Below are 57,671 nucleotides of genomic sequence, written 5' to 3'. Positions count from 1 at the left end.
GCGGGTCGACGTCGGACTGCCAGGCGGTGGCGTAGACGGTCGTCTCGGTCGGGCCGTAGAAGTTGACGATCCGCGCGCCCGGAAAGGCGGCCTGGAGGTCGGCGAGAAGCTGCTCGGGGATGGGCTCGCCGCCCAGGGCGATGGTGCGGGCGGGGACGTTCACCCGGTCGGCGAGGACCGTGGCCATGACCGACGGCACCCCGCTGACCAGGGTCGCGTCCCAGTCGTCGCGGCCGTCGGCGGTCAGGGCCAGCAGGTTCTCGACGATCTCGATCCGGCCCCCGCACAGCAGCGGCGCGAAGATCTCGAACACCGACACGTCGAAGTTGAGCGAGGTGGAGAACAGCACCTTGGCCAGCCGCTCGGGCCCGAGCGCGGTGTGCGTCCACGTCACGAACTCGACGGCGTTGCGGTGGGTGGCTGTCACGCCCTTGGGGCGGCCGGTGGTGCCGGAGGTGTAGGTGACGCAGGCCAGGTTGTCCAAGTCGGCTGTGTGCAGCTTTCTTTGGCTGGCCGTCACATCGTCGAGGTCGTCGAGCGTGATCAAGGGTGTCCCGGCGGGCAGCGCCGTGGCCGTGCCGCTGGTGGCGAGTACGACGACCGGGCGTGCGTCGTCGACGATGTACGCGAGGCGGTCGGCCGGGTAGGCGGGGTCGAGGGGCAGATAGGCGGCGCCGGACTTCAGCACGCCGAGGACGGCGGCGACCAGGTCCGCCGTGCGCGGTAGCGCGATGCCGACGACCCGCTCGGGTCCGGCGCCGAGAGCGGTGAGCCGCCGGGCCAACTGCTCGGCCCGGCCGTCCAGTTCGCGGTACGTCAGGACACGGCCGTGGTCGAGTACGGCACCGGCGTCGGGAGTGGCCGCGACCTGTTCCTCCCACAGCTCGGTGAGGGTGCCGGCCGCCGGAGCCGGACATCGCTCGTCGGCGGGTGCGGCCGATGCCAGGAGCCCGAGGCGGCCCAGCGGCTGGCTCGGGTCGGCCGCGATGTCCGCAAGGATGCTGACGAGACGGGCGAGCGTGGCGTCGGCCCAGTCGGCGTCGAAGAGGTCGGGCCGGTGAGCCAGTCGGAAGCGGAGGCGAGGGCCGGGGAACGCCACCAGTGTCACTGGATAGTGGGTGGCGTCGCGGCCGCTCGTCCCGACGATGCGCAGGCCGTCGTCATCCGAACTCGCCGAGTCCGCCGAGTCGAGGGGATAGTTCTCGAAGACGACGAGTGTGTCGAAGAGTTCCGGTACAGAGGCAGCCCGCTGGATGTCCGCGAGGCCGAGGTGATGGTGGTCGAGGAGGGTGACGTACCCCTCCTGGACCCGTCGCAAGAGGTCGCCCAGCGACTCGTCCTGGCGCAGCCGGACGCGTGTGGGCACGGTGTTGATGAACAGGCCCACCATCGACTCGACGCCGGGCAGTTCGGCGGGCCGGCCGGAGACGGTGGCGCCGAAGACGACGTCGTTCTGTCCCGTCGTACGACTGAGCAGGATCGCCCAGGCGGTCTGGACGAGGGTGTTCGTCGTGACGCCCAGGCGCCGGGCCAGGTCGGTGAGGGCCGCACCGGTGTCGGCCGACAGCTCGGCCCGGGCCTGTGCGAGCGTGCCGGAACCCCGGTCATCGGTGGCTGCGGCGGCCAGCCGGGTCGGCTCGGTCACTCCGTCCAGCGCGTCCCGCCAGGCGGCTTCGGCGGCGGTACGGTCCCGTCGGCCCAGCCACTCCAGGAAGGCACGGTAGGGCGGGGCGGGCGGGAGCGCGGCCGGGTCGCCGCCGGTCGCGTACAGCGCGAGGAGTTCTCGCACGAGGACGGAGACCGACCAGCCGTCGAGCAGGATGTGATGGTGGGTGACGAGCAGCCGGTGCCGCCGCTCACCCGTGCGGGCCAGGGTGAACCGGATGAGCGGTGGGGTGGCCGGGTCGAAGCCGCGGTCCCGGTCCTCGTCCAGGAGACGCGCCCACTCCTCCTCGGTGTCGATGCCCGGCCCGGTCAGCTCGGCCTCGGCCCAGGGCAGCGTGGCCCGGTGCGGGACGACCTGCACCGGTGCGCCGCCACGGCGTCGGCGGAAGGCCGCGCGCAGGTTGGGGTGCCGGTCCAGCAGCGCCTGTCCGGCGGCGCGGAGCCGGGTGGCGTCCACGGTGCCGTCGAGTTCGAAGACGAGCTGGACGAGATAGACGTCCTCGTGTTCGTACAGGGCGTGGAAGAGCAGGCCCTCCTGGAGTGGGGTCAGGGGGAGGACGTCGGCCAGCGCGGGCTGTGCCATGGGGTGTTCTCACCGTCTCTCTGGGGTGCGTGGCGCTCCGCTGGTTGTGCGGTTCGTTGGCTGCCGGCCGGTGGGGGCTGGTCGCGCAGTTCCCCGCGCCCCTACGGGGCGCGGTTCCGCAGCCGCCTCCACCCGGTCCGCTTAGCCGTCGAGGCCCTCTGCAAGTTCGTCGAGTTCGTCTGGGGACAGCCCGGTCAACGTCAGTTCGGCTGTCCCGTCGGCCGCAGCGTGGTCTGCGCGGGAGGCGAGCGCGGTCAAGGCGGCGAACCACGCCTCCGCCAGCTCGCGTACCTCCGGCTCGGTGAGCACGCCGTCCGCCCACGACCAGTCGGCGACCAGCTCGGGGCCGGTGGGGGTGTCGCGGACGACCGCGTTGAGGTCGAGGGCGTGGGCGGCCGCGAGGCCGGGGTCGGTTCCGGTGCCGAGCGCCGACGACTCGGGGGCGAAGGTCCACGCGCCGCCGTTGCCCGGGGCGGTGAACCGGCCCAGGTAGTTGAAGCCGAGCTCGGGGGCGGGCGGTTCGGCCAGGCCGGGTGCGGTGTCGGGGTTGAGGTGGCGCAGGAGGCCGTGCCCGATGCCGTGGTCCGGGAGGGTGCGGAGCAGCTCGCCCACCCGTCGGGCCGCGGTCTCGGCGGCAGGTCCGGCGGCGAGCGCGTCGCGCACGTCGATGCCGTCCAGGTCGAGGTGGACCGGGTAGAGGGAGGTGAACCAGCCGACGGTGCGGGACAGGTCGAGCCCGGGTGTCAGCTCCTCGCGGCCGTGCCCTTCGACGTCGACGAGGACGTGCGCGGAGCCCTGCCGGTCGGCGACGGCCAGGGCGAGGCCGGTGAGCAGGACGTCCTGCGTGCCGGTGCCGAAGGCGGACGGGACGGTGGTGAGGAGCGGGCCGGTCGTCTCGGGCGGCAGGGTGAGGCGGAGGGAGCGGGTGCCGGCCGCGGTGTCCAGGCCGGGGTCGAGCGGGCGGGCGCCCATCGGGGTGCGCGGGGCGGCGGCCATACGGCGCCACAGCTCGGCCTCCGCCACCCGTGCGGGCTTGCGGGCCTCCTCGCCCAGCAGCGCGGACCAGCGGCGGAACGAGGTGCCGACCGGCGGCAGCTTCGGCGTGCGGCCCTGGGCGACCGCCGTCCAGGCCGCCTCCAGGTCGGGCACCAGGATGCGCCAGGACACTCCGTCCACGGCCAGGTGGTGGACGACGAGCAGCAGCCGGCCGGAGCGCTGGGGTCCGGAATTCTGGGGTCCGGAATTCTGGGGTCCGGAATTCTGGGGTCCGGCGTCGAACCACACGGCACGGACCATCTGCCCGGCTGCCGGGTCCAGCAGACCCAGGACCCGGTCGAACTCCTCGGCGACGGCGGCGTGCAGGTCGTCCGGTGCCTCGCGGTGGTCGGTCAGCGTGCCTGCGCGGATGCTGCCGACGGGGCCGACCTCCAGTTCCCCTCCGGGTGTCAGCCGGGACCTGAGCATGTCGTGGTGGTCGATCAGCGCCTGCAACGCCGCGGTGAGACGGGGCAGGTCGGCGTCCGACGGGACCGTCAGCAGCACGGACTGGCTGAGCCGGTCGATCGGGCCACCGCGTTCCCGCAGCCACCGCATCACCGGCGTGAGCGGGACCGTGCCGACGCCGTCGTCCTCCGCCCTCGCCGCGCCCACAGGACCGCGGGCCACTGCCGCGAGGCCGGCCACGGTCTGGTGCTCGAACACGTCCCGGGGACTGATCACCACCCCGGCCTCGGCCGCCCGGCTCACCAGCCGGATCGAGGAGATGCTGTCCCCGCCGAGTGCGAAGAAGCCCTGGTCCAGGGCGACTTCGGGGAGCTTCAGCAGATCGCTGAAGAGGTCGGCGAGGATGCGCTCCGCGGCAGTCGCGGGTTCCCGTCCGGCCGGGGCCGCGACGAGCTCGGGGGCCGGCAGGGCCTTGCGGTCGAGCTTGGCGTGCGGGGTCAGCGGCAGGGCGTCGAGGACGACGACCGCCGACGGCACCATGTAGTCCGGCAGTGCCTCCTCCGCGTGCCGCCTGAGGTCCGCCGGGTCGGGGACGTCGGCGGGCTCGGGCACGACGTACCCGACGAGGCGCCGCTGCCCGGGCTCGTCCTCGCGGACGACCACGGCGGCCCGGACGACCTGCGGGTGCCGGGCGAGTACGGCCTCGATCTCGCCGGGCTCGATACGGAACCCTCGGATCTTGACCTGGTCGTCGGCCCGGCCGACGTACTCCAGCTCGCCGTCGGCGGACCGGCGCACCAAGTCGCCGGTCCGGTACATCCGTTCACCGGGACCGCCGTAGGGATCCGCCACGAAGCGCCCGGCCGTGAGACCGGACCGGCCGAGGTACCCGCGGGCAAGCCCGGCACCGGCGAGGTACAGCTCGCCCACCACACCGGGCGGGACCGGTCGCAGCCAGGCGTCGAGCACATGCGCCCGCGTGCCGACGACGGGTCGCCCGATGGGCGGCGCCTGCTCACCGGAGAGCGGCACGCTGATCGTCGCGCACACCGTCGACTCGGTGGGCCCGTAGGCATTGGCCATCCGCCGGCCGGGCGCCCACCGGGCCACCAGCTCACCGGGGCAGGCCTCGGCACCCACCACCAGGGTCCGCAGTTCGGGGAGTTCGCAGTCGGGCAGCGTCGCGAGGGCGGCGGGCGGGATCAGGGCGTGGGTGATCGCCCCGCCGGTCAGCACCTCTCGCAGGTCCTCGCCCACCAGCGGACCTGACTCCGCAGGCACCACCAGGGTGCCGCCCGAGGCGAACGCCATCAGCAGCTCCATCACCGACGCGTCGAATCCGGGCGCCGAGAACTGCAGCACCCTGGAGTCCGCGTCGAGGCCGAAGCGCTCGATCTGCGTCCGGGCGAGCGCGGCCAGTCCCCGGTTCTCGACGACGACACCCTTGGGTACGCCCGTCGAGCCCGAGGTGTGGATGACGTAGGCGGCGTGGTGCGGGTCGTACACCAACGGCAGCTCGCCGGGCGCTCCGTCCATCGCCAAGTCGCTCAGGACAAACGCCGGTTGAGCGTCACCCAGCATGAGGTCGACCCGCTCACGCGGCAGCCCGGGGTCCACCGGCAGGAACGCGGCACCGGCGAGGGCCACCGCGAGAACCGCCACGATCCGGTCCACGGAACGCGGCATCAGTACGGCCACCACGTCGCCCGGCGCGATCCCCCGCCCGGCCAGAACGCGGGCCAACCGGTCGGCGCGCGCGTCGAGTTCGGCGTACGACAGGTCGTTGAGGGCGAGGGCCCGGGGTGTACGACGGACCTGCTCGCGGAACAGTTCGGCGAGCGAGGCCGGCGGCGGCTCGGAGGCGGTGGCGTTCCAGTCGCCGAGCTGCCGGCGTTCGTCGTCGTCGAGGAGGTCGAGGTCGCCGATGCGGGTGTCGGGGCCGGCGGCGGCCGCGGCGAGGAGGCGGACGAGTCGCCGGGTGAGGTGTGCGGCGGTGGCGGGGTCGAACAGGTCGGTGCTGAATTCGGCGACGCCGTCGATGCCGGCCGGCGAGCCGTCGTCGTGGCGGTGTTCGGCGAGGTACAGGGAGAGTTCGAAACGGGCGGTCCCGGTCTCGACGGGCTCCCTGACCACACTCAGGCCCGACAGAGCGAGGGCGGGGCCGGAGGTGTGGCCCGTGAAGGCCAGCATCACCTGGAAGAGGGGGTGGCGGGCGAGGGTCCGCTCGGGGCTGACGGCCTCCACGAGGAGGTCGAACGGCACGTCCTGGTGGGCGTAGGCGGCAAGGTCGAACTCCCTGACCCTGTGCAGGAGTTCCCGGAAGGTCGGATTGCCGGAGGTGTCGGTGCGCAGGGTGAGGCTGTTGACGAAGAAGCCGACGAGTTCGTCGAGCCTGCCGTCGGTCCGGCCCGCGACCGGGGTGCCGATGGGGACGTCGGTGCCGGAGCCGAGTCGGGTGAGGAGCGCGGCGAGGCCGGCCTGGAGCACCATGAAGAGGGTGACGCGCGAGGACGAGGCGAGGTGGGCGAGCCCGGCGTGCAGTTCGGCGTCGAGGGCGACGTCGGCACGGTCACCGCGTCCGCTGGGCTCGGCGGGCCTCGGGCGGTCGGCCGGGAGCGGGAGTTCTTCGGGGGCGCCGCTCAACGCCTCGCGCCAGAAGGAGATCTGCTCCTCATCCTCGTCCAGCAGGTCACGCTGCCAGCAGGCGAAGTCCGCGTACTGCACGGGGAGGTCGGGCCACTGCGGGTCCCGTCCCTCCGTGCGCGCCGCATAGGCGGTCTCCAGGTCGCGCATCAGCGGTGTCATGGACCAGCCGTCCACGGCGATGTGGTGGGCGAGCAGCAGGAGGACACGGGTGTCGGCGCCGAGTTCGTAGAGCGTGACGCGCAGGGGGAGTTCGGTGGCCAGGTCGAAGCGGTGCTGCGCGGCGGAGGTGAGCAGGCCGGGCAGGTCCGCCTCCGTGGCCGGGATCAGGAGGAGCTCCGGTCGTCCCTCTCCCGGATCCAGGATCCGCTGATAGGGCGTGCCCTGGAAGTCCGGGTGCAGCGTGCGCAGCGGCGCGTGGCGGGTCACGACGTCGGCCAGCGCCGCCTCGAGCGCCTCACGATCGAGGGGCCCGGTGAGGCGCAGCGCCCAGGGCACGGTGTAGGCGGTGTTGCCGCCGTCGAGTCGGCTCATGAACCACAGGCGCTGCTGGGCGTAGGACAGCGGCAGCGGGTCGGGGCGACGGCCGAGCGGGGTGAGTTCGGGGCGCCGTACCTCCTCGCCACGGTGAGCCCGGGCGGCGAGGGCGGCCGGCGTCGGGGCCTCGAAGACCGCCCGCACGGGCAGCGCGGTGCCGAGCGCGGCCCGGATCCGGTCGGCGAGACGCATGGCGAGCAGGGAGTCGCCGCCGAGTTCGAAGAAGCCGTCGTCCGGGCCCACGCGATGGGCGTCGAGGCCGAGGACGTCCGCGAACAGGCCGCACAGGATCTCCTCCTGCGGGGTTCGCGGGGCGCGTCCCGTGCCGGTCGGGGCGGCGGGTGCGGGCAGCGCGGCGCGGTCCAGCTTGCCGTTGGCGGTCAGCGGCAGCCGGTCCAGGACGACGACGGCCGAGGGGACCATGTGGTCCGGCAGCGCCCGACCCGCCTGCTGTCGCAGGGTGGCCGGGGCGGCGGTGCCGGCTTCGGCTTCGGCGCGCGGGACGACGTACGCGACCAGCCGTCCGTCCCGCACGAGGACCGCGGCCCGGGCCACCCCGGGGAGCGCGGCGAACACGGCCTCGATCTCGCCGAGTTCGATGCGGAAGCCGCGGATCTTGACCTGGTCGTCGGCCCGGCCGACGTACTCCAGCCCGCCGTCCTCCGACCGGCGGACCAAGTCGCCGGTCCGGTACATCCGTTCGCCTGGACCGCCGAGGGGGTCCGCGACGAACCGCCCCGCCGTCAGGCCCGGGCGGCCCAGGTAGCCGCGAGCGAGCCCCGCACCGGCCACGTACAGCTCGCCGGTCACTCCCGGGGGCACAAGGCGCAGGCCCGCGTCGAGGACGTGGGCGCGCAGGTCCGGGATGGGGTCTCCGACACCGCTCGACCGACCCGCGCTCAGGGGCAGTCCGGTGACGTGGACGGTCGTCTCGGTGATCCCGTACATGTTCACGAGCACGGGGGCGTCCTGCGGGTGGCGCGTGTACCACTCGGCGATCCGCGCCGGGTCGAGAGCCTCGCCGCCGAAGACGACGTACCGCAGCGCGAGGTCGCACGGGGTTTCCGCGTCGGCGCGCAGCAGTTCCCCGAAGGCCGACGGTGTCTGGTTCAGGACCGTGACCCGCTCTCGCTCGAGCAGGCGCAGGAAGTCCGCCGGTTCCCGGCTGACGGCGAACGGCACGACCACGAGCGTGCCGCCGTGCAGCAGGGCTCCCCACAGTTCCCAGACGGAGAAGTCGAACGCGTAGGAGTGGAACAGCGTCCACACGTCGTCCGGCCCGAAGTCGAACCAGTGGCGGGTGGACTCGAAGAGCCGGACCACGTTGCGGTGCGGGACCTCGACGCCCTTCGGGCGGCCGGTGGAGCCGGAGGTGTAGATGACGTAGGCGAGGTGATCGCCCGTCAGGTGCGGCGGCTCGACCGGCTCCGGGGCCTCGGGCAGCGGCTCGTCCAGCATGATCACGGGGATGTGCGAAGCGGGTGCCACGTCCTTGGTGGTCACCAGCAGCACGGGGGCGGCGTCGGCGAGCATGAAGGCGAGCCGGTCCGCCGGGTAGTCGGGGTCCATCGGCACATAGGCCGCCCCGCACTTGAGCACGGCCAGCACGGCCACCACCAGCTCCGTCGAGCGGGGAAGCGCGAGTGCCACCAGCCGCTCGGGACCGGCGCCCCGTGCCGCGAGCAGCCGGGCCAGACGGTCGGCGCGCGCGTCGAGTTCGGCGTACGTGAGCCGGTTCCCCTCGTGTACGACGGCCGTCGCGTCGGGGGTTCGGGAGGCCTGGCGGGCGAACAGCTCGGGCAGGGTGGCGTCGTCGCCGAGGGTGCCCTTCGCCTCGGTCAGGAACCGTTCCCGCTCTCCCGGCAGCAGCACCTCCACCTCGCGGACGCGCCGCCGCGGGTCCGCGACCAGGGCCTCCAGGGTCGCGGCGAAGCGGTCCAGGAGGGTGCGGGCGCCGGTCTCGTCGTACAGGTCGGGCCGGTAGGAGAGGCGCAGGGCCAGGCGGTGGGCGGGCAGGACGGCGAGGGTGAGCGGGTAGTGGGTGGCGTCGCGGCCGGTGAGCTGGGTGACCTCGGCGACCGCCGAGGTGGACGCGGGGTGGTTCTCGAAGGCCAGCAGGGTGTCGAAGAGCTCGCCGGTGCCGGTGGCGCGCCGGATGTCGGCGAGGCCCAGGTGCTGGTGCGGGAGCAGGTCCGTCTGTCGGCCCTGGAGAGCGGTGAGGAAGTCGGCGACGGTGCCGTCCTCATCCCAACACACTCTCGTCGGAACGGTGTTGATGCAGAAGCCGACCATCGAGGCGACGTTCGGCAGCTCGGGCGGACGCACGCTGACCGTCTGGCCGAAGACGACGTCGGTACGGCCGGTCAGCCGGCCCAGGAGCACGCCCCAGGCGCCCTGGACCAGGGTGTTGAGGGTGATCCCGAGCGACCGGGCCGTGGTGTCGGCGGCGACGGTCAGCTGCTCGGGGAGTTCGACGACGAGTTCGTGCGGCAGCAAGGTCGTCGCGTCGGTCCCGGCAGGAGCGAGCAGGGTGGGCTCGCCCGCCTCGGACAGGGCGTCTCGCCACGCCTCCTCCGCGGCGCCGCGGTCCTGGCCTCCCAGCCAGGTGAGGTAGTCGCGGTAGGCGGGCGCCGGGGGCAGGGCGGTCGGGTGCTCGCCCGTGTACAGGGCGCCGAACTCGCGGACGAGCAGCTGCTTCGACCAGCCGTCCAGCAGGATGTGGTGGTTGGTGACGAGGAGGCGGTAGCGGTCCGGGGACCACTTGACCAGCAGATACCGCAGGAGCGGCGGCTTGGCGAGGTCGAAGCGGCGGGTGCGCTCCTCGTCCAGCAGCCGTTCCCACTCCTTGTCGCGCTCGCTCTCACCGAGGGTCGACAAGTCGGCCTCGGCCCAGGGGAGTTCGACGTCCGTGGGCACGATCTGCAAGGGGGCTCCGGCCTCCCGGCGACGGAAGCAGGCGCGCAGGTTGGGATGCCGGTCGAGCAGGGCCTGGCCGGCGGCGCGTACGGCGGCGGGGTCGAGTGGACCCTCCAGCTCCAGGATCTGCTGGGCGGCGTAGAGGTCGGGGGCGCCCTCGTCGTCGAACAGGGCGTGGAAGAGCAGGCCTTCCTGCAGCGGCGACAGGGGCAGGATGTCGGCGATTCCAGAACCGGACCGAGTCACCGTGGGTTACCTCCACTCATTGCCGAACTCGGCTTCGAGTTCGTCGATCTCTGCTTGGGACAGGGACACCAGGGGCAGGTCGGACGGGGTGTGTCCGCCCGCCGCGCCGGTGCCTTCGGCCTGCGCGGTCAGCTCCTCGAACCACAGGTCCGCGAGCGCGCGTATGTCGTCCTCGGCCCAGATGCCGGGGACCCAGGACCAGGTGGTCTCCAGCCGGCCGTCCGGGCCGGCCACGGCGGTGATCTCCAGGCCGTGGGCCACGGGCATGGCCGGGTCGTGGACGGCGCCGAGGTTGCGCAGTGGTTCCGGTGCGGGCGACCAGTCGGCATCGGACGAACGGGCCGCCCGGCCCAGGTAGTTGAAGCCGACCTCCGGCACCGGGAGTTCGGCGAGGAGCGGACCGGCCTCCGGGTCGAGGTGGCGGAGCAGGCCGTGTCCGATGCCGTGGTCGGGGACGGACCGCAGCTGTTCCTTGACGGTCTTCAGGACCTGTGCCGGGTCCGCGGTGTCGACCCCGGCGAGGTCGAGCCGTGCGGGGACGACACTGGTGAACCAGCCGACCGTCCGGGTCAGGTCGACGCCCGCCGCGATCTCCTCGCGACCGTGCCGCTCGATGTTCACCAGAAGAGTCGGCTGCCGCCGCCACCGGACGAACGCGGCGGCCAGCGCGGCGATCAGGACGTCGTCGGGGCCGGCATGGAAGGCGGCGGGCACGGTGGTGAGCACGTCGGTCGTGACCTCGACCGGGAGCTGCCGGGCGAGATGGCGCATCGCGCCGACGACGTCTCGCTCGGGGTCGGGCCGGCGGGTGCCCAGCAGGCGGCCCGGGTCCTTCTCCAACATCGCCCGCCACACGTCCAGTTCGGCCTGCCGTGCCGGGGTGCGGGCCTCCCGCTCCAGCAGGCGGGCCCAGTGCCGGAAGGAGGTGCCCCGTTCGGGCAGCGCCTCCTCGCGCCAGGCGGCGGCCAGGTCGGTGCACAGGATGCGCCAGGACACGCCGTCCACGGCCAGGTGATGGACCGTCAGCAGGAGCCGTCCGGCGCGGTCGGCTCCGGCGTCGCACCATACGGCGCGGAGCAACCGGCCCTCCTCCGGGCGGAGTTGTGAGGCGGACCTGTTCAGCAGGGCGGCGAAGTCGTCGGGGGTGGCCACGCACTCCAGCACCGTGGCCGCGTCGACGGACCCGGGAGGCGGCACCTCCGCCGTCCGGCCGTCGGGCGCCAGGCGCATCCGCAGGACGTCGTGATGGTCGAGCACGGCCTGGAGCGCGGCCGTCAGCCGCTTCTCGTCGGCACCCGCGGGGGTGACGAGCAGGGCGGACTGGCTGAACGCCCCGATGGGACCGCCGCGTTCGCGCAGCCGGTGCATGGCGGGGGTGAGGGGCAGGGTGCCGATCGGCGATTCCTGGGCCCGGGCGGGGGCCGGCCGGCCTTCCGCCACCGCGGCGAGCGCGGCCACCGTGCGCTGCTCGAACACGTCCCGCGGGGTCAGCCGCAGGCCCTCGGCGAGCGCGCGGCTCACCAGGTGGATGGAGGTGATGCTGTCGCCGCCCAGGTCGAAGAACCCGTCCTCGGCGCCCACTTGGTCGGCGGGGACCCCGAGGACGTCGGCGAACAGCTCCCTGAGGGTCGCCTCCTGCGGAGTACGGGGCGCCCGGCCCGTCGTCTCCCGGGCAACGGCCGGTTCGGGCAGGGCCGCTCGGTCCAGCTTGCCGTTGGGCGTCATCGGCAGGGCGTCCAGCGCCACCAGCGCCTCGGGAACCATGTGGGCGGGCAGGTGCCTGGCGGCGTGCGCGAGGAGATCGTGGCCGGTTCCGACGACGTAGGCGACGAGCCGTCGTACGCCGGCCCGGTCCTCGCGCACCACCACCGCGGCCTGGGTGACCTCGGGGTGGGCGGTGAGCACGCCCTCGATCTCGCCGGGCTCGATCCGCAGACCGCGGATCTTGAGCTGACCGTCGGCCCGCCCGCGCAGCACGAGAGTTCCGTCCGCACGCCACACCGCCAGGTCCCCGGTGCGGTACATCCGCGCACCGGGCGGCCCGAAGGGGTCGGCGACGAACCGCTCGCCGGTGAGCCCGGGGCGCCTCCAGTAGCCGCGGGCCACTTGGTCGCCGCCGACGTACAACTCGCCCTCGACACCGGCCGGTACGGGGTTCAGGCGCGCGTCGAGCACGTATGCCCGGGTGTTCCACATGGGGCGGCCGATGGGGACCGGGCCGGTCGGCAGGTCCTCGCCGGGTTCGATGCGGTGGTCGGTGCAGCCGACGGTGAGTTCGGTCGGGCCGTAGTGGTTGACCAGGCGCACGCCGGGGTGGTCGCGGCGCCAGGCACGCAGGGCCTCACCGACCAGTGCCTCACCGCCCAGCATGAACTCCTCGGCGGGCGACAGGTCGTGGGGCAGGGCCGGCAGCAGGGGTAGGTGGCTGGGGGTCGCCTTGAGGAAGGTGTAGCCGCCGGGCAGCGGCTCGGCACCCGCCTCGTGGAAGGCGGCGATGTGGACCCGGCCGCCGACGGCCAGCGCACCGTGCAGGGTGGTCACGGTGGCGTCGAAGGACATCGTCGCGTGCAGCAGCGAGGTGCCGCGCAGGCTCGGATACGCCTCGACACAACGGGCGACGTAGGTGGTGAGGTTGCGGTGCTCGACGACGACGCCCTTGGGGCGGCCGGTGGTGCCGGAGGTGTAGATCAGGTAGGCGGGGTCGGCGGGACGGGCTTCGGGGAGAGGTGCGTCCGGATCGACCGGGGTCGCGTCGGGACTCACGACAAGGCAGTCGACGGGGAGGGGCTCCCGGGTGATCAGGCACACGGGCTCCGCGTCGGCGAGCAGATGGGCGGTGCGCTCGGCCGGGTGCTCCGGGTCGAGCGGCACGTAGGCGGCGCCCGCCTTGAGTACGGCGAGCACGGCGACCGCGATGTCGACCGACCGGGGCAGCGAGAACGCGACGAACCGGCCCGGACCGGCGCCGTACGAGGTGAGAGCGCGAGCCAACCGAGCGCTTCTTTCGTCGAGTTGACAGTACGTCAGCACAGAGTCGGCGTTCGACACCGCGACCGCGTCCGGGGTCTCCACGGCACGCTGCTCGAACATCCGCGGGAAGGTGGTGTCCGGGACGTCCCGCGCGGTGTCGTTGAACTCGACCAGCAGGCGGTGGCGTTCGTCGGAGGTGAGGATGTCGAGTGCGCCGACCGCCTTGTCGGGGTCGTCGACCGCGGCGCGCAGCAGGAGTTCCAGACGGGCGGCCAAGTCCTCGGCCGTGCGGCGGTCGAAGAGGTCGGCGCTGTACTGGAGGATGCCCTCGATGCCGTCCGGGGAGCCGTCGGGGGCCCGCAGTTCGCCCAGGTTGAAGGTCAGGTCGACCTTGGTGGCTCCGGTCTCCACGGGCAGCGCGCGGGCGTGCAGTCCGGGGAAGTCGAGGCGGGGTCCGGCGCTCGGACGGAAGGCGAGCATCACCTGGAAGAGCGGGTGCCGGGCGAGTGAGCGGGGCGGGTTGAGGGCGTCCACGAGATGCTCGAAGGGCAGGTCCTGGTGGGCGTAGGCCGCGAGGTCGGTCTCCCGGACCCGGTCCAGCAGTTCCCGGAAGGTCGGGTCGCCCGAGGTGTCGGTGCGCAGCACGAGGGTGTTGAGGAAGCAGCCGACGAGATCGTCCAGCGCCTCGTCGGCGCGGCCCGCGACCGGCGTGCCGAGGGGGATGTCGGTCCCCGCACCCAGCCGGGTGAGCAGGGCGGCGAGCCCCGCCTGCACGGCCATGAAGACCGTCGTTCCCGACTCGCCGGCCAGCGCGCGCAGCCGCCGGTGCAGGTCCGCGTCCAGCCGGACGGGGATGTCACCGCCGGTGTGCGTGGCGCGGGGCGGGCGCGGCCGGTCGGCGGGGAGCGGGAGTTCGTCGGGGAGCCCGGCGAGCGTCTCGAGCCAGTGCTCGAGGTGACGGTCGTGGTCACTCACCTCGTCCTGCCAGACGCAGTAGTCGGCGTATTGGAGGGGCAGCGGCGCCCAGTCCGGCTCCCGCTCCTCCAGCCGGGCGCGGTAGGCGGTCGCCAGGTCGCGGACGAGGGGGTCCAGGGACCAACCGTCCGCGGCGATGTGGTGCAGGGTGAGGAGGAGGACGTGGTCCTCGGGGCCGAGGGCGAGGAGGTGTGCGCGGAAGGGGACCTCGTCGACGAGCCGGAAGCCCTCCCCCGCCAACTGCGCCATGCACCCCGGGAGTTCGGACTCGTCCAGGACGTCGACGACGTGCAGTTCCGGCCGCCACGTGCCCAGCAGCCGCTGGCGGGGCAGGCCGTCGGCGTCCGGGTACACCGTGCGCAGGATCTCGTGCCGGTCGACGATGTCGGCGAGGGCCGCGCGCAGGGCACCGGCGTCGAGGTGGCCGCCGGTCAGCCGTACGGCGAGGGGAATGACGTACGCCGCACTCGGGCCCTCCAACCGGTCCAGGAACCACAGCCGCCGCTGGGCGGACGACAGCGGGACCTCGCCCGGGACGGTGCGCGGGACCGGCCGCTGGGCGGACCGTGCGGCCGTCCCGGCGCCGGCCAGTCGGGCGAGCCCGGCCGGAGTGGGCGCCCCGAACACGTCCCGCAGGGTCAGTTCGACGCCGAGGGCGGTGCGGATCCGGCCCAGCAGACGCAGGGCGAGCAGGGAGTGACCACCGAGGGCGAAGAAGCCGTCGTGGGGGCCGACGTCGGGGAGACCGAGGACGTCCGCGAACAGGGCGCACAGGACTTCTTCGTGCGGAGTGCGGGGGGCCTCGTGGGCGGGCGCGGTGTCGGTCGACGGGGCCGGCAGCGCGGCCCGGTCGAGCTTGCCGTTGGGGGTCAGCGGCAGCCGGTCCAGGAGGACCACGGCCGAGGGCACCATGAAGTCGGGCAGATGGCGGGCCAGATGGTCGCGCAGGGCGGCGTCGGAGGTGAGCCCGACGGACGTGACGGGCGAGGCCTCCAGGGACGACGCGGCGCCCTCGGCGGGCACGAGCGCCGCGGAGTCGGCAGGCAGGGCCGCCGGGATCGACCCGGCACCCACCGCCCCAGGGCCCTCCGAAGCCGACGCGGCACGCTCGGCGTGCGGCTCCTCGGCGACCGGTGCGCGACCCTCGGCACGCGGGGCCCGCACGGTCGACGCCACGCCCTCGGCACACGAGCCCCCCACCGTCGACGCCACGCCCCCGGCACGCAGGCCCCCAACGCTCGACACCACACCCTCGGCACGCGAGTCCCCCACCGTCGACGCCACGCCCCCGGCACGCTGACCCTCCACGCTCGACACCACGCCCCCGGCACGCGGAGCCTCCAGGGACGCCCCGGAATGCTCGGCGCGCCCCGCCTCCGGCACCGCACCCCCGGCACGGACCGCGTACGCGACCAGCCGTCGGTCGCCGGGCCGGTCCTCGCGGACGACCGCCACCGCCTGGGCGACCTCCGGGTGGGCGGCGAGGGCCGTCTCGATCTCGCCCGGTTCGATGCGGAAGCCGCGGAGCTTGACCTGGCCGTCAGCGCGGCCGTGGTACTCCAGTTCGCCGTCCGGTGTCACGCGGGCCTGGTCGCCGGTGCGGTACATGCGGGCGCCGGGCGGGCCGTACGGGTCGGCGGTGAACCGCTCGGCGGTCGCGCCCGATCGGCCCAGGTAGCCGCGGGCCACACCGGGACCGGCGACGTAGAGTTCCCCCACGGTGCCCGGCGGGACGGGCTGGAGGGCGCCGTCGAGGACGTGGGCGCGCATGCCGTCCAGGGGGCGGCCGATGGGCAGCGGGTCGGGCACGGGGGTGCCGGGCGGACACGGGCGCGAGGTGGCGAAGGTGGTCGTCTCGGTGGGGCCGTAGCCGTCGGTGACGGTCAGGCCGGGACAGGCCGCCAGCACCCGCCGTACGGCTTCGGCCGGCACCGCTTCCCCGCCGGTCCACACCTGGCGCAGCCCCCCGAAGCAGCCCGGGTCCTCCTCCGCGGCCAGCCGGAAGAGGCCGGCGGTGAGCCACAGCGCCGTCAGTCCGTGCCGGGCCGTCAGACGTGCGACGGCGGCGGCGTCCACGTCCTCTCGCGGCCCGGCGACCACGGCGGTGCCGCCGTTCAGCAGCGGCACCCACATCTCGTACGTGGAGGCGTCGAACGCGGTCGGCGAGTGGACGAGCACACGCGCGTGCGCGCCGTCGCCGAACGCCGAGTCGGCGGCCAGGGCGGTGACGTCCCGGTGGGTGACGGCGACGCCCTTGGGTGTGCCCGTGGAGCCCGAGGTGAAGCTGACGTAGGCGAGTTGGTCCGGATGCAGGGACACGGCGGGGTCCGTGTCCGGTTCGTCGGCGAGCGTCGGATCGTCGACGACGACCGGGAGGATCCCGTCGTACGCCTCGGCGGGCGCGGTGTCCGTCAGCAGGACCGTCGCGCCGGTCTCGGCCAGGATCCGCCGGGTGCGGGCGGTGGGTGCGCGGAGGTCGAGGCCGACGTAGGCGCCGCCCGCCTTGAGGACGGCGAGCAGTGCGGTGAGGAGTCCGTCGGAGCGGTCCATGAGGATCGCGACGCGATCCTCGGGTCGGACGCCGAGGGCGATCAGTCGGTGCGCGAGGCGGTTGGCGCGGGCGTTCAACTGCCCGTAGGTGGTGAGCCGTTCGCCTTGGACAACCGCAGTGGCGTCCGGGTCGGCCGCGGCGCACGCCGCAGGTATGGTCGCCTCTCCCCCGCGTGCGTCCGCGCCGGCGATCCGCACCCGTTCCTCGGGCGGCGCGAGCTCGATCCGGCCTACCGGCACATCGGAACCGGCCGCGGCGGCGAAGTGGTCCAGGAAGCGGACGAAACGCCGGTGGTGGGCGGTGAGTTCGGCGTCCGAGTAGTGGGCGGGACTCGCGTCGAGGTCGACGCGGATGCCGTGCGCGTCCGCCCGGTCGTACACGTTGACGGCGAGGTCCTCGACGGGCCCCGTGGACAGGTTGTGGCGGGTGGTCGGATGCCCCGCGAACCTCAACTCCGGTCCGAACGCCATGATGTTGACGACGGGCCCGAAGAAGCGCCGCCCGTCCTGCGGCCAGTCCAGCTCCCGGCACAGGTCCTCGCCGCGGTGCCGCTGGTGCGTCAGCAGGTCCCGGGTGGCGGCCGCGGCCTGGCGTACGAGGTCACCGGCGGCGGTGTCGGGCCGTACGGACAGTCGCAGGGGAAGCACGTTGGACGCCATGCCCGGGGTGGCGAGTTCGGTGTCGTTCTCGCGGGCGGTGACGGCGAGGCCGAGGACGATGTCCCGGGCTCCGGTGAGTCGGTGCAGATAGGCGGTGGTCGCCGCGAGGACGACACGCGACCAGCGGGTGCCGGCGCGTTCGGCGGCCGCGTGCACCAAGTCCCCCGCGGGAGACGGAAGATGACCGGTACGACGGAGGAAGCGCCCGGCGACCTGCGGCGGGCGGGCGGACAGGCTCACCGGGTCGGGGCGGTCGGCGAGGGCGCGCGTCCAGAACTCCCGGTCCGCAGCGTGCCGTTCGCCGGCCCGGTGGGCCTCGTCCGCGGCGACCATCGGGGCGAGGGGCGCCGACGGCGGAGTGTGCGGCGTACCCGCGAGGAGGGCGGTGTAGGCGGCGGCGACCCGGCTCGCGACGAGGGAGCAGCTGTAGCCGTCGACGGCGATGTGGTGGTAGCGCTGATACCAGATCCAGTGGGTGTCGGCAAGCTTCAGCAGCGCGTACCGGAAGAGCGGGGACCGGTCGAGGTCGAAGGGCGTGGCGAAGTCGGCGGCCATCCAGGCCTCGGCGGCCGATCGGGGGTCGGATTCGCCCGTGAGGTCGACGACGGGCAGGTCCCAGGCCGGGTCGGCGTCCACGAGTTGGCGTACGGCGTCGTCGTCTGCCGTGAACCGGACCCGCAGCGTCTCGGTGGCGTCGACCACCTGCCGTATCGCCGCCCGGAAGTCGCCGGGGCGGACGGGGCCGTGGATCTCGGTGTACTCGCCCACGTTGTAGGCGGGCCCGGCGGGGTCGAGTCGCTGCCCGAACCACATCGAGCGCTGGGCGGCGGACAGGTCCAGAACCCGGGGGTCGGTCATCGGGCGGCCTCCGCGACGGCGGCGAAGCCGGTCAGCTGCCGTGCCACCTGCTCGGCGACGGCTCGCGGCCCCTCGTCCCGGCCGGGCCAGGGCACGCGCAGCCAGGGTTCGGCGGGGACGAGTGCCAGGTCGCGGGCCTGGCGGGCGCGGCCGCCGCCGGTGATGTTGAGGAGGACCAGTTCGTCGCGGCGGACCTGCCCCGCTCGTACCGCGTCGGCCAGGGCCGCCAGGGCGACTCCGGCGCCCGGTTCGATGTCGATGCCCTCGATCTCCTCGAAGAGGGCCATGGCGGCGAGGGCGACATCGTTGTCCGTGCACAGGACGTCGCCGCCGCTCTCGGTGAGCACGTCGCGGACTCCGCCGCGGACGGTGAACGGCGGCCGCCGGTTGGTGAGTTCACGGGCCAGCGGCTCGTGCTCGCGGTCGGCGGGCGCCGTGCCGGTACATCGCCAGGCTTCGTACAGGGGCGCGAAGGGCGCGTTCTGACACATCAGCAGGCGGGGCAGCGCCTCGCCGTCCGCGCGCAGGCGGCGGGCCGCCTCGTGGGCGCCGATGGCTCCCGTGCCACTGCCGACGGCCTGCACATAGGTGTCGGGCAGCCGGCCGAGGGAGTCGGCGGCGGCCAGCATGACGGTGCCCAGGCCGTCCCGGCGGCCGACGTTGCGTGAGCCGCCCTCGGCGTGGTGGCCGGGGAGCTGGGCCAGGAGGTCGGCGCAGGCGATGGCGTCGCTGTAGGTGGCGGTGCCGTCGAGGACGACGAGCCGTACGCAGGGGTCGAGCGGGGCGGGGAAGCGCATGCGTTCCATGGCCGGGGCGGGCACGACGAGGAGGCAGGGCACTTGGTGCCGGGTGGCGGCCCAGGCGAAGGCGGCGGCGGTGTTGCCCGCCGAGGGGATCACGAGCACGGGCGGCTCGGCGGGCAGCCGGCCCAGGACCGTGTACGCCTCCAGGTCCTTGAACGTGCAGGTCGGCAGGTTCGCCCCACGCTCCGGCCAGTACCCGCTGAAGGCGACCCACAGCCGGTCGAGGCCGATGCGGCGGCCGAGCCGTTCGGCGGGTTGGACGACCGGGCCGGGCACACCGGGAAAGGTGCGCGCCACCGGCAGCATCGGGGCATGCCGGAACAGGCCGGCGCTTTCCCCGTGACGGGTTCCGCTTCTGCCGTACTCGGTGTACAGAAATGCCGCTTCGTGCCGACGGGAGCAGTCGAGGAGGAGGCCGTCGTCCTCGTAACGGGTTCCGCATGAGGAACAGACGAGCGTGTAGTGCCGTGTTCCCGGGCGTACTCCGGACATCTTCGCTTGCCTTCCGCAGTGCCGCGTTTCGCTGATCAATTGGAACCGGTGTCAGGGAAAGAGCGGGTGGCCTGCGAATTATCGTTTGTCGACGCCGAGTTGACACACAGGAAGCGCTTACCGCGAACCGGTCGGCGACCTGCGGACTGTTCAGTTCCGCTTCATCTCCCCTTAGCCGCAAGGCGGTTGAGAAAGCGCTGGCTACAGAGATCATCCGAGGCGCACAGCCATGACGAAAGGGTGGCGAAAACATGGTTGATACGCCGACGCATAAGACGACGGAGAAATGGGTAGACGCATCGACCTGGCTCCCGTCCCATGTTCCGGTTTCCCTTCTGTCAACGAATGGCAATACAGCGGAATTCGACGCGACGGAGGGTCGGAAGTACCCCGAGCCACCACCCGAGTCGCTGCTGACGGCATATCGGAAGATGGTCGTCGGGCGCCGCTTCGACGAGCAGGCGACGGCGCTCGCCCGGCAGGGCAGGCTCGCGGTCCACCCCTCCAGCCTCGGCCAGGAGGCCTGCCAGGTGGGCGCCTCGCTCGCCCTGCGCGACACGGACTGGCTGTTCCCCACCTACCGCGACTGCGTCGCGCTGGTCAGCCGCGGCATCGACCCCGTCGAGGCGCTGACGCTGCTGCGCGGCGACGGCCACTGCGGCTACGACCCGGGGCGGCACCGCACGGCACCGCAGTGCACCCCGCTGGCCACCCACGCCGCCCACGCCGTCGGCCTGGCCCACGGGGAGCGGCTGGGGGGCGCGGACACCGTCGCCCTCGCGCTCGTGGGCGACGGCGCCACCAGCGAGGGCGACTTCCACGAAGCCCTCAATCTGGCGGGCGTGTTGAAGGCTCCGGTGGTGTTCCTGGTGCAGAACAACGGGTACGCCATCTCGGTCCCGCTGTCCGAGCAGTGCGCGGCACCGAGCCTGGCGTACAAGGGAGTCGGCTACGGCGTCCGCTCGGAGCAGGTGGACGGCAACGACGCCGCGGCCGTACTCGCCGTACTGACAACGGCTGTTGAGGATGCCAGGGCGGGCGGCGGACCGTGGCTGGTCGAGGCCCACACCTACCGGATGGGCCCGCACACCAGCGCCGACGACCCGTCCCGGTACCGCGCCGCCGCCGAGGCCGACCACTGGCGGGGCCGCGACCCGATCGCCCGGTTGGAGTCCGCACTGCGCGGGCGCGGCCTGCTGACGGACGAGGACGTGAAGACGACCGCGGCCGAGGCGGAGGCATACGCCGCCGACGTCCGCGAACGGCTCTCACTGGACCCGGAGTTGGATCCGGCGGCGCTCTTCGACCATGTCTTCGCCTCACCCACCCCACAACTGACGGACCAACAGGCCCAACTGCACACCGAGTTGGAGGGACGCTGAGATGACCGCAGTCGACACGGCCATGGCCCAGGCGCTCAACACAGCCCTGCGGGACGCGCTGGGCGCGGACGAACGCGTCGTCGTCTTCGGCGAGGACGTCGGCCGCCTCGGCGGCGTCTTCCGGGTCACCGACGGGCTGACCGAGGCCTTCGGCGACCGGCGATGTTTCGACACACCGGTCAGCGAGGCCGGTATCGCGGGGCTCGCGGTCGGTATGGCGATGACCGGGTGGCGGCCGGTGGTGGAGATGCAGTTCGACGCGTTCGCCTACCCGGCGTTCGAGCAGATCGCCTCCCACATGGCCAAGATGCGCAACCGCACCCGCGGCGCCCTGCCCCTGCCGCTGGTCGTCCGGATCCCGTACGGCGGCGGCATCGGCGGCGTCGAGCACCACAGCGACTCCAGCGAGGCGTACTACGCGCACACCGCGGGCCTGAAGGTCGTGACCCCGGCGACGGCGGCGGACGCCTACTCCCTGCTGCGCGAGGCGATCGACGACCCGGACCCGGTGGTCTTCCTGGAGCCCAAGCGCCACTACTGGACCAAGGAGCCACTCGAACTCCCGGTCCGCACCGAGCCGTTCGGCACCGCGGCGATCCGCCGCACCGGGAGCGACGCCACGCTGGTGGCCTACGGCCCCTCGGTCGCCGTAGCGCTGGAAGCGGCCGACCGGGCCGCGGCCGAGGGGCTGGACGTGGAGGTGCTGGACCTGCGCACCCTCGTCCCGCTCGACGACCGCACGCTGACCGCGTCCGTGCGGCGGACCGGGCGATGCCTGGTGGTGCACGAGGCCCAGGGCTTCGCCGGGGTCGGCGCCGAGATCGCGGCCCGCGTGCAGGAGCGGTGCTTCGACGCGCTGCGCGCACCGGTGCTGCGGGTCACGGGCTTCGACGTTCCTTATCCGCCGCCGCTCCTTGAGCACGCCCATCTCCCGGGTGCCGAGCGGGTGTTGGACGGTCTGCGCCGACTGCTGCCCGCCGACGACGTACGGCGGACACGGCGGGACGCGCCGTCCCGCACCGGGACCACCGCGCCCGGCCGTACGTTCCACCTGCCCGATCTGGGAGAAGGGCTGGCCGAGGCCGAGCTGCTGGAGTGGCAGGTCGCCGTGGGCGACCCCGTCACGCACGACCAGGTCGTCGCCGAGGTCGAGACGGCCAAGTCCGTGGTCACGCTGCCGAGCCCGTTCGCCGGGACCGTCACGGCCCTGCACTGCCGGGCCGGTGAAGTCGTCCGGGTGGGGGCGCCGCTGTTCACCGTGGCGGAGGGCACGGCGGACTCCGGCTCGGGCGCCGTCCTGACCGGGTACGGGACGTCCGGAGGGCCGGGGCGTCGGCCGTCGGGGCGGGGCGTGGCTGTGGCCGGCGCGGGTTCCGCTGCCGATGACACCGGCCCGGCCCGCGAAGTGCCACCCGCCACTCGCACTCCCCTGGGCCCCGCCGCCGAGAAGTTCGTCCGCGGCCACCGCGACACACCCGCCGTGACGATCTGGGCGGACGCCGACGCCACTGCCCTGCTCGCCGCCCGTACCACCCACGGAACGGGTCCGACGCCGCTGCTCGCCCGGGCGTGCCTCGCTGCGCTCGCCGCATACCCGCAGCTCAATGCACGCGTCGACGGCGACCGCCAGGAGATCGTCCGGCTGCCCCAGGTGCACCTCGGCTTCGCCGCGCAGACCGACCATGGCCTCGTCGTACCCGTCGTACGGAACGCCGACGGCCTCGCCCTCCACGACCTCGCGGCCGAACTGCGCCGGCTCACCGCACTCGCCCGCAGCGGAGCCCTCCCGACGGAGCACCACACCGGCGGGACCTTCACCCTCAACAACTACGGCGTCTTCGACGTCGACGGCGCCACGCCGATCCTCAACCACCCGCAGGCGGCGATGCTCGGCGTGGGCCGCGTCATCGACCGCCCCTGGGTGCGGGACGGCCGCATCGAGGTACGCAAGGTCGTCCACGTCTCACTGACCTTCGACCACCGCGTCTGTGACGGCGGCACGGCGGCCGGTTTCCTGCGCCATGTCGTCGACGGCATCACGGGATGCCGGTGACCCCCTTCAGGAGCTCGTGAGGACGACGAGTTGCCGGGTCGCCCGGGTCATCGCGACATACCGGTCGACCGCCCCTTCGATGCCCTCGCCGAACTCCTCCGGGTCGACGAGCACGACCAGGTCGAACTCGAGCCCCTTCGACAGCTCCGGGGTCAGCAAGCGGACGCGGGGCGTCGCCCTGAACGTCCCCTCCCCGATGTCACCGGTGCCGATGACACAGGCGACCCCCTCGGCATGTGCGGCGAGCCAGGTGTCGAGGATCGAGCTCAGTTCCGAAACGGAGCCGTGGACGACGGGGACGTCACCCCTGCGGATGGAGGTCGGCACGTTGGCGTCCGGGAGCACGGCCCGGATGACCGGCTCGGCCTCCGCCATGATCTCTTCCGGCGTCCGGTAGTTGACGCTGAGGGAGGACAGGTTGATCCGGTCGAACCCGATCCGTTCGAGCCGTTCCTGCCACGACTCGGTGAACCCGTGCCTGGCCTGGGCGCGGTCCCCGACGATGGTGAAGCTCCGGGACGGGCACCGCAGCAGCAGCATCTGCCACTCCGCGTCGGTCAGTTCCTGGGCCTCGTCCACGACGATGTGCGCGAACGGGCCGGCGAGGACGTCCGGTTCGAGGGTGGCCAGTTCGGACTCGTTGACCAGGCTGACCTGGGCGTCCTCACCGCGCAGCATCGTCACGAGGCCTTCGCCGTCGTCACCGTCGGCGCCGGAGTTGGCGGTGGCCTCGACCAGGTTGTCGACGACCTGCGCCATGCGCTCGCGCTGGGTGGCGAGGATGGCCGTGTTCCGACGCTTGCGCCGAGCCGCCTCGGGGTCGCCGATCCGCTGCCGTGCCGCGTCCAGGAACGGCAGGTCGGACACCGTCCAGGCCTGGGGTTCCGCGCGCTGCAGCCGCTGCACGTCGTCGCGGCCGAGCCAGGGAGCGCACATCCGCAGATAGGCGGGCACCGACCACAGGTCTGAGACGACGTCGGCTGCTTCGAGCAGCGGCCACGCCCGGTTGAAGGTCGTGATCAGCTCCCGGTTCTGCCGCAGCGACTTGCGGAGCAGCTGGGGCGAGACCTCCTCGCCGTCCTGATCGCCCTCGTGCTTGTCGACCAGAATCGTGAGCAGTTCCTCCAGGACCTGCTCGCGCGCCTCGTTGTGCGGGGTGCCGGGTTCCGCCGCCCCGAACGCCACGGCCCAGTCGCCGGCGGTCAGCTCGATGTCGGACCAGTGGGTCGTGACCGTCATCCCCTTGGCGGGCGGCTCCTCGTAGAACCTGACGGCCTTCTCTATCGCGTTCACCAGGTCCGCGGACGACTTCAGACGCGCCACCTCCGGGTCGGCCTCGACCGCCGCCGCGGCTCCTTCGGCGACGAGGTCCCGCAGGATGCAGGTCTGCACGCCCTCCTCGCCGAGGCTGGGGAGGACGTCGGCGACGTAGCCCAGGTAGGGCCGGCTCGGACCGACGAACAGGACGCCGCCCCGGCGGTGACCGAGACGGGGGTCGGAGTAGAGGAGGTAGGCGGAGCGGTGCAGGGCGACGACGGTCTTGCCCGTGCCGGGACCGCCGTCGACGACGAGGGCGCCGCGGGATCCCGCGCGGATGATCGCGTCCTGGTCGGCCTGGATGGTGCCGAGGACGTCCCGCATCCGTTCCGACCTGTTGCTGCCCAGGCTGGCGATGAAGGCGGACTGGTCGTCGAGCGCGGCGTGCCCGGCGAACCCGTCCGAGGTGAACACCTCGTCCCAGTAGTCGCCGATCCGGCCGCGGGTCCAGCGATACCTGCGGCGGCTCGCCAGACCCATCGGGTTGCCGTGGGTGGCTCCGAAGAACGGCTCGGCCGCCGGGGAGCGCCAGTCGATCAGCAGCCGACGACCCGTGCTGTCCGTCAGGCCGAGCCGCCCCACGTACACGGGCTCGGGGCTGTCCGTGCCGACCATGTGTCCGAGGCACAGGTCCAGGCCGAAGCGACGCAGTGCGCGCAGGCGGCCGGTCAGCCGGTGGATCTCCGTGTCCCGGTCCATCGCCTGCCTGCCCATGCCGCCGGGCGCCCTGCGCTCGGCGTCGAGGTGGTCGGACACCTCGGCGATCGTCTGCTCGAGGCACTCCGCGATGGCCGCGAAGTGCTGCTCGTCGCCGGCGATCAGCGTCGGGTCGGCCTTGGCGGAGAGGCGGTCGGGAAGGTCGAACGCGCTGGTGGTCAAGGGATTCAATGCATCAGCTCCGATATGAGGTCGTTTGCGACCATTTCCTGCGGCTAGGGCGTTCGGACTGGCGGTGTTCCGGGTTCCGGCCCGCCGGTTCCGCGCGAGTTCACGCGGGCACTGGCGGCCTTTACCGGCTGAGCTCGTCGAGCAGCAGCTGGGCGGCCACCGTCGCCCCGTCGGTGCGGATCGTGGCGGCCACGGCCCTCGCTCGGGCGCTGGTCTCGGGGGTCAGGGCCACCTTGAGCGCGGTCGACAGGGACTCGAAGGTCGGAGTCGGACCGTCGTGTGCCACGCCGATGCCCAGCTCAGCCACTCGGTCCGCCCAGTATGGCTGGTCCACGAGCTGGGGTACGACCACCTGAGGCGCCCCCGCCCCGGCAGCCGTCGTCGTCGTGCCCGCGCCGCCGTGGTGCACGACGGCGGCCACCCGGCCGAACAGTGCCTGCTGGTTGACCTCGCCGACGACGAAGCAGTCGTCCTGGTCGTCGGTGAGGCCCAGGTCGGCCCAGCCGCGCCCGACGACCACGCGGCGACCCTGCGCGCGCACCGCGTCGACGGCCACCTGGGCGACGTCCGTCGACCCGTGCATGGGCATGCTGCCGAAGCCCACGTACACCGGCGGTTCACCGGCCTCCAGGAACGCCACCAGCTCGTCCGCGAGCGGACGCTCGTCCGGCAGGATCCACGCGCCGGTCTGTACGACGTCGAGGTCCGCCGGCTCCTGCCACGGCCCCAGGACCGGGTCCGCCGCCAGCCAAGGCCGGTCGGTGAAGACGTGGCCGCGGATGTCGTCCACCGTCGGCTGTCCGATCCGCATCCGGTGGGCGTTGATCCCCGGGCCGTACAGGGCGTTGAAGCTGTGGGCGTTCAGCTCCCACAGCTCCCGGTTGTCGGTCGTGCCCGGTGGGAGCGGATGGAGCGGCAGCGGGTGCGGCGCGTGGTGCGGCGACGGCAGCATGGTCGGGAAGTAGGTCACGTACACGAAGTGGACACCCAGCTCCTCGGCGACCGACCGCGCCCCGGCCACGGCCGGGACCAGGCCGGTCGCCACCACCGCGTCACAGCCCTCGGCCGCCGCGGCGACCGCCTCGTACTGCGCGGCGACCATCGCGGCCGCACGCTGGGGCAGACCCTCCGCCGTCGGCGCCGCCCCCGTCACCAGCGTGCGCACCGGCTCGGCGGCCGGCACCAGCTCCACACCGACACGGGCCAGCAGCTTCGCGAACTCCTCGTCCGACGGCGCACACACCCGCACCTCCGCACCGAGGGCCCTCAACCGCACCGCGAGTCCCGCCATCGGCTGGACATCCCCGCGCGACCCATACGTCGACAACAAAACACGCACTTCGCGACTCCCCGTTTCCGCAGATTCCGGCCTAGGCCGGAGATTCTGCGGCACGGTGGGGGCCTTGCCGCAAGCCCCCCGGTGAGCTATAAGTTAAGAGTGGCAAGGAGCGGAGACGCGCCTTGCCTTTCTTGTTTCCCGCGGAGTCTCCCGGGGACGGACGGCCTCCTCAGTTCTTGAGACGGGCGATCGAGAGGGTGCTGGACGTGGGCGACGAGCCGCTCATCCCGGAGCTGTAGTCCGGGGTGGCCGCCGTGAAGGCCCAGGCGAGGCTTGAGTCGGGGAGGACGGCGATGTCACCGGCTATGCGGGCGTCCACCACCTCGTCGGGCGCCACCGTCTTGCCGTCGTAGTCGATGACCCGCAGGTGCGTGCCGCCGAACTTGCCGGTGCAGGTGCCGGACTTGCAGACGGCGTCGGTGACCTCCTCCCAGGAGACCAGGAGGTTCTTGCCGTAGGGCGCGATACGGACGTTGACGTGGTCGGTCTTCGCGTCGTCGGTCAGCTGGACGGGGTCGCCGTCGGGCGTCGAGCCGTCCTTGAGGAAGGCGACGGTCACCTGGTGGGTGTCCGTCTTCGGGGTCACCTTCCAGCCACGGCCGCTGCTGTCCTCGGGGTTCTTGACGGCCGAGGCGGCGCCGCGTGAGGCCCATGCGGTGGCGTACCGGCCGGTGGCGGACTTGACCAGGTCACCGGACCTGCCGGGGTACGTACCGCCGCAGTAGCCGGCCCAGCACTCCTCGCGCTGGACGACCGGGGCGTCGTCGGGGGCGCCGATGCCGGTGCTGACCAGCAGGCCGGACCGCCAGTCGTCGAAGCAGAGAGAGGTGAACGCCCCGGAGGACTCGGGGTGCAGGGCGATCCCCTCGTTGTGGCTGCAGCCCCAGTCCCAGCCGCCGTCCTGCGTGGTGCCGGAGTCGTTGACGTAGGCGAGCTTGTCGCCGAAGTGGCCGTCGGCCCAGCCACCCGCGCCGTGGACGACGAAGTAGGCGCCGTACTTGCTCCCGTTCCACTTCAACTGGCTGTCCAGAACCGGCGAGGTGTCGTTGCTCGCGGTACCGGTGAGCTTCTTGTCGAAGGCGAGGGAGCCGTTCTTGTAGCGGACCAGGGCCGCCGCGGTCTCGTCCCACTTGTTGGTGTCGGACACCCGGGTCAGCAGCGCGAAGCCGTCGTTGTGGGCGACCAGCCCGCCGACCTCCTTGGTGCCCGGGACCACGGTGTCGGCGCCGTCACGCGCCAGTGCCGGCGTCAGCGGGGTGACGTGGATACCGTCGGCGGCCGGCCACGCGACCTTCACGGTCCCATCGGGAGCGGCCTGCGTGTCCACCCGCGTCCACTCCGCCTGCTGGTTGTAGCCGGCTTCCAGGTACGACAGGGACGAGGGAAGCGTGATCTTGGAGACGCTCAGCCGCGAGGCGAGGGTCCCGTCACTCGCGGCTTGCGAGGAGGCGGGCGTGGTGGGGGTGCCGGTCGTCGGGGAGGCGGAAGGCGAGCCGCTCGCCGTGGCCTTGACGGAAGCGCTCGCCGAGGCCGACGAGGACGGGCCGGCCGGGGCGGACTTGCCGCTGTCGCAGACGGCACCGTTGAACTTGAAGCGGGACGGCGTGGCCTTGGCGCCGGAGGCCACGAACCCGGCGCGGACCTTGTCGCCGGTGGCGAGGGTGCGGTTGGCTCCGGCGCCCCGGACCGTCACCTTGGAGCCCTTCTGGGACCAGTCGGCGTTCGAGCCCCGCACGATCTTCTGCCCCGAGGGGAAGTCGAAGGCCAGGGTCCAGTTCTTGGCGGGCTTCCCCTTGTTGGTGACCGTGACGCTCCCCTGGAAGCCACCCCGCCATGTGTTGCCGACGCTGTACTTCACGCTGCACGTGGCTTCGCTCCCCTGGGCGAACACCGGGACCAGCACACCGCCCGCCGCGATCGTCAGAACGGCTGTCGCGATCGGGACGGGGCGCAGGGCCCGCTTCCGCAGACCATGTTGGGGCTGGGTCCCCGACGTTGCTCGCATGTGCTGGCTCCTCTGGTGTCCATACGTTCGTCGCAGGGCAGGCGAGACCGTCGTCCGGTCCGCCGGTCGCCCCGCGGGTCCTGGATCGAGGTCGCCGCAGCCGGGGGAAAGGCTGCCGCGATCGCCGCACCGATACCGAACCGACACCTGGAACGGCCGCTCACCGCACTGACGGCCACGGGTGTCGCGCACCAGGGCGTGGTCAGTCGCGGGGTATGCGCCCCTTGCTCCGCATCGCGGCGAAGACGCGCTGCTCGGCCAGGGCGCGGCCGGCGGTGTGTGGGGTGACGTCCCGGCGGTCGGCCTCGTCGAGGACGGTGACCGTGTTGGCGCGCAGCCTGGTCGAGATGGTCTCGAAGATGGCGGTGGTGTCGGGGCGGAAGCCGGAGTAGCGGGCGTCCATCGCGAAGGCGGCGGCGACGACGCCTCCGGCGTTGGCGACGAAGTCGGGGAGCAAGGTGATGCCTCGCCGGGCGAGGATGGTCTGGGCCTCCGGGGAGGTGGGCAGGTTGGCACCTTCGACGACCAGTTTGGCCTTGATCTCGTGCGCGGTGCTGTAGTCGATGACGTCCTGGAGCGCGGCGGGCACCAACACCTCGCAGTCCACGGTGAGTTCGGCGCCGGAGGGGAGGGCGGTGCCCTGCCCCACGCGTGTGACGAAGTGGTCGCCGTGCTCCTCGCGGGCCGTCAGGAGGGCGTCGACGTCCAGGCCGGTGGGGGCGTGCAGAGCCCCGTGCGCGGTGGAGACCGCCACGACGGTGGCCCCGAGTTCGACGAATCGCCGGGCGGCCGCGCTGCCGACGGCGCCGAAGCCCTGGATGGCGACACGGGCGCCGGACAGGGGCAGGCCCAGGTGCCGGGCCGCGGCGTCGGTGCTTTCGGCGACCCCGTAGCCGGTGACGCCGAGCTTGTCGTACGCCACACCGCCGAGGTGCTCGGGGGTGCCGACGGCGGCACCGCGGTCGCCCAACTCGTCCTGGATGATGGCGGCGTCGCTCTCGGTCAGCCCCATGTCGAGCCCCATCACGTACTCGCGCGGGACCTCGTTGGACAGGGCGCGGGCGAAGGCACGCAGGATGGCCTCCTTGTCGGGGGACGCCGGGTCGGCGACGATGCCGGCCTTTGCGCCGCCGTAGAAGAGGTCGACGCTCGCCCACTTCCACGTCATGACCCGGGCGAGGCGGGCCACCTCGTCGACGGTCACCGTGGGGCTCATACGGGTTCCGCCCTTGCCGATGCCCCGGGCGGTGTTGTCGATGACCAGGACGCCCTTCATGCCGGTACGGCGATGAGAGACGACGACGATCTTCTCGGGGCCCCAGTCGTCGACGAGGGAAAGCGCGTCAGTCACAGGTGTGTTCCTTGTCGGTAGCGGGAGGCAGGGCGCGGGCGATGAGCTGCGCGAGGTGGGTGCCGGTGCGGTCGGTCTGCTGGGCGATCTGGCTGCGGCAGCTGAAGCCGTCGGCGAGGACGTGCGTGCCGGGGGCGGCTTCGCGTACGGCGGGGAGCAGGACCTGTTCGCCCGCGGCGACGGAAACGTCGTAATGGCCGCGTTCGAAACCGAAGTTGCCGGCCAGGCCGCAACACCCGGAGGCGAGCGTGGTGTTGTCCACGCCCATGCGGTGGAGGAGCGCGCTGTCGGCGCCGAAGCCCGAGGTCGCGTGCTGGTGGCAGTGCGTCTGGCTGATCGAGTGGGCGTCGAGGTGTGGGGGTTGCCAGTCGGGCGCGTGCCGGACGAGGAGTTCGGCGAGTGTGACGGTGGCTCCGGCCAGGGCGCGGGCACGGTCGTCGCTGTCCAGCAGTTCGGGCAGGTCGGTCTTGAGGGCCGCCGTGCAGCTGGGTTCGAGACCGACGACCGGAGTGCCCGAATCGACGGCCGGGGCAAGGGCGTTGACGGTGCGCCGCGCGATGCGTCGGGCTACGCCGAGTTGGCCGGTGGTGATCCAGGTCAGTCCGCAGCACTGGGTGCCGTCGGGGACCTGGACCCGGAAACCGGCGTCCTCCAGTACTGCGACCCCGGCCTCCAGGACCTCGGGGGTGAAGTGGTTGTTGAAGGAGTCGACCCACAGCATGACCGGGCCCCGGTGGCCGTCCCCCCGCGGTGTGCGGCGACGGAACCGGGCGAGGAAGGTCTCGTCGGCGAAGCGCGGGATCTCGCGCCGGCCGTCGATGCCGCCGAGCCGCTTGAGGAGTGGGGCCAGTCGGGAGGAGGTCAGGGCGTTGACCAGGCGTGGCATCCGGGCGGCGGCGCGGGACAGCAGCGGCAGCCAGCCCATCGTGTAGTGCGAGGCAGGCCGCACGCGGCCCTTGTAGTGGTGGTACAGGAACTCCGCCTTGTACGTCGCCATGTCCACCTCGACCGGGCAGTCCGCGCTGCACCCCTTGCAGGACAGGCACAGGTCGAGGGCATCGCGGACCTCGGTCGACCGCCAGCCGTCGGTGATCACCTCGCCCTGGGTCATCTCGTACAGCAGGCGGGCGCGGCCCCGGGTGGAGTCCTTCTCGTCGAGGGTGACCCGGTAGCTGGGGCACATGACGTCGCCGCGGTGGGCGGCGGTACGGCACTTGCCGACGCCGACGCAGCGTCGGGTGGCCTTGGCGAAGTCGCCGTCGTCGGAGGCGAAGGAGAACACTGTGGTGAGCGGTAGTGGGGTGCGGTGCGCGCTGACGCGCAGGTTGCCGTCGACCGGCAGCGGCCGCACGATCATGCCGGGGTTCAGGCCGTTGTCGGGGTCCCAGATCTCCTTGAACTCCTCGAACAGGGCGATGACTTCGGGTCCGTACATCAGCGGCAGCAGTTCGGAGCGGGCCTGGCCGTCGCCGTGTTCGCCGGACAGGGAGCCGCCGTGCGCGGTGACGAGCTTGGCGGCGTCGGTGACGAAGGCGCGGAAGACGGCGGTGCCGTGTTCGGTGGTGAAGTCGAAGTCGATACGGACGTGCAGACAGCCCTCGCCGAAGTGGCCGTAGACCGCACCCCGCAGGTCGTGCTGGGTCAGCAACTGAGTGAACTGGCGGAGATAGGAGCCGAGTTGGTCGGGCGGCACGGCCGCGTCCTCCCAGCCGGGCCAGGCTTCCGAGCCGTCGGGCATGCGGGTTGCCAGGCCCGCTCCGTCCTCGCGGATCCGCCACAGACTGCGGGCTCGGGCGGGATCGGTGACGATCTCGCTGCCAGTGAAGCCGGTGGCCTGCCCGGCGATCTCGGCGAGTTCCATGGCCCTGAGGGGCAACTCGTCCGCCGTACCGCCGAGTTCGGCGAACAGCCAGGCCCGGGCGGTGGGCAGGGTGTCGATGGTCGCGCGGGTCTCGGGGCGGGTGACGATGTCGGTCAGCGCCTGGTCGAGCCCCTCCAACGCCAGCAACCGGTGCTCCAGCAGGGCGGGTACGGCGTCGGCAGCGGCGCCTGAGTCCTGGAAGCCGAGGACGACCAGGGCCCGGGCGGGAGGCGGGGAGATCAGGCGGACGGTCGCCGAGAGGACGACGGCGAGGGTGCCCTCGCTGCCGACCAGGGCGCGGGCGAGGTTGAAGCGGCGCTCGGGCAGCAGGTGTTCCAGCGCATAGCCCGACACCTGCCGCGGGAAACGGCCCAGCTTCGTGCGCAGCGCCTCCAGGTTGTTCTGGGCGAGCCGGTGCAGGGAGGCGATGAGCTGCCCGCGGTCGTCGTCGGCGGCGATGGCCTCGTCGATCTCCGACTGGGTCATCTCGCCGAGCCGGACCACCGTGCCCCGGTAGGTGACCACTTCGAGTTCCAGGACGTTGTCGGCCGTACGCCCCCAGGCCAGGGAGTGCGATCCGCAGGCGTTGTTGCCGATCATGCCGCCGAGCGTGCAGCGGCTGTGGGTGGAGGGGTCGGCGCCGAAGAGAAGGCCGTGGGCGGAGGCCGCGCTCTGCAGATCGTCCAGGACGATGCCCGGCTGCACCGTGGCGGTCCCCGCCTGTGGATCGAGGGCGAGCAGCCGGTTGAAGTGGCGGGAGAAGTCCAGGACCACGCCCGCTCCCACCGCCTGTCCTGAGGTGCTGGTGCCGGCCCCGCGCGAGGTGACCGGCACGCCCAGGCGGCGGCACACGGCGAGGGCGTTGAGGACGTGCCGCCGTTCTCGCGGGAAGACCACGGCGAGCGGGATCTGACGGTAGTTGGAGGCGTCGGCCGAGTACTGTGCCCGGCGGCCCGCGTCACCGGCGACCTCGCCGCAGTCCCCTCCCGCAAGGGCCGCGGCCACAGCCGCCGCGTCGAGGCCGGCGCGGCCCGGCGCTGTCGTGGTCACTGTGCTCGCTCCTCCTTGCCCACCAGGCGCGTTCGCCCTGGTCCTCACCACGATGTGGGCCGGGCGGGGTCGCCCAAAAGGACCAGCAGAACGAAAGAATTGACGCTTCAGGGCAAGGGATGCTTACGCTTGACTCCACCCCTGAGGAGGCCGTGTGCTGAAGCCCCTGCACCTGCTCACGCTGAAGGCCGTGGTCCACAGCGGGTCGTTCGCGATCGCGGCCCGCGATCTCGGCTACACCGCGTCCGCGATCTCCCAGCAGATCTCCGCCCTGGAGAAGGGGACCGGCCTCGTCCTGTTCGAGCGCGAGGCCCACGGGATCCGCCCGACGGCCGCCGCCCACCGCCTGGTCGACCTCGGCGATCGCGTGCTCGCCGCCCTGGACGACCTCGATCACCAGGTGCAGGAGCTGGCCACCGGTGTCACCGGCCGGCTGCGGCTGGGCAGCTTCCCTACCGCCGGCGTCAGGCTCGTACCGTCCGCCCTGTCGGCGTTCGTCGACAGCCATCCCCGCGCCCAGATCCAGCTGGAGGAGGGCGAGCCCGAGGAACTGGTCGCCGCACTCGGCGACGGCGACCTGGACATCGCCCTGGTGTACGAGTACGGACTCAGCCCCCACCCATGGCCCGACGGTCTGACCCACCACCGGCTGCTCAGGGAGGACCTCGTGCTGCTCCGCGCCCGTGGCAGCGGCCTGAGCGCACAGCTCCCCCAGCTGTCCCGGGCCCGCTGGATCACCAGCCGCGAGGGCACCGCCGGGGCCCGGTCGACCGTACGGCTGTGTGCGGCGGCCGGGTTCGAGGCCGCGGTCGCCTTCCGCAGCAACAACTACGACGTCGTACGGGAGTTGGTGTCCGCGGGACTCGGAGTGGCGGTGGTCCCGGCACTCGGCCACGCCCCGAAGGACACCATCGAGGCCACCCGCCTCACCCAACGCTCCGCGCACCGCACGGTGACGGCCCTGCACCGCAGCGAGAACAGCAACCCGCTGCTGGCGGCAATGCTGTTGTCGCTGGGGCGAGCGGTCCCCATGGACGAGCCGTTTCTGCACCCGGCCGAGCCGATGTGACCTGGCCGGGTGCACAAAGGGCTACGGCGCCGGTATCTGCTCGGGCCGTGCATGCGGTTCGTCCGAGTCGGACATCTCGTTGAGGACGTCGAGGCCGACCGAGCCGCCGGGCATGACGCCGCGGGTGCAGCGATAGCCGTAGAAGGCGTAGATGAGCAGGCCCACGAGCAGCCAGCAGCCCAGCCGCATCCCCGGATCTCCCACCTTGTTTCGGGCAGGTGCCCGGTCGTTTACGGCCGGGGTGATTGCCCACTCTCCCGTAGCGGGGAAGGGGTAGCCGGATCGGCATCATCGCGATCCGGCGTTCCGCCCGACTCGACGGCGCGGCGCACGAGGGACACCAGCCAGGAATTCAAGGAGCGGTCGTCCGCTGCTGCGGCAGATCGGGCCCGCTCGTGCAGATCGTCGGGGAGTCTCAGGTTCACATGCCTCATGGGACCACTCTTGGACTAAAATGGTCCCATGTCCAGGTTTCGCATGTATCCGACGCCGCAGCAGGCGGAGCAGATGCTCCTGCACTGCGTGCACGCCCGGTACGTGTGGAACCTCGCCGTCGAGCAGCACTCCCACTGGCAGCGCGGGCGGAAGCCCGCGCCCGGTTTCGCCGAGCAGTGCAAGCAGCTCACTGCGGCACGCCGGGACAATGACTGGCTTGGCGCGGGCAATGCCGACGTGCAGCAGCAGGCGCTAAAGGACTTCGCCAAAGCCAAGAACGCCAAGTTCATGTCCGGGTTCGGCGAGCCGACTTGGCGCACGAAGTACCGGCACGAGGGCTTTCGGGTCATCGGCACCGACCGGGTACCCGAGTACGAGACCGACGGCACGCCCAAGTTGAACGCGAAGACCGGCAGGCAGGTGATGGGCCGCTCCGTCGTCGTACAGAAGCTCAACCGCAAGTGGGCACAGGTCAGGGTGCCCGGATGCGGCTGGGTCCGCTTCCGCCTCACCCGGGAGATGCCCCGGGCGAAGACATTCCGGGTCACCTTCCGTAACGGCCAGTGGCACATTGCCTTCGCGGTAATCCCCGAACCCATCGAGGCTCCCGGTACGGGCGAGGTCATCGGCATCGACCGGGGCGTCAAGATCACCGCGGCCCTCTCCGACGGCCGCACCCTGAACTGCCCTCAGCTCACCACCCGCGAGCGGGCACAGATTCGCAAGCACCAGCGCCGCGCCGCCCGCGCCCCCAAGGGCAGCGAGAAGAAGACCGCCGCCTACGGCAAGATTGCCAAGCTCAAAGCCCGCGAGGCCGACCGGCGCAAGGACTGGTGCGAGAAGACCTCGACCGCGCTGGCCAGGTCGTACGACCTGGTGCGGTTCGAGAAGCTGAACATCAAGAACATGACCCGCTCGGCGAAGGGAACTGTCGAGGAGCCCGGTAAGAAGGTGCGGCAGAAGGCCGGGCTGAACCGGGCGATCCTCGCCCAGGGCTGGGGCCTGCTCCGCCGGCGCACCGAGCACAAAGCACCCGGGCGCGTCGAAGACGTACCCGCCCCCTATACCTCTCTGCGGTGCAGCGCCTGCGGGTGGATCGACAAGAAGTCTCGCGAGAGCCAAGCAGACTTCCGATGCACCTCGTGTGGCTTCACCTGCTACGCGGACACCAACGCAGCAACCAACGTCGCGGCAGGGCAGGGCGGGATTCCCCGCCCCCGGCGATCAGCCGGTGCCGGAGGGACGACAACGACCACGAGCCGTTCGAGCGTCCGTGAACCTCAACCCAACTGGGTTGAAATCCCCCTCTTTTAGGAGGGGGAGGATGTCAATGGCCCGAAACCTTCACGCAGGATCCCGGTCCGCAGAAGGGGGCTGAGCATGACAACTTACGTCCCTGAGGGCAAGCAACGCTGATGTAGCCGGCGCCGGAGAGCGAGCAGAGCCTGCTCTACTCCGATGTGTCACGCCGGGATTCCGCCACCGCCCGGAGGACGTCGATGAGGGCGGCCACCGTCGGCCGGCGCTCCGCGGAGGAGCGGAACACCACGACGATGTGCCGCTCGATGGTCTCGCGCAGCCGCACCACGTCGAAGCGCGAGGCGCGCAGTCTGAGCATCAGATCCGTCACCGTGCTCACCCCGATGCCCGCCTCGACCAGCGCCAGGGTGGCCGCGGTGTCGATCACCTCGTGCCGTACGTCGGGCTCCACGCCCGCCCGTCGGCAGGCGGTGCGCACGGCGCGGCCGTAGTAGCTGTCGGCCCACGGCAGGACCCAGCGCAGATGCTGGGTGTCGGCCAGGGAGATCTCCTCGATGCCGGCCATCGACCCGGTGGGCACGGCGAGGGAGAACCGCTCCCGGTACAGCTGGGTCACCCGCAGGGCGGGGTCCCGCGGGATGGGTACGTCGGGGTAGTCCAGGCCGAGCGCCAGGTCCACGGCGCCGGAGGCGACGGCGTCGTACACCTCGTCGACGTCCATGTCGCGGCTGTGCACGTCGAGCCCGGGATGGGTCTCGTGGACGCGCCGCAGGGCGAGCGGCAGGATCTCGGCGGCGGCCGTGGCGAACAGGCCGACCCGCAGCACCCCGGAGACCTCGCCGCGGCTGCGTTCCAGTGCCTCGACGGCCTCGGCCTCCGTGGACAGGATCCGCTCGGCGTGCAGGGCCAGCGTCCTCCCGGCGTCGGTCAGCTCGACCCGCCGGCCCACCCGCCGCAGCAGCTCCATGCCGGTGGCCTTCTCCAGCGCGGCGATCTGCTGGGAGACCCCGCCGGGGGTGTACCCGAGGGCCTGGGCGACCGCGGTGATGGTGCCGCGCCGGGTCAGCTCGACCAGGGAACGCAGCTGGGAACTCGTCCAGTCCATAGAGAGAAACCTAGAGAGAAACTTATAGAGAAGCTAATAGATCAGCAGCAAGAACTGTTCATGGACGTCAACGGTTGGGTTGCGCCACGATGACGGACAGCTAGCTGATCAGCGTCTTTCTCCCTCCCTCCGGAAGGACGACCCTTGTCCAGCTCCTCCCCCTCTCCCTCACCCTCCCCTTCCTCCTCCGCCTTCCGCACCGTGCCGCCCACCGCCGATGTCGTGATCATCGGGGGCGGGGTGATGGGTGCGAGCATCGCCTTCCACCTCGCCGAAGCAGGCGTGACCGATGTCGTCGTGGTCGAGCGCGACGAGCTGTGCAGCGGCAGTTCGGGCAAACCGATCGGCGGAGTGCGCGCCCAGTTCTCCGACCCGCTCAACATCGAGCTGGGCGACCGGAGTCTGCGCGCCTTCCAGGACTTCCCGCACCGCCCCGGCGCCGACATCCGCCTGGACAGCGTCGGCTACCTCTTCCTGCTCACCACCGAACAGCAGGCCACCGCCTTCGAGGGCAGCGTCGGCATCCAGAACGGCCTGGGCGTCCCCACCCGCATGATCGCCCCGGACGAGGCCCACCGCCTCTGCCCCTACATCAGCACCGACGGCCTCCTGGCCGCCGCCTTCTCCCCCACCGACGGCCACGCCCGCCCCGCACTGGTCGTCCAGGGCTACGCCGACGCCGCCACCCGGGCCGGCGTCACCTTCGCCACCCACACCAGCGTGACCGGCATCGACACCACCGGCGACCGCGTCACCGCCGTCCACACCGACCGCGGCCGTATCGACTGCGCCACCGTCATCTGTACGGCGGGCGCCTGGTCCGGGCGGATCGGCGCCATGGCCGGCGTCGACCTGCCGGTACGGCCGGTACGCCGCCAGCTCGCCTTCACCACGCCGCTCACTCCCCCGGCGCCCCGCATCCCCTTCACCATCGACTTCGCATCCTCGGCCTACTTCCACAACAGCGACGACGGCCTGCTGTTCGGCCTCGCCGACCCCGCCCAGCCCGACGGCTTCGACACCACCTGGACCCCGGAGTGGCTGGAGCTCTTCCGGGACGTCGCACGGGACAGGGCCCCCGCACTCGCCGACATGGCGATCGCCGACGGCTGGGCGGGTCTGTACGAGGTCACCCCCGACCACAACGCCCTGATCGGCCGCTCAGGTGACCTGCCCAACTTCCTTTACGCCACCGGGTTCTCGGGCCACGGCTTCCTCCAAGCCCCCGCCGTCGGCGAGATCGTGCGCGACCTCCACCTCGGCCGCGCCCCCTTCGTCGGCATCTCCCCGCTCAGCGCCGACCGCTTCCGGACGGGAGCGGAGATCCGCCCCGAAGCCCACGTGGTGTGAACTCCCCGACAGGAAGGGCCCCTTCGATGATCAGCCAGTGGCAGCTACGTGCCGCCTTCGCCGCGCGGCTCTCCGAGATGTACGGCCGTGAGGTCCCCGCCTACACCACGCTCGTGGACGTCTCGCGCGAGGTGAACGAGGACGTCCTGCGCGCCCAGGGCGCCGACGCCGAACGCCTCGGCTCCATCAGCCGCGTGACCGCGGAACGCCACGGCGCCATCCGCGTCGGCACCCGCGCCGAACTCGCCCAGGTGGCCCGGGTGTTCGGCGCCCTGGGCATGCGCCCGGTCGGCTTCTACGACCTCCGCGAGGCGGCCGCCAGCGCGGTCCCGGTCGTATCGACCGCGTTCCGTCCCGTCGACGGCGAGGAGCTGGCCCGCAACCCCTTCCGCGTCTTCACCTCCATGCTCACCCCCGCGGACCCGCGCTTCTTCGACCCCGAACTCCGCGCCCGCCTGGAGACGTTCCTCGCCTCCCGCGAACTGTTCCCGCCGGAGCTGCTGGCCCTGGCCGACCGGGCGGAGGCGGAGCAGGAACTGCCCGAGCAGGATGCCGAGCGCTTCCTCCAACTGGCCGTAGCCGCCTTCGAGTTGTCGACGGAGCCGATCGACAAGGCCTGGTACGAGACCCTGGAGCGGGTCTCCGCCGTCGCCGCGGACATCGGCGGCGTCCGCAGCACCCACATCAACCACCTCACCCCGCGTGTCCTGGACATCGACGAGCTGTACCGCCGTATGACCGAGCGCGGCATCGAGATGATCGACACCATCCAGGGCCCCCCGAAGTGGACGGGCCCCGACCTGCTGCTGCGCCAGACGTCCTTCCGGGCCCTGGCCGAACCCCGCGCCCTGCGCACCCCGGACGGCGAGGTGACCAGCGGTGCCCTGCGCGTGCGGTTCGGCGAGGTCGAAGCGCGCGGCATCGCCGTGACGCGCGCGGGACGGGCGCTATACGACCGGCTGCTCACCCTCGTCGACCAGCAGGCGACCGCACACCCCGGTGCCGACCGGGCCGAACTCGCCCGCACCCTCTGGGCGGAGCACGTCCCCGGCACCGAACGCGAGCTCGCCGCCCAGGAGTTGGCGTACTTCAAGTACAGCGTGGCTCCCGACCGCCCCCGCGACGGCAGCCGCCCGCCCGAGATCCTCGGCGACCTGCTGACCCAGGGCTGGGTACGGGCCGAGCCCATCGTCTACGAGGACTTCCTGCCCCGCTCAGCGGCGGGCATCTTCCAGTCCAACCTCAGCGAGGCGGGCTCCCGGGACAACGAACAACAGGGCGCCGCCTACGACAGCGACTGGCTCTCGGGCGCCATCGACCGCGAAGTCCTCGACCCCTTCGCCCTGTACGAGCGCCAGCAGAACGAGTCCCTCGCGCAGGTCGCCAGCGAGCTGCACCTCACCACCCTCAAGGGAGCATCATGACCGGCACGACCGCCCTGCCCACCACCGAGGACCTGCGCACCCGCGCCCTGGCGAGCCTGGAGCGCATCGGCGCGAACGTGGTGGAGGGCACCGACTTCCAGGCCCGTACGCCCATCACCGGCGAGGACCTGTTCGGCCTGGCCGCCGCGACCGCCGACGCCGTCGAGGAGGCGCTTGCCGCCACCCACGAGGCGTTCCTCACCTGGCGCACCACACCGGCTCCGCGCCGCGGAGAACTCGTGTGCCGCCTGGGCGAGTTGCTGCGCGAGCACAAGAGCGACCTCGCCGACCTCATCGCCATCGAGGCGGGCAAGATCCGCTCGGAGGCGCTCGGCGAGGTCCAGGAGATGATCGACATCTGCGAGTTCGCGGTCGGTCTGTCCCGGCAGCTCTACGGCCGCACGATCGCCTCCGAGCGCCCCGGCCACCGCCTTGCCGAGACCTGGCACCCGCTCGGGGTCGTCGGCGTCATCTCCGCGTTCAACTTCCCGGCGGCGGTGTGGTCCTGGAACACGGCAGTGGCGCTGGCCTGCGGCGACACGGTGATCTGGAAGCCGTCGGAACTCACCCCGCTGATCTCGGTGGCCTGCGACCGGCTGCTGGCCCAGGCGGTCGAAGAGGTGGGCGCCCCCCGCGACGTACACCGTCTTGTCCTCGGCGACCGCGCCATCGGCGAGAAGCTCGTGGACGACCCGCGCGTCGCGCTCGTCAGCGCCACCGGCTCCACCCGCATGGGCCGCGAGGTCGGCCCCCGGGTCGCGGCCCGCTTCGGGCGCACCCTGCTGGAGCTCGGCGGCAACAACGCCGCCGTCGTCGCCCCCTCGGCTGACCTCGACCTCGCCGTACAGGGCATCGTCTTCGCCGCGGCGGGCACGGCGGGCCAGCGCTGCACCACCCTGCGCCGCCTCATCGTCCACCGCGACATCGCGGACACCCTCGTGGCCCGACTGACGGCGGCGTACGCCAAGCTCCCCATCGGCGACCCGTTCGACGAGAGCACCTTGGTCGGCCCCCTCATCTCCCCCACCGCCTTCGACGCCATGCAGGACGCGGTCGCCCGCGCGCAGGCGCAGGGCGGCAAGGTCCTCGTGGGCGGCGGCCGGCGCCTGGCCGAAACGGCGCCCCGGGCCGCGTACGCCGAGCCGGTCATCGTCCGCGTCGACGAACAGACCGACGTGGTCCGGCAGGAGACCTTCGCCCCGATCCTCTACGTCCTGACCTACGACACCTTCGAGGAGGCCGTCGCCCTGCACAACGACGTCCCGCAGGGCCTGTCCTCCAGCATCTTCACCCGCGACCAGCAGGAGGCCGAGCGCTTCCTCTCGGCCGAGGGCTCCGACTGCGGCATCGCCAACGTCAACATCGGCACCTCCGGGGCGGAGATCGGCGGCGCCTTCGGCGGCGAGAAGGAGACCGGCGGCGGCCGCGAGTCCGGCTCCGACGCCTGGCGCGCGTACATGCGCCCGGCGACCAACACCATCAACTACTCCAGCCGCCTCGCCCTCGCCCAGAACGTCAGCTTCCTCTAGCCGACGCCGAGACCGGGTGGCCCGGCCGCAAGTTCATCGTGCGGCTCGGGCCACCCTAGACCCGTACGGCCAAGGCCTCGGCCTCGCGCGCCACGGCGACGATCCGCTCCCGCATGAGTTCCGCGCATCGCCGCATGTTCTTGTTCGCGATGTCCGTGTCCGGCAGTCGGCAGGCGAACTGGAGCCCCTCGTGGACGCGTGTCACCCACGCGCACACCTGGTCGCCGTAGGACACCCGGATCAGCCCGTACGCCTTCAGCTCCTGCCACCGTTCCGCACCCGGGATCCCGCGCGAGTCGACGTACGAGACGATCGAGTAGAGGTCGGGGGAGGTGGGCCGGAAGTCCGCTCCCAGCAGGCGCAGGACGCGGGCGATGGGCATCCGGGACAGTGCCCGGGTGTCGCGCAGCGCGGCGCGGACCAGCTCCAGGGCGCCGTCGAAGTCCGCGGCCTGCGCCACCGGGATCTCGACGGGCGCGCCGCCCACGTACCAGCCGACCGAGTCGGCCCACCGGGACTTGACCCGGGTGTGGAACGGCACGACCGTCCGGTACACGCTCAGCCCGCTGATCTCGCGGGCGGCGAGCGCGACGGCCGCGACGACCCCGACCAGACTGCCGCCGTACGGACGGCAGTACGCCTCGAAGGCCGCCGCGTCCGCCCCGTCCACGAGCATCTCCTGGGCGAACTTCTGCTCGGGCAGCGGGCCTTCGGGGTCGAGGCCGAGGTCGACCGGGAAGTTCGGCAGCTTGCCGTCGCAGCGGGCGATGAACTCCCGCCAGCGGGCGACCACGGTGTGCGTGTCGTCGATCCGGTCGGCGTCCGTGCGCTCGCTCGCGCAGAAGTCGACGTAGCTGGCGACCGGTTCGGGATCGACGACACACCCGTCGAGACCGGCCTCGTAGAGCTCGTGGATCTCGGCGGTGATGCGGTGGATCGAGTACGCGTCCACGTTGCTGTGGTCGAACGCCATGTACACACTCGTGCCGTCGTCCCTGACGACTGCGGCGAAGAGGAAGTTCGGCCAGCTGAGCGCGTCGGCTTCCACGTCGAAACGGTCCTGCAGGTACCGGGTCAGCGTCACCGCGTCCGCGAACTCCCCTACGTCCTCGCGGTGCAGGGCGACGGCGTCCGCGTCCAGCGTGAACCGCCGCATCTCGTCGCCGGCCCACCGGAACCCGCTGCGCAGCGTCTCGTGCCGCAGCATCCAGGCCTCCAACGCGCCCTGGAGCACGTCGAGTTCGACCCACCCCGGAATGTCGAAGGCGGTACCGAGCCAGGTCGGCACGAACAGCCCGTCCTCCCGCACCGTCCGCGCCGTGCGGATGTGGGACTCCTGCACGTACGCCGGTGGCCTCGCGTCGTCCGGCAACGCCCGCGCCGCGCCCACGGACGCCGGATGCAGCGTCCACTCCACGAGCCGTCCGGGCCGGATCTCGCACCGCTGGAGGTCGGTCATGCGCACAGGGCTCTCCGATCATCGCTCACCGCGTTTAGAGATCAACGATCGGATAGTCCGAAAGCAACGCACCTCAGGCCAGGCCTGCCTGCCACAGCCCGCCTCGCTGCCCGGTTCATCGCCTTCGATGCCACTGCCCGAAGGGACATCACAGGTACCCCATGTCAGTCCTGGTCACCGGTGCCTCTGGCATCCTCGGCGGCCGGCCGGAAGACTCAGGATGAGATCAGGAGCCCGCGAGAGCCGTCAACCGATCCCCCTGCTCACCAGTAAGCCTCTGCCGCTGCCGGTCCGTCGCAGGCAGGCTCTGCCTCTCCGGCCGAGCGAGCGGCACGGGTGCGCCCGCTCGGCCGGAGCCTCGTCACGCGTTCGCGGCCGGCGATCGGATCGATCGCGCCGCGGCCGTGACCGTCAGTACTCGATCGCCTTCCGCGCCAGCAGGGTCAGCAGGGCGTCATCGGCGTAGGCGCCGTTCCACACGGCGGTGAGGCGCTCGATCCTGCCCCACGGGTCGAGTTCGATACCGGTGATGCCGCGGGGAACCGGGCCGTTGACCGCGGTCCATTCGTACCCCCCTCCGACATCGTTGCCGAGCACGTGCCGTATGCCGGTGCCCGCGCCGACGTACGGCAGTGCCGGGCCGGCCTTCGTCAGGTACGCGTGGATGCTCGCCTTGCTGGTGATCTGGATGTGCGCCGGCACGTCCTCGAAGACGGCGTCGGACGAGAAGAGATCCATCGCCGCGTCGATGTCATTCCTGCGCAGGGCGTCCGCGAGACCGGCGACGACTCGGCGCATCAGCGGTGAGGCCGTCTCTCCGACCGTGGACTCCCGGAAGTCGGTCGGCCACTGGTTCGGCGGCTCCTGCTCCTTGCGCCAACTGGACACGCCGAACTGCCTGGAGTCCCAGTAGTCGACCCAGCGCTCGATCTTTCCCTGGCGGTCGAAGTTGACCGCGCCCGCGTTGCGCACCTGTCCGGGGCCGAACATGCCGGGTGTGTCGGTGAAGAAGAGGATCGCGCTCGTCGTGTCCCCCAGGATCCGGGTGGGATACGACTTACTGTCCTTCGGCCACTTGGGGTAGAACGTCGCGAGTCCGTCGTGCAGGTCCTGCCAGGTGTACCAGTGCCACCCGAGGATCGCGTCGATGTAGGTGGTCTGCCGGTGCGAGAAGTAGGACGACTGCCATGCGAGGTTGCGGTCGCTCTTCGCCTGGTAGTAGCCGCGTATGTGCGCGACGAGGGCACTGGTGGCGTGGGACGCGTCGGGGAGGACGTCGACTCCCGCCACGTACTGGGAGCCGCCGCGTGCCCGTGTGTCGGCCCAGGCTGTGGATGCGGGAAGCAGTGAGGCCGCGGCTGCGGCCGTCCCGCCTACGGCCGCGGCTCGCAGCAGTTGACGTCGTGTCGACGTTCCGGTGGGTTCCGTTCCTTGGTTCATGCCAGACCTCGATTCGAGAAAATATGGCCCCATAACTATAACTCCATAATTATTATGAGTCCATAACCATGTCCCGTTCTGACGGAGTGACAGACCCCGGGCGGACAAGGACGATGAGGGCCAGGGCTGCCAGGGCGGCAGACACGAGCATGACCAAGGACATTGGCAGCGAACTGGTCTCACCGAAGAGACCCACCACAGGAGAAGCGATCGCGCCGAAGAGGAACTGCAGTCCTCCGAGCAGGGCGGACGCCGCTCCGGGCGCGGCGCGGCCCAGGTTCTGGCCGAGGGTCATGGTGGCCGGCAGGAGCATGCCGATCCCCCACAGCACGACGAACAGGCAGATCCAGCTCACGGCGAAGCGGTCTCCCAAAGCCACGGTGAGCAGCACTTGGGCGAGGGTCCCCGCGAGGCACACGGCAACCGACACGGTCAGCAGGGCTTTCACGCTCACCCTGAGACTCAGCCTGCTGAAGAGGGCTCCGGCAAGCAGCATGCCGACCGCGTTCACGGCGAAGATGAGCGAGTACACGGCCGGGGAGGTGCCGTGGATGCGCTCGAAGACGAAGCTGGAGCCGCTGATGTACGAGAACAGCGCGGCCGAGGCCAGGCCGAGCACCAGGGCGCAGCCCATGAATGACCGGTTGCGCGTCAGGCGGCCCATCACCTGGAACGTGCCGACGAGTCCGGCTCTTTGGCGGCGCTCCGGCGGAAGGGACTCGGGCACCTTCACCAGCACGGCGATCAGCAGGAGCACCCCGGCGAGGCTGAGCGCGCCGAAGACCGTCCGCCAGGAGGACACGGACAGGATCGCCCCGCCGATGACGGGCGCGACGACGGGGGCCACGCTCATGATCTGGGAGAGCAGGGCGAAGTGGCGAGGCACCTCCGGTCCGTGGAAGCGATCAGTGATCACCGCGCGGGCGAGCACCATACCGGCGGCGCCGACGAATCCCAGCAGGAAACGGGCGGCGATGAGCGTGCCCACACCGGGGGCGAACGCACAGGCCAGGGCCACGAGGGCGAATCCGGCGCAGCCGCCGATCAACAGCCCCCGCCGGCCGAGACTGTCACTGACGGGCCCGATGACGATCTGGCCGACGACCACGCCGGCCAGGAAGGCCGTGAGCGTCAGCTGAATGGCGGGGCTGCTGGTGTGCAACGTGCGGCTCATCGCCGGGAAGCCGGGTATGTACATGTCGATGGCGAGCGGGCCCACCGCCGTCAGGCAGGCGAGAACCGCGAGGAGACCCCGCGCACGCTCGGCCGGTTCGGGCGGGGAAAGAACATGGCTTCCGGTGGGGGCGGCCGCGGACGGGGAGTTCGTGGCACCGGGATCGAGCATCTTCCTACTGGTCATGCGTGCCCACATCGCTTCCGCTCGCCGCGCCGATACCGGTCCGCCGGGACGAGCCGGTGTTCCCGGGCGTAGCCCTCCAGCAGTGAGCGCAACTGGCCGCGCCCGCGGTGCAGTCGGGACAGCACCGTGCCGACGGGGGTGCGCATGATGTCGGCGATCTCCCGAACGGTGAAGCCCTCGACGTCGAAGAGGTACACGACGATGCGGAAGCCCTCGGGGATGGCCTGCAGTGCCGCTTTGACGTCCGCGTCGGGCAGGTGGTCGAGCGCCTCGGACTCGGCCGTGCGCAGGCCCGTGGACGTGTGCGACTCGGCACGGGCCAGCTGCCGGTCATCCAACTCCGCCGTGCTGTCGTACTGCGGTCGACGTCCCAGGCTGCGGCGGGAGTTGAGGAAGGTGGTGGTGAGGATGCGGTACAGCCAGGCCTTGAGGTTCGTGCCCTCGCGGAACTGGTGGAACGAGGTGTAGGCCCTGGCGTACGTCTCCTGGACCAGGTCCTCGGCGTCGGTCGGGGAGCCGGTCATGCGCAGGGCGGCCGAGTAGAGCCGGTCGAGATGCGCCAAGGCCGGTTCGAAGCGGGGTCGTGCTGTGATCATGGTGCCTCCTGGGAGGTGTGGTCGAGCGGCAGCCGGGTCACGTGTCCGGCCGACTCGAGGCAGTCCGGTACGGCGTGCAGGGCGACGACGACGGTGGTGTCGGGCAGGTTCTGGAGGATGCCGAGGACGTGTCGGGCGGTTCGGCCGTCCAGGCCCGTGGTCGGTTCGTCGACGATCAGGACGTGCGGATGGCGGGCCAGGGCCCGGCCCAGGTAGACCCGGCGGAGCTCCCCGCCCGAGAGCTGCCTCCCGCCCGGGCCGACGGGGGTTGTGGCGGTCAGTCCGCTCTCGTTCAACCGCAGTTGGGCCAGGCGTTCGTCGATCTCGTCGTCGGCCAGGGAGGGGTCGGCAAGGCGCCAGTTGGATCCGAGGGTGCCGGTGAAGAGGTGGTCGTCGGCGGCGACGGCCACGACGGCGGGCCGGCCCCTCTCGTGGCCCTCGGTCGCTTGCCGCAGCGACGAGGCGAGGGTGCGGAGCAGGGTGCTCTTGCCGCTGCCGGAGCGGCCGGTGACGACGAGCATCGTGCCGCGGGCGACGTCGGCACCGAGGACGCGCCCCGGCCGGAGTGCCATCGGCGGAAGAAGGTAGTCGGCGAAGCCGATGCCCTGCTCGGTGGACCAGGACCGGATGTCCGCAGGGGTGGGGGCGCTCGCGGTGGGCGGCGCGCTTGTCGTGAGCCTGCGGTGCGCCACCTTCGCGGTTGCTCGGGCTTCGGCGGCGGCCGCCAGTTGTTCGGCCTGGGCCAGCACGCCGAGAGACAGCAGGACGACGAACACGAACGTGGGGGCGTCCGGTGCGCTGCCGGTGGCGGCCGTGTCGATCAGTGTCGCCGTGGCGATCAGGCCGCCGGCCAGACCGGTCCGGCGGCTGCGCCGACCGGCCGCTTCGCGCGCGGTGTCGAGTCGGGTGAACCTCGCCGTCGTACGCGCCGCGAGCTGCTCGGCGGCACCCAGCGATGCCATCTCCGTCCATGCGTCGACGGCGGTGACGACTTCGGCGCGCAGCACCTTGCGGGTGTGCTGCTCGGCTTCGCGGGCGGTACCGGACCTGCGGTGGGCGATCACCGCCATGACGACGACGCCGACCGCGAGTACGACTGCCGGCACGAGGGACGTGGACGCCGCGACGGCGAGGACGGCACCGACGGTCAGCGCGGCGGTGACGGCGACGGGGGCTGTGCACTCGATCAGTGCCATCCCGACGCTGTCGGCGTCGGCCATGCTGCGGTCGAGCAGGTCACCCGACCACAGGCGGTCCTCCTGTGCCCGCTCGCCGGCCGCGGCACGGTCGAAGAGACCGGTCCGGGCGGCGGCGATCCGGTGCAGCGCGGCCGCGTGCAGCACCAGACGCTTGCCGTAGTTGCCGGCGACGCGGGCCATGGCAAAGGCACGCACACCGCCGCTGGGGGCGATGTAGGAGAAGGAGCTGAAGGTGGCCGCCCCGGCGACGGCGCAGGCGCTGATGAACCAGCCCGACAGACCGAGCAGTCCGGCAGAAGCCAGCTCGGCGACGACCGCGAGCACCAGTCCGCCGGCCGCGAGGGAACTCGCCCGCCGACCACGGACGTTCGGGCGACGGCTGCCGCTCACCATGCGTGCACCGGCCTCGCCTCGTGCAGAACGCCGTCGTCGATCGTGAGCACGGTGTCGGCCGCGGCTGCCAGCGGGAAGGAGTGGGTGGCGATGACGACGGTGCAGCCGTCGGTGGCTCTCCGCAGGGCCTCGACGACCTCGCGTTCACTGTCCGCGTCGAGGTGGGCGGTCGGCTCGTCGAGCAGCCAGAGCCGGGCTCCGCGCAGAAAGGCGCGAGCGATGGCGATCCGGCGGGCCTCACCGGTCGACACACCCCAACCGCCCTCGCCCAGCCGGGTGTTCAGTCCCTCGGGGAGAGCCTCGATCACGGCGCTCAGCCCGGCGGCGTCGACGGCCCGCAGGACCTGCCGCTCGGTGGCGGCCGGGCGGCCGAGGCGGATGTTGTCGCGGACGGTCGCGTCGAGAAGCACCGTCTGCTGTCCGACCCAGGCGCATCCGCCGAGGGTCGGCTCCTGCCGCACGGACGAGGTCTGCCACCGGACCGCGCCGGCCGACGGCGGACGCAGACCGGCGATCAACGACAGCAGCGTGCTCTTTCCGGAACCGGAGGCACCGGTGATCGCGGTCCAGGTGCCCGGTGCGAACTCGGCCTCGGCATGGAGGGTGTCGTGGTCGGCACCGTCGTAGCGGAACCGGACTGCTGTCAGTGACACACCGACCGGCTCGGCGGGCTGCGGACGGGCCGCCCGCGTCACCTCGGCCGGGGTGTCCTTGACGATGTCCCGGACGGCGTCGGACGCGATCATGGCGCGTTCCCGCTGATGGAAGGCGGAGGCCCTTGCGCGCATGGGGGCGAAGTACATCGGACACACCAGCAGCACCAGCAGACCGGTGAACAGGTCGAGCCGTGGTGCGTGCGGCACCTGCACGTAGCCGAGCAGCGACAGTCCGATGTAGGTGGCGTTCACCGCGATGGAGAAGGTGATGACGACGTCCATGATCATCCCGGACAGGAAGGCCCGGCGCAGCACGCTCATCGTCGCCTTGTTCAGCCGCTCGGCGGCCGTGGTCAGAGTGCGTCCGCGCCGGCCGACCGCGCCGAGCTCGCGCAGCGTCCGCATGCCCCGGAAGCTGTCGAGCACCACGGCGTTCAGGTGCCGGGTCGCGGCCAGTTGCCGGTCCGCGCCGTGCTGGGCGAACAGCCCCGCCAGACGCATGTTCAGGGGCAGCAACGCGGTGGTCAGGACGAGCACGAGCGCAGCCGGCCAGTGCACCGCAGCCGTGACCGCCAGTACGGCGACCATGGACAGCGGTGCCGAACGGCCCAGGGGTGCGGCGTGCGCGTGGAAGTCGGCGACGTCATCGGCCAGATCGACCATCGCCCACGCGGCCTCGGCCGGACCGGTCTCGCTGGTCCGCCCGGTGGTCGGCAGCAGAGCACCCGTCAACTGCCGCCGCAGGCCGGTCGCGACGGCACGCGCGCCCCGCTCGGCGAGCGTACTGGCCGTCCAGCCGACGCCCACCGTCAGCACACTCGTGACGGCGAAGGCCACCAGGCCCCATGTCTCGTGCGCCGCGGCCCGGTCCATCACCGCCTGGGCCGTCCAGGCCAGGGCGCCCCAACGGGCGATGGTGAACAGCGTCTCCAGCACCTGGGCGGAGCCCGACAGACCGAACCAGTGGTGCCCCGGCGCGGCGCACGCGGTGAGCCAGGCGTCGTCGCTCTTCGCCTCCACCTCATTCGTCGTCATGAGGGCGCCGCTCGTCGACGATCCACGCGATGCCACCGGTCAGAGCGATGGCGATCATTCCCAGGGTGGTCAGCAGTTGCGAGTGGATCTGCGCGTAGCCACCGAACATCCCCTGGCAGACGAAGTAGGCGAACAGGCCCAGCACGGTCCAGACGACCGCGGCGAGCAGGCGCAGCACGATACGGACCGGCGCAGGAAGTGAGCTCCGGGTGGTCATGAGTGTGCTCCTGCGGTGTCGAGCTTTCCGGCGAAGGCCCGGTGGGCGAACACGTTGTAGGCCAGCACCAGCGGCATGTTCAGGCCGATGCCGACGAGGATGAAGACCATCGTGGAGTGCGGGCCTGCCGCGCTGCCGACGGTGAGATCCGGCGGCAGGAGCATCGGGTAGCGGGCCACGCCGAGTGCGAGGAACACGGACACCGTCGCGATCACCAGCCCGCCGAGCGGCAGGGTGTCCGCCGCCCCGGACTGCCGCTTCCACAGGAACGTGACGAGCGAGGTACCCGCTCCCCCGGCGGCGAACAGCAACAGGACTGCGAACGCGAAGGCCCGCCCAGGGCTGTCGAGGTTCAGCGGCGCGGCGGTGGCGTTGACGACGAAGAGGAGCACGACCAGCAGCACTCCCCCGACCACCGTGACGGCCGCGCCCCGTCGTCCCGCCGACTCCCGCAGCGGCCCGGACGACTTGTGCTTGGTGTACGCGTAGCCGAGAGCGGTGTACGCGGCCGTGACCGTGAGCCCCGACAGCACGCAGAACCAGCTGAAGGCCCCGAAGGCCGACCCGGTGTAGACGCCACCCCGCAGGTGTATCGCCGAGGTCAGGGTTCCCAGGGCGAAGCCCTGTGCGAACGAGGCCAGCAGCGACGCCACACCGAAGGCGGCCGTCCAGCGGGGAGCCGGCGGCGCCTGGGACGCCATCTCGACGCTCACGCCGCGCACGACCAAGGAGAACAGCACCACGGTCATCGGCAGGTAGGCGTGCGGCAGGAGCGTGCCGAAGGCGAGCGGGAAGCCCGCCCAGAGTGCGACGCCGAGCAGGATGAGCCAGGTCTCGTTGCCGTCCCAGCCCACCGCGACGGACTCCAGCATGTGCCGCCGGTGCGCGGGGTCGCGTTCGAAGAGGGTGGCAATGCCGATGCCGAGGTCGTAGCCGTCCAGCACGACGTACATCAGGAGACAGACCAGTACGGTCGCCGACCAGAGGGTGGTGGTCATCGCGCCGCCACCTCCCTCGGAGCGAACGATGCGGGCGGCCCGGCAAGCGGAACGGGACCGGCCTGGGGTGGAGGTTCGTGTCGGGGGTCGTCGCGTTCCGGGCCGATGCGCATGGTGCGGACGATGTAGCCGACGTAGGCCACCAGCATGATCAGGTAGAGCACGGAGAAGCCGATCACCGAGAACAGGACTTCTCCGGGGGCCAGATGGGACACCGCTGCCGAGGTGCGGAGCTGCCCGAACACGATCCACGGTTGCCGTCCGGCTTCGGCGGTGACCCAGCCTCCGAGGATGGCCAGGATCCCCACCGGTGTCGTCCAGAGGACGAACCGGTGGAAGCGGCGCGCGGTCCACAGGCGGTTGCGCATGCGCAGGACCGTGGCGGCGAACGCCGTGCCGAACATCAGCACGGCCGCCAGGAACATGACGCGGAAACCCCAGAAGGTCGCGGCCATGTCGGGCCGGTCGGCGGCCGGGGTGAGCTTCAGGCCGGGCATGGCCGTCTTGCAGCTGAGGTCCTTGGCGATGTAGCTGCCGAGGCAGGGAATGTCGAGCTCGGCGATGTTCCGCGCGGCCTGCTGGTCCGGGACGGAGAACAGGACGAAGCCCGTGTCGCCGTTGTCCCAGTTGCCTTCGATCGCCTCCAACTTCGAGAGCTGATACGGCAGTTCATGCCCGGCCACACTGTCACCGAGGTACAGCTGAACGGGCATCAGCAGCGCGGCGATCCCGAGGGCGATCGACATCGAGCGGCGAGCGAAGCCCTTGGCGCGTCCCTTGACCAGGTACCAGGCCGAGATCCCGGCGACGAAGAAGCTCGCCGAGATCAGCACGGCGGCCAGCATGTGCGGCCAGCGCCAGATGAACGACGGGTTGAAGATGACGCGCATCCAGTCCGTCGGCTCGAACCGCCCGTGGACGACCTTGAATCCGGCAGGCGTCTGCATCCAGGAGTTCGCCGCGATGATCCACGTCGACGACAGGACGGTGCCCACCGACACCATCACGGTGGACACGAACATCGTGCCCTTGCGAACACGGCCGTCCCCGTAGAGCAGGACGCCGATGAAGCCGGCCTCGACGAAGAAGGCCGTCACGACCTCCATGCCGATGATCGGCCCGATGATCGGGCCCGTCTTCGCCCCGTACACGCCCCAGTTGAGGCCCATCTGGAAGGTGATGACGGCTCCGGCGACCACGCCGATCGCGAAGCCGACGGCGAAGATGCGCCGCCAGAACCGGAACATCTGGAGGTAGACCGCCCTGCCGGTGCGCCAGTACAGGCCGTAGACGACCGACAGGAAGATCGAGAGTCCGACGGTGATCGCCGGGAAGGTCATGTGGAACATGACGGTGATGGCGAACTGCCATCGCGACAAGTCGAGAAGACTCATCACTGCTCCCTTTCGTAAGGGGCTGGTTCAGGCCTCGACGACGGGAGTGGCGGCCGGCGCGGCGGCGGTGAAGCGCGGCAGGGCGGCGGCGCCGATCGCGAGGAGGGCCACGATGCCCATGTGCACGTACTCGACTCCGGCGAAGGCGTGCGAGACGCCGTGCGGTGCGAGGCCGATGTAGAGGGTGCCGAGCGTGGCCACGCCGAGGGCCAGGCCGCTCTGCTGCAAAGTGATCAGCACCCCGCTGCCGATGCCGCCCAGATGGGCGGGGACGTCGGCGAGCACGCTGCGGAACAGGCCGGCGAACAGCATCGACTGCCCGGCCCCGGCCAGGGCGAGCGGTACGGCCATGGCCCACAGGCTGACGTGCGGCCACTTCACGAGCAGGACCGCCACCAGGGAGACCAGTCCGGCGAGTTGGACGACGGCGCCGGCCGACAGCGCGGCCCTGCCGAATCGGCCGATGAGCCGCGGCGCGAACAGCGAGCCGGCGAAGAACAGCAGGGCCATCGGCAGGATCGCCAGACCGCCGTGCAGGGCGTCGGCGTGCAGGCCGTTCTGGACGGTGAGGGCGAAGACGAACATGAACGCGCCGAAGCCGATGCTGAAGGCGAACACCATGACCAGGCCGCGGGACATCGACGGCAGGCGCAGCAGCGACGGCGGCAGCAGCGGGACCTCGCCGCGCCGCTCGGCGCGCTTCTCCACGACGTAGGTGGCAGCACCGAGCACGACCGCGGCGGCGAGCATCAGCCAGGTCCACCACGGCCAGCCCAAGGAGTGGCCCTCCGTGAGCGGGACGAGCAGGGCGGTCAGGGTGGCGGCGAACAGCACGGTGCCGGGCAGGTCGATGCCGACGGGGTGGTGCGAGCGGGTGGCGGGCACGATCCGGGCCGCGACGATCAGCACGACCACCCCGATGGGTACGTTGACCAGGAAGATCGGGCGCCAGGAGGTACCGGCGATGTCCGCGCTGACCAGCAGGCCGCCCACCAGTTGCCCGACGACGGCGGCGATGCCCGAGGTGGCCCCGTACAGGGCCACGGCACGGGACTTGCGTTCCCCTTCGAGGACCTGGTGGAAGGTCGCCAGCACCTGGGGGATCAGCAGGGCGGCGGTGGCGCCCTGGACGATGCGGGCCGCGATCAGAGCACCCACGCTCGGGGCGACACCGCAGGCCAGCGAGGCCAGTACGAAGCCCACGAGCGCACCGAGGAACAGACGGCGGCGGCCGTAGCGGTCGCCCAGCCGGCCGCCGAGGACGAGCAGGGTGGCGTACGCGACGCCGTATCCGGCTATCACCAGCTCCAGCGAGGACGCGGAAGCCCGCAGGGAGGCGTCGATGCTGGGCAGTGCCACGTTGGTGATGAAGAAGTCCATGATCGGCAGGAATGCGCCCGCCAGCAGGATGAACACTCCTGCCGGGTGCAGCCCGCCCGCGCGGGCGGTGGCATGGGGCGAGAGCGCGGTCGCCCTGGCCGGTGAGGAGGGGGAGGTGGTGGTCGTCATGACGACTCCAGACGAACAGATGTTATGAGCTCATAACTATGAGCACATAAGGAGTATGCCCCCATAACCAATTGGCGGCAACCCCGTACCCTGGAGCCGTGACGGAGGACCATGCGCACCAGACGGGCCCGACAGCAGGGCCGGACCACGAGCAGCGGTGGGCCGAACTGGCCGACCTCGTACTGATCATCAGCCGGGAGATCCAGTTCCGCCGCTACGCGGACGAGCGGGCCGTCCACCTGTCGCAGTCCGAGGGCATGGTGATGCGCTACCTCAAGAGCGACCCCGACGCCGCACCCAGCCGCATCGCCGCCGCGACCGGGCTCCAGCGCACCAATCTCTCCACCGTCCTGCGCGGGCTGGAACAGAAAGGCTTCATCGAGCGGCGCACGCACTCGGACGACGGTCGCGGGGTGACGGTCCGCTCCACCGAGCGCGGACGCAGCAACACCGTCCTCGTCCGGCGGGAATGGGCCACGACCGTCGCCGAAGCCGCCGGCCACGACACCGAGCACCTCGACGCCGCCCTCCACCTGCTCAGCGCCGTGGAAGACGGACTGACCAAGTCACGCCCTCAGAACCGTGCCGCGCGTCCGGCGGCAGAACGCTGACCTCACCAACACGGCTGCCCCCGGAGGACCTTGCGACGGTCAGCCCGGATCCGGGACCGGGTGCTCGCCACTCCAGGCATAGAGGTGCTCGGGGCGGCCGGCGGCACCGTAGCGCAGCTCGACGCGGACCGTGCCGTCGGCGGCGAGATCGGCGAGGTAGCGCTGGGCGGTCGGCCGGGAGACACCCAGACGCTCGGCAACCGCGCTGGCGGTGACCGAACCGTCGGCAGAGCGGACGGCGTCCGCTACGAGCTTCCCGGTGGGCGTGGTGCGTGGCCGGCGGGCCGGGCTCGAGCGGTCCGCGCCGTGCAGGGCGCGCAGCGCGCGGTCCACCTGGTCCTGGGCCAGGGGGCGGTCGGTGGCGAGCTGAGCCCGGTAACGGGCGTATGCGGCCAGCCGTTTACGCAGGTCACTGTCGTCGAACGGCTTGATCAGGTAACCGACGGCGCCGCGCCCCAGCGCCGCCCGCACCTGCGCGGCGTCGGCGGCCGCCGTGACCATCAGCACGTCGCCGGTCAGCGCCGGGAGCACCTCGGTCCCCAGCCGGTCGGGCAGATACAGGTCGAGCAGGACCAGGTCGGACCGCAGCGCGCGGCTCGACTCCACGGCCTGGGCCGCCGTCCGGGCGGTGCCCGCGACGGTGAAGCCGTCGGTCGCCCGCACGTAGCGGGCGTGGAGTTCGGCGACACGGTAGTCGTCGTCCACGATCAGAACCCGGATCACTGCACACCTCCGTGAGTCTCCTGGCGCTGGGCCTTCGTGCCGGTGCGGGGCCCCCGCTCCAGCGCACCGGGCACAGTGGCCAGGAAGACGGCTCCGTGCTCCGCCCCGCCCGCCTGCCCCAGACGCAGTTCACCACCGTGCTTGGTCACGAGCCGGCAGGCGAGGAAGAGACCGATTCCGTGACCGGCCCGTTCCCCCGCGCTGCGGGTGGTGAATCCCCGCTGGAACAGCCGCTCGACGTCCTCGTCCCGCACGCCGTCACCGCTGTCGATCACGGCCACGTGGAGCGTATCCCCCTCGGCCAGTACGCCGAGCTCCGCCCAGGCGGGCCTGCGACGCCCGCCCGCGGCCGCGCGCACGGCGTTGTCGAGCAGGTTGCCCACCACGCTCACCACATCCAGCGGTTCGATCAGCCGGCCCGGCAGGTGGGAGTCACCGTCCAGGCGCAGTTCCACACCCTGTTCGGAGGCGGTCGCCGTCTTGGCGGCAAGCAGGCCGCGCAGATAGGGGTCGGCGATCCTGGCGCCGTCACGGCCCTCGGTGGCCAGCGGGGCCGCGGCCAGTTCACGCAGGTACGCCTGGGCGTCCGGCACATCCCCGACGGCGAGCATTCCGGACAGCGTGTGCAGCCGGTTGGTGTACTCGTGCGCCTGGGCGCGCAGGGCGTCCGAGAGCGCCCGCAACGCGGACCGCTCGCGCTCCAGCTCGTCCAGTTCGGTACGGTCGCGCAGGGTCAGCACGTGACCGAGGTCCTGTTCACCGCGGCGCACCGACTGCGAGGTCATCACGAGCATCCGTGCGCCGACCACCGCCACGCTCTGGCACAGTTCCTGACGTTCCGCCAACACCCGCTGCACCGGCGGCGGCAGACCCGCGTCGGGCAACGCGGTACCGGGCGGTATCGCGCCGCCGAGCAGCCGCGCCGCCTCCTCGTTGCACACCGTGATCCGGTTCGACGGATCCACGGCGAGCACACCGTCACCGACACCGTGCAGCACGGCCTGCTGCTCACGCAGCAGTTCGGCGAGCTCGGCCGGTTCCAGGCCATGGGTCTGCCTCTTGAGGCGGCGGGTCAGCAGCACCGCGACCCCGGCTCCGAGCAACAGCGCCCCCGTCGACAGCACAGCCTGGTCGTGGATCAGCGGCGCGGCGGCCTCCAGCGCCGTCCCGACCCGTACGCCGGTACTGACCTCGCCGACGACCGCGCCGTCCGCCGTGCGGAGCGGAACCTTGGCGCGCGCGGAGACGCCGAGCGTCCCACGCTGGACCGACACCGAATCACGGCCGTCCAGCGCGGTCGGCGGGGTGCTGACCTCCTTGCCCACCTCGGCCGGGTCCGGGTGCGCGTAGCGGATGCCGTGCCGGTCGGTCACCACGACGAAGAGCATCCCGGTACGGCGGCGCACCGATTCGGCGAGGCCCTCCACCGCTCCGCCGGGGTCCGATCCGACGCCCACGCGCCGCGCCACGACGGGGTCCTCGGCCACGGTCCGCGCGACCGCCAACGCGCGCTGCTCGTACTGCGTCTCGGACGAGTGCCGAAGGAGACCCACCGTGACCGCGAGCCCGGCGCCCAATACGACGACCAGTACCGCCACTTGGGCGAGCAGCGCCTGGGTGGCCATACGGGGCGCACGGAGCATGACTTCAGTGTATCCGGAAATCAGCGGGTACTTCCGCGTGCACAAAACGAGCAGAACGCACTGAAAAATTTACGCCGTTCTTAATCAGCGCAACCGCTGCACCCCTGGTGATGCGCTGCGAACCGCACGTACGGTGCCGCAAGCCCGAGCCGAAGAACTGGGCGAATGCGGGGACTTCAGAGAACGGGAAACACGCCGGCGCCGTCGGAAATCCCGGAAGTCCGTAAACGGGACGACCGCACCCCATAGGGAAAGCTGAATTCACATGATGGCAGCGTTGGCATCAATGTCCGCGAAATCGGCCACCGCGGCCGGGGCCTGGTCCGGTCACGACACCTGGCTGCTGGTGCTGGTGGGCCTGTCCATCGCGACGGTCGTCGTCCTCATCGCCTGGGCCAGGCTGCACGCCTTCCTCGCACTCATGCTGGGCGCCTTCACCGTCTCGATGCTGTCCGGGGAGGATGTCGCGAAGGCGGCGGACTCGTTCACCGCCGGCGTCGGTGCCACCATCGGCAAAGTCGGCGTCCTGATCGTCCTCGGCGCGATACTCGGCCGCCTGATGGCGGATTCCGGCGGCATCGACCAGATCGTGACGACGCTCACCCGCGTCGCCGGGCCCCGACGGCTGCCGTGGGCCATCACCCTGATCGCCTGCGTCGTGGGCCTGCCGATGTTCTTCGAAGTCGGCTTCGTCATGCTGGTTCCCCTGGTGCTCCAGATCGCCCGGCGCGCGGGCCAGCCAGTGCTGCGGGCCGGCATCCCGGCCATGGCCGGCCTGGCCACCGTGCACGCCTTGGTCCCCCCGCACCCCGGGGTGCTGGTGGCCATCAGCGCGGTGCACGCCGACATCGGTCTCACCCTGGTCTACGGTCTGATCGTCGCCGTGCCCTGCGCCGTCGTGGTGGGCCCGCTGTTCACCGCGTACATCTGGCCGCGGGTCACCGCCCGCGTACCCGAGTCGGCACTGGCGGCGTTCACCACGGCGGGCACCGCAACCGCCATTCCCTCGTCCAGCCCCGCCGAATTCGCCGTAGGGATCGCGGACAGGAACCCGGCGGCCGCGATGGCGACCGCGGCGACCAAGACCGTGTCCGGCCGTCGCACGCCGATCCCGCCGGACCACGAGGAGGTCCCGGAACAGCTGCAGGACAACCGCCGCGCGCCGCGCTTCTCGGTCACCATCGGCACCGTCCTGCTGCCGGTCGCACTCATGATGCTCAAGGCCTCCTGCGACACCTTCGGCTGGGCCCATGGCGCCGCCCTCACCGGTGTCGAGTTCCTCGGCACCCCGGTGGTCGCCCTGCTCGTGGCGGTCGTCATCGCTCTGTTCACGTTCGGCTGGACCGCCGGCGCCTCACGCCGCCAGGTGCACGAGACACTGTCCAGGTCCTTCCCGCCGATCGCCGGCGTTCTGGTGATCGTCGGGGCCGGCGGCGGCTACTCCCAGGCCCTGCACGATTCCGGGGTCAACTCCGCGATCGGACAGGCCGCCCAGCACCTGCACGTCCCGCTGATCCTGCTGGCCTGGCTGACGGCCGCGCTCATGCGGACGGCGACGGGCTCCGGCACCGTGGCCACCGTGGCGGCAGCCGGCATCGTGGGCCCGATGGCACACGGCCTGGACACCACCCACGCGGCCCTGCTGGCCCTCGCGCTCGGCTCCGGCGCGGCGTTCCTCG

33 protein-coding genes (2 of these 33 only partly in view) are annotated in these 57,671 nt (G+C 71.9%); 9 read left to right on the top strand and 24 right to left on the bottom strand.

The genetic code is table 11. The features are described from left to right. The 4 genes from IG08_RS0120670 to IG08_RS0120655 form a co-directional block, all read right to left on the bottom strand. On the bottom strand, nucleotides 1–2,248 hold the 5' portion of the coding sequence (locus tag IG08_RS0120670) for a non-ribosomal peptide synthetase (protein WP_030604389.1). Its footprint begins 1,634 nt before the window's first position; the window shows 2,248 of its 3,882 coding nt (coding positions 1–2,248); it begins with the start codon at nucleotides 2,246–2,248; its stop codon lies beyond the left edge, outside the window. 141 nt (nucleotides 2,249–2,389) lie between these two features. Next, a complete protein-coding gene (locus IG08_RS56430) occupies nucleotides 2,390–10,033 on the bottom strand; it encodes a non-ribosomal peptide synthetase (protein ID WP_030604385.1) in 7,644 nt (2,547 codons plus the stop codon). Between the two features lie 6 nt (nucleotides 10,034–10,039). Further along, nucleotides 10,040–18,046, bottom strand: a complete 8,007-nt coding sequence (locus tag IG08_RS61430) for a non-ribosomal peptide synthetase (protein ID WP_234342925.1) — start codon at nucleotides 18,044–18,046, stop codon at nucleotides 10,040–10,042. After that, entirely contained in the window at nucleotides 18,043–19,341 is a 1,299-nt protein-coding gene (locus IG08_RS0120655) for a cysteate synthase (protein ID WP_030604379.1), read from the bottom strand. The genes IG08_RS61430 and IG08_RS0120655 overlap by 4 nt, the downstream gene beginning before the upstream one ends. 251 nt (nucleotides 19,342–19,592) lie before the next feature. On the opposite strand from IG08_RS0120655, the gene IG08_RS0120650 reads away from it, so the two are divergent. Then, the gene (locus IG08_RS0120650) at nucleotides 19,593–20,723 is read left to right on the top strand and encodes a thiamine pyrophosphate-dependent dehydrogenase E1 component subunit alpha (RefSeq protein ID WP_030604372.1); all 1,131 of its coding nucleotides are present in this window, start codon (nucleotides 19,593–19,595) and stop codon (nucleotides 20,721–20,723) included. Nucleotide 20,724: 1 nt separating this feature from the next. Beyond that, nucleotides 20,725–22,776, top strand: a complete 2,052-nt coding sequence (locus IG08_RS0120645) for a 2-oxo acid dehydrogenase subunit E2 (RefSeq protein ID WP_030604370.1) — start codon at nucleotides 20,725–20,727, stop codon at nucleotides 22,774–22,776. Nucleotides 22,777–22,782: 6 nt separating this feature from the next. Here the strand turns inward: IG08_RS0120645 and helR are convergent, their stop codons facing one another. The 5 genes from helR to IG08_RS0120620 form a co-directional block, all read right to left on the bottom strand. Next, a complete protein-coding gene (gene helR / locus IG08_RS0120640) occupies nucleotides 22,783–24,981 on the bottom strand; it encodes an RNA polymerase recycling motor ATPase HelR (protein WP_030604368.1) in 2,199 nt (732 codons plus the stop codon). 121 nt (nucleotides 24,982–25,102) lie between these two features. After that, nucleotides 25,103–26,272, bottom strand: coding sequence for a glycosyltransferase (locus IG08_RS0120635; RefSeq protein WP_234342923.1), 1,170 nt, complete (start codon nucleotides 26,270–26,272; stop codon nucleotides 25,103–25,105). 217 nt (nucleotides 26,273–26,489) lie between these two features. Then, on the bottom strand, nucleotides 26,490–28,325 hold the full coding sequence (locus tag IG08_RS0120630) for a cellulose binding domain-containing protein (protein WP_078655673.1): 1,836 nt from the start codon (nucleotides 28,323–28,325) through the stop codon (nucleotides 26,490–26,492). Nucleotides 28,326–28,527: 202 nt separating this feature from the next. Beyond that, nucleotides 28,528–29,676 carry a Glu/Leu/Phe/Val family dehydrogenase gene (locus IG08_RS0120625; RefSeq protein ID WP_030604363.1) on the bottom strand — a complete coding sequence of 383 codons (1,149 nt, stop codon included), beginning with the start codon at nucleotides 29,674–29,676 and terminating at the stop codon, nucleotides 28,528–28,530. Continuing rightward, complete coding sequence (locus IG08_RS0120620) at nucleotides 29,669–32,587, bottom strand: FAD-binding and (Fe-S)-binding domain-containing protein (protein WP_030604361.1); 2,919 nt, start codon at nucleotides 32,585–32,587, stop codon at nucleotides 29,669–29,671. Before IG08_RS0120620 ends, IG08_RS0120625 begins: the two co-directional genes overlap by 8 nt. Before the next feature lie 154 nt (nucleotides 32,588–32,741). Between IG08_RS0120620 and IG08_RS0120615 the strand changes: the two genes are divergently transcribed. Then, a complete protein-coding gene (locus tag IG08_RS0120615) occupies nucleotides 32,742–33,656 on the top strand; it encodes a LysR family transcriptional regulator (protein WP_030604359.1) in 915 nt (304 codons plus the stop codon). Nucleotides 33,657–33,677: 21 nt separating this feature from the next. On the opposite strand, the gene IG08_RS59155 is transcribed toward IG08_RS0120615, so the two are convergent. Together IG08_RS59155 and IG08_RS57265 are read right to left on the bottom strand one after the other, a co-directional pair. Next, on the bottom strand, nucleotides 33,678–33,845 hold the full coding sequence (locus tag IG08_RS59155; protein ID WP_234342922.1) for a hypothetical protein: 168 nt from the start codon (nucleotides 33,843–33,845) through the stop codon (nucleotides 33,678–33,680). Nucleotides 33,846–33,886: 41 nt separating this feature from the next. Further along, a complete protein-coding gene (locus tag IG08_RS57265; protein ID WP_078655672.1) occupies nucleotides 33,887–34,090 on the bottom strand; it encodes a toxin-antitoxin system HicB family antitoxin in 204 nt (67 codons plus the stop codon). 28 nt (nucleotides 34,091–34,118) lie between these two features. Between IG08_RS57265 and IG08_RS0120605 the strand changes: the two genes are divergently transcribed. Next, complete coding sequence (locus IG08_RS0120605; protein ID WP_030604357.1) at nucleotides 34,119–35,405, top strand: RNA-guided endonuclease InsQ/TnpB family protein; 1,287 nt, start codon at nucleotides 34,119–34,121, stop codon at nucleotides 35,403–35,405. A 136-nt stretch (nucleotides 35,406–35,541) separates the two neighbouring features. On the opposite strand, the gene IG08_RS0120600 is transcribed toward IG08_RS0120605, so the two are convergent. After that, complete coding sequence (locus IG08_RS0120600; RefSeq protein ID WP_030604354.1) at nucleotides 35,542–36,456, bottom strand: LysR family transcriptional regulator; 915 nt, start codon at nucleotides 36,454–36,456, stop codon at nucleotides 35,542–35,544. A gap of 144 nt (nucleotides 36,457–36,600) precedes the next feature. Between IG08_RS0120600 and IG08_RS0120595 the strand changes: the two genes are divergently transcribed. Genes IG08_RS0120595 through amaB form a run of 3 tightly spaced genes read left to right on the top strand, consistent with a single transcriptional unit; the run spans nucleotide 36,601 to nucleotide 40,759 of the window. Beyond that, nucleotides 36,601–37,806, top strand: a complete 1,206-nt coding sequence (locus IG08_RS0120595; RefSeq protein ID WP_078655671.1) for an NAD(P)/FAD-dependent oxidoreductase — start codon at nucleotides 36,601–36,603, stop codon at nucleotides 37,804–37,806. Nucleotides 37,807–37,832: 26 nt separating this feature from the next. Continuing rightward, the gene (gene hglS / locus IG08_RS0120590; RefSeq protein WP_030604351.1) at nucleotides 37,833–39,230 is read left to right on the top strand and encodes a 2-oxoadipate dioxygenase/decarboxylase; all 1,398 of its coding nucleotides are present in this window, start codon (nucleotides 37,833–37,835) and stop codon (nucleotides 39,228–39,230) included. Then, nucleotides 39,227–40,759 (top strand): L-piperidine-6-carboxylate dehydrogenase, encoded by a 1,533-nt coding sequence (amaB, locus tag IG08_RS0120585; protein ID WP_030604350.1) that lies wholly within the window; start codon nucleotides 39,227–39,229, stop codon nucleotides 40,757–40,759. Before hglS ends, amaB begins: the two co-directional genes overlap by 4 nt. A gap of 55 nt (nucleotides 40,760–40,814) precedes the next feature. Here the strand turns inward: amaB and IG08_RS0120580 are convergent, their stop codons facing one another. The 10 genes from IG08_RS0120580 to IG08_RS0120535 form a co-directional block, all read right to left on the bottom strand. Beyond that, nucleotides 40,815–42,218: a condensation domain-containing protein gene (locus IG08_RS0120580; RefSeq protein ID WP_030604349.1), complete on the bottom strand. Its 1,404-nt coding sequence runs from the start codon at nucleotides 42,216–42,218 to the stop codon at nucleotides 40,815–40,817. Between the two features lie 411 nt (nucleotides 42,219–42,629). Continuing rightward, nucleotides 42,630–43,658 (bottom strand): nuclear transport factor 2 family protein, encoded by a 1,029-nt coding sequence (locus IG08_RS0120575; protein ID WP_052424802.1) that lies wholly within the window; start codon nucleotides 43,656–43,658, stop codon nucleotides 42,630–42,632. A 52-nt stretch (nucleotides 43,659–43,710) separates the two neighbouring features. After that, the gene (locus IG08_RS0120570) at nucleotides 43,711–45,018 is read right to left on the bottom strand and encodes a multidrug effflux MFS transporter (protein WP_234342921.1); all 1,308 of its coding nucleotides are present in this window, start codon (nucleotides 45,016–45,018) and stop codon (nucleotides 43,711–43,713) included. Next, complete coding sequence (locus IG08_RS0120565) at nucleotides 45,015–45,614, bottom strand: sigma-70 family RNA polymerase sigma factor (protein WP_052424801.1); 600 nt, start codon at nucleotides 45,612–45,614, stop codon at nucleotides 45,015–45,017. The genes IG08_RS0120570 and IG08_RS0120565 overlap by 4 nt, the downstream gene beginning before the upstream one ends. Next, a complete protein-coding gene (locus IG08_RS0120560; protein ID WP_030604339.1) occupies nucleotides 45,611–47,206 on the bottom strand; it encodes an ATP-binding cassette domain-containing protein in 1,596 nt (531 codons plus the stop codon). Before IG08_RS0120560 ends, IG08_RS0120565 begins: the two co-directional genes overlap by 4 nt. After that, nucleotides 47,200–48,897 (bottom strand): ABC transporter ATP-binding protein/permease, encoded by a 1,698-nt coding sequence (locus IG08_RS0120555; protein WP_078655670.1) that lies wholly within the window; start codon nucleotides 48,895–48,897, stop codon nucleotides 47,200–47,202. Before IG08_RS0120555 ends, IG08_RS0120560 begins: the two co-directional genes overlap by 7 nt. Further along, nucleotides 48,884–49,114: a hypothetical protein gene (locus IG08_RS0120550; protein ID WP_030604336.1), complete on the bottom strand. Its 231-nt coding sequence runs from the start codon at nucleotides 49,112–49,114 to the stop codon at nucleotides 48,884–48,886. The genes IG08_RS0120555 and IG08_RS0120550 overlap by 14 nt, the downstream gene beginning before the upstream one ends. Further along, nucleotides 49,111–50,112 (bottom strand): cytochrome d ubiquinol oxidase subunit II, encoded by a 1,002-nt coding sequence (locus IG08_RS0120545; protein ID WP_030604335.1) that lies wholly within the window; start codon nucleotides 50,110–50,112, stop codon nucleotides 49,111–49,113. Before IG08_RS0120545 ends, IG08_RS0120550 begins: the two co-directional genes overlap by 4 nt. Then, nucleotides 50,109–51,506, bottom strand: coding sequence for a cytochrome ubiquinol oxidase subunit I (locus tag IG08_RS0120540; RefSeq protein WP_063757783.1), 1,398 nt, complete (start codon nucleotides 51,504–51,506; stop codon nucleotides 50,109–50,111). The genes IG08_RS0120545 and IG08_RS0120540 overlap by 4 nt, the downstream gene beginning before the upstream one ends. 27 nt (nucleotides 51,507–51,533) lie before the next feature. After that, on the bottom strand, nucleotides 51,534–53,015 hold the full coding sequence (locus IG08_RS0120535; protein ID WP_063757782.1) for an MFS transporter: 1,482 nt from the start codon (nucleotides 53,013–53,015) through the stop codon (nucleotides 51,534–51,536). 98 nt (nucleotides 53,016–53,113) lie between these two features. On the opposite strand from IG08_RS0120535, the gene IG08_RS0120530 reads away from it, so the two are divergent. Then, nucleotides 53,114–53,626 (top strand): MarR family winged helix-turn-helix transcriptional regulator, encoded by a 513-nt coding sequence (locus tag IG08_RS0120530; RefSeq protein WP_030604327.1) that lies wholly within the window; start codon nucleotides 53,114–53,116, stop codon nucleotides 53,624–53,626. Between the two features lie 39 nt (nucleotides 53,627–53,665). Here the strand turns inward: IG08_RS0120530 and IG08_RS0120525 are convergent, their stop codons facing one another. Together IG08_RS0120525 and IG08_RS0120520 are read right to left on the bottom strand one after the other, a co-directional pair. Beyond that, a complete protein-coding gene (locus IG08_RS0120525) occupies nucleotides 53,666–54,349 on the bottom strand; it encodes a response regulator (RefSeq protein ID WP_030604324.1) in 684 nt (227 codons plus the stop codon). After that, nucleotides 54,346–55,992 (bottom strand): sensor histidine kinase, encoded by a 1,647-nt coding sequence (locus IG08_RS0120520; protein ID WP_030604321.1) that lies wholly within the window; start codon nucleotides 55,990–55,992, stop codon nucleotides 54,346–54,348. Before IG08_RS0120520 ends, IG08_RS0120525 begins: the two co-directional genes overlap by 4 nt. A 286-nt stretch (nucleotides 55,993–56,278) precedes the next feature. Between IG08_RS0120520 and IG08_RS0120515 the strand changes: the two genes are divergently transcribed. After that, nucleotides 56,279–57,671, top strand: partial view of a GntT/GntP/DsdX family permease gene (locus IG08_RS0120515; RefSeq protein ID WP_052424798.1) — the 5' portion only. Its footprint extends 149 nt past the window's final position; 1,393 of the gene's 1,542 nt are visible here — the first part of the coding sequence; its start codon is at nucleotides 56,279–56,281; its stop codon lies off the right edge, out of view.

Origin of the sequence: Streptomyces fulvoviolaceus, assembly GCF_000718165.1 — a bacterium.
Classification (GTDB): domain Bacteria; phylum Actinomycetota; class Actinomycetes; order Streptomycetales; family Streptomycetaceae; genus Streptomyces; species Streptomyces fulvoviolaceus.
This window is presented reverse-complemented; position numbering and strand designations above follow the sequence as displayed.

Coding starts and splice junctions, on each gene's coding strand:
- IG08_RS61430 (WP_234342925.1), bottom strand. CDS start 18,046: ATGACCGACCCCCGGGTTCTGGACCTGTCCGCCGCCCAGCGCTCGATG.
- IG08_RS0120655 (WP_030604379.1), bottom strand. CDS start 19,341: ATGTCCGGAGTACGCCCGGGAACACGGCACTACACGCTCGTCTGTTCC.
- IG08_RS0120650 (WP_030604372.1), top strand. CDS start 19,593: ATGGTTGATACGCCGACGCATAAGACGACGGAGAAATGGGTAGACGCA.
- IG08_RS0120645 (WP_030604370.1), top strand. CDS start 20,725: ATGACCGCAGTCGACACGGCCATGGCCCAGGCGCTCAACACAGCCCTG.
- IG08_RS0120635 (WP_234342923.1), bottom strand. CDS start 26,272: ATGGCGGGACTCGCGGTGCGGTTGAGGGCCCTCGGTGCGGAGGTGCGG.
- IG08_RS0120630 (WP_078655673.1), bottom strand. CDS start 28,325: ATGCGAGCAACGTCGGGGACCCAGCCCCAACATGGTCTGCGGAAGCGG.
- IG08_RS59155 (WP_234342922.1), bottom strand. CDS start 33,845: ATGCGGCTGGGCTGCTGGCTGCTCGTGGGCCTGCTCATCTACGCCTTC.
- IG08_RS57265 (WP_078655672.1), bottom strand. CDS start 34,090: ATGAGGCATGTGAACCTGAGACTCCCCGACGATCTGCACGAGCGGGCC.
- IG08_RS0120605 (WP_030604357.1), top strand. CDS start 34,119: ATGTCCAGGTTTCGCATGTATCCGACGCCGCAGCAGGCGGAGCAGATG.
- IG08_RS0120600 (WP_030604354.1), bottom strand. CDS start 36,456: ATGGACTGGACGAGTTCCCAGCTGCGTTCCCTGGTCGAGCTGACCCGG.
- hglS (WP_030604351.1), top strand. CDS start 37,833: ATGATCAGCCAGTGGCAGCTACGTGCCGCCTTCGCCGCGCGGCTCTCC.
- amaB (WP_030604350.1), top strand. CDS start 39,227: ATGACCGGCACGACCGCCCTGCCCACCACCGAGGACCTGCGCACCCGC.
- IG08_RS0120580 (WP_030604349.1), bottom strand. CDS start 42,218: ATGACCGACCTCCAGCGGTGCGAGATCCGGCCCGGACGGCTCGTGGAG.
- IG08_RS0120575 (WP_052424802.1), bottom strand. CDS start 43,658: ATGAACCAAGGAACGGAACCCACCGGAACGTCGACACGACGTCAACTG.
- IG08_RS0120570 (WP_234342921.1), bottom strand. CDS start 45,018: ATGACCAGTAGGAAGATGCTCGATCCCGGTGCCACGAACTCCCCGTCC.
- IG08_RS0120565 (WP_052424801.1), bottom strand. CDS start 45,614: ATGATCACAGCACGACCCCGCTTCGAACCGGCCTTGGCGCATCTCGAC.
- IG08_RS0120560 (WP_030604339.1), bottom strand. CDS start 47,206: ATGGTGAGCGGCAGCCGTCGCCCGAACGTCCGTGGTCGGCGGGCGAGT.
- IG08_RS0120555 (WP_078655670.1), bottom strand. CDS start 48,897: ATGACGACGAATGAGGTGGAGGCGAAGAGCGACGACGCCTGGCTCACC.
- IG08_RS0120550 (WP_030604336.1), bottom strand. CDS start 49,114: ATGACCACCCGGAGCTCACTTCCTGCGCCGGTCCGTATCGTGCTGCGC.
- IG08_RS0120545 (WP_030604335.1), bottom strand. CDS start 50,112: ATGACCACCACCCTCTGGTCGGCGACCGTACTGGTCTGTCTCCTGATG.
- IG08_RS0120540 (WP_063757783.1), bottom strand. CDS start 51,506: ATGAGTCTTCTCGACTTGTCGCGATGGCAGTTCGCCATCACCGTCATG.
- IG08_RS0120535 (WP_063757782.1), bottom strand. CDS start 53,015: ATGACGACCACCACCTCCCCCTCCTCACCGGCCAGGGCGACCGCGCTC.
- IG08_RS0120520 (WP_030604321.1), bottom strand. CDS start 55,992: ATGCTCCGTGCGCCCCGTATGGCCACCCAGGCGCTGCTCGCCCAAGTG.